Origin of the sequence: Loktanella sp. DJP18 (assembly GCF_049310965.1) — a bacterium.
Classification (GTDB): Bacteria; Pseudomonadota; Alphaproteobacteria; order Rhodobacterales; family Rhodobacteraceae; genus Loktanella.
The window spans coordinates 1-53,766 of sequence record NZ_JBMERN010000011.1; the positions used below are offsets into that span (position 1 = coordinate 1).

Sequence of the window (53,766 nt, forward strand, 5' to 3'; positions counted from 1 at the left end):
CCGACCAGCTGCGTTCGTATGGCGCTGCCATGAAAGAGATCGGCAACGCGGACCGACAAGAAACAGGCCGTTGGCTCAACAACAGGGGCGAGAATTCACACCAGCCCTTTCGAAGGCGAGAACGGGCGATGCTCCGCTTTCGGCGCATGAAGACCTTGCAGAAATTCGTCGCAGTCCACGCCTCGGTCCACAACCATTTTAACCAGGAGCGCCATCTCTATTCACGACATAACTTCAAGCTCAACCGTGCCGCTGCTCTTTCCGAGTGGCGCCAACTTTGTTCGGCATAGGTTCCGACGTTTCGCGGCAAACTGAGACTGGTTCGAATTAGTCTGACAGCACCGACCCGGCTTCTGCGCCGTCGTCTCGGCCACGGTCGGCGCGTCAGCCGTTTCGGGCGATGCCGTGTCCGAGATGCGTGGTGCCATGATCTGAGCCTCTGCCGTCGTTTGTTCATGCCGATCCGGAGACGGATGCGGATGGCAAAACCTAACAGCCCGGATGCAGGCTGTCGCGCCTATATCGAAGTCGATCCGAAAGCGGTGCAGCCCGGCCACGGGTCGCACCGCCTTTGGCGTCTAGCCGTCGATGCGTCCGGCCATCTGGGCGATGGCTTTCTGATAGACGGTGGCGGCATTCCACTCCTGGATCACGGCAAAGTTCGGTTGTCCTTCCTGGAAACCGGCCCCCCGCTGCCAGCCCTTCTGGGCCAGGAAATTCGCGGTCGAGGCCAGCGCGTCCACCTGATTGGTCAGGTCCACCACGCCGTTACCGTCGCCATCGACGCCGTAACGCGCGACGTTGCCCGGCAGGAACTGGGTATGCCCGACCTCGCCGTGCATGGCACCGACAGTGCCGGACGACAGACTGCCCCGATCCACCAGCTGCAACGCAGCCATGGCGTGGGGGCTAAAGAAATCGGAACGGCGGCAGTCATAAGCCAGCGTGGCGATGGCGCTGACCACATTGCTGTCGCCCATGAAGTTGCCAAACCCCGTCTCCATTCCCCAGATCGCCACGATCACGGACGGGGCCACGCCGTAACGCTCTTCCAGCGCACCGTAGAAGTTAGGATTGTTGGCAATCTTCTCGCGGCCCTGGGCCACGATCGTGTCGGCCCCGCGGATGCGCAGGAACTCATCCAGCTCGTAGCGAAAGGATTTCTGGTTGCGGTCGGCGCTGATCGTGCGGGTGGCGTATTGCGTTGCGTCCAATGCGGCAAGGCCGCGCTGGCCCACGCCCTGGGCCGATGCCTCCTGCGCGAATTGTTGTTTCCAGGCATTGAAGCCGCTGGCATCGTTGCCGCAGGTCGCGGCAGCAGCAGCGGTCGATGTCAGAAGCAAAGAGGCGAGAAGGGCGAGTGAGCGCATGTCGTCAGATCCAGTTGGGAAAAAGTTGAGCTGACATTAGCACGATTGCGCCGTTATCCAATATCACCCCTTTCCTGCGGGTCCCCGATCGTCAGACTGCAAAGGAACTGGACCGGGTCGCTCGGGTTCATCCTGCACAGACCACAAGGACCACCCATGACTCCCAGACCGCTGCTGCGCGACACGCTTCTGTTCATCATCGCCGTCGTGCTGATCGGGGCTGCGCTGCATGCCATGACCGCCGTGGCGGTCCCGGTCGTGCTGGCGTTCTTCGTTGCGCTGATCGCGGCACCGCTGGACAGCGGCATCCGCGCCCACGTGCCGAAGGGGTTCGGCTGGCTGGGGCAGGTGGGTGCGGTGCTGGCCGTGCTGGCGTTTCTGGGAGTCTTTGCCGGGGCCATCGGGCTGGCCGGGACGCAGGCTGCGCAGGTGCTCGACGATCTGCCGACGGGGGTCGTGTCCGCGATCGCCGACGCCGCGACGGGGGACGCCGAGGATTCGGCGTCTCGGGCCGGGGCCGCATTGCAAGAAACCACCGCCACGCAAGAGGCAGGGGACGAGACGGGCCAGACCATCTTCGGCATCCCGTTTTCTCGCATTGCAAACCTGATCGGCGGTCAGGCCGTCGGCGTGATGGCAAACATCGCCAAGCTGGTCGCCGCCAGCACCGGCACGCTGATCTCGGGCCTGATCCTCGTCGTCCTTCTCATGGCGATCATGCTGGCGGAACGGGAGCGTTGGCAGCGCCTGCTGGCCGACCGCCTGACGGACAGTGTCGAAGGCGAGGTCGAGGCGGCGCTGGCGCAGATTGCGCACAAGCTGCGCATTTTCCTCGTGACGCGCTTGGCGTTGGGCATGGTGACGGCGGCCTTCTACGGCGCGTGGCTCTGGCTGTTCGACGTCGATCTGCTGCTGGTCTGGATGCTGCTGGCGGTTCTGCTGAACTTCATTCCGACCATCGGATCGATCATCGCGGGCAGCCTGCCGGTGCTTTACGCGATGGTGACGAAGGACATGGGCACCGTCGCGATCATCGCACTCGGCCTGTTCGTGCTGGAACAGATCCTCGGCAATGTCGTCGACCCGCTGGTGCAGGGCAAGCAGGTGGCGGTGTCGCCGGTCATCGTGTTGATCGGCCTGCTGGTCTGGGGCTGGATCTGGGGCATCACGGGCACGCTGCTGGCGACGCCCATGACCATCGTCGTGCTGGTCGTCTGCGCCCACATCCCGGCCACCCGCACCTTCGCGTTGATGCTGTCGGACATGGACGACATGGACAAGCTGCTGGCCCACACCGGGGTTCGGGCCGCCTGATCAGGTGCGCACCCCGGCAAAGCGCTGCGCCCAGTCGTCGCGCTCCGCGTCCGTGATCTTGCGGAACAGGTTGTCCGGCACGGTGAAGGCATGACCGGCGGGAAGGGCGTGCAGGGCCTGTGCCACATCGTCGGGCCAGCCCGCATCGGTCGCGTTCATCGCGTCCAGCATTGCCTTGGCCGCATCGGGGATGAAGGGCGCTGACAGCACGGCGTAAAGCCGGATCAGGTTCAGACCCATGCGGACCTGACAGGCCGCCTGCGCGGGGTCCGTCTTGAAGGTGGTCCAGGGGGCGGTGGCTTGCAGATATTCGTTGCCCGCGACCCAGATCGCGCGCAACTCGGCAGCCGCCTTGCGCACCTCGATCGCGTCCATGTGCCCCTCGTAGGCCTTCAAGCGGCGGGTCAGCTCCTCGGTCAGGGCCGCTTCGGCCTCGCCCTCCTCGCCGCCCTCCGGCACCGCATCACCGAACTTCGACCGGCAGAATTTCGTGATGCGGCTGACGAAGTTGCCCAGCACGTCGGCCAGGTCCTTGTTCACGTCCTGCGCGAAGGCCTCCCAGGTGAATTCGGCATCCGAGGATTCCGGCGCGTGGGACAGCAGCCACCAGCGCCAGTAGTCGCTGGGCAGGATCTCCAGCGCCTGATCCATGAACACGCCGCGCCCGCGTGACGTGCTGAATTGCCCGCCGTCGTAATTGAGGTAATTGAACGACTTGATGTAATCGACAAGCTTCCAGTTGTCGTCGGCACCCATGATCGTGGCCGGGAACGACAGGGTATGGAATGGCACGTTGTCCTTGCCCATGAACTGGGTATAGCGGACGTCGTCGGCACCCTTGTCGGTGCGCCACCAACCTTCCCAGTCCTGACCCTTGCCGGCGTCGACCCATTCCTGCGCGCAGGCAATGTATTCGATGGGCGCGTCGAACCAGACGTAGAACACCTTGCCTTCCATTCCCGGCCACGGTTGATCGCCGTTCTGCACGGGCACGCCCCAGTCCAGATCGCGGGTGATGCCCCGGTCCTGCAAGCCGTCGCCGTCGGTCAGCCATTTCTTGGCGATGGATGTCGTCAGGATCGGCCAGTCGCCCTTCGATTCGATCCAGTCGGCCAGCTTCCCCTTCAGCTTTGATTGTTCGAGGTAGAGGTGCTTTGTCGTCCGCACCTCCAGGTCGGTCGCGCCGGAAATTGTGGAATGGGGATTGATCAGGTCGGTCGGGTCAAGCTGCTTGGTGCAGTTGTCGCACTGGTCGCCGCGTGCCGATTCAAAGCCGCAGTTGGGGCAGGTGCCTTCGATGTAGCGGTCGGGCAGGAACCGCCCGTCGGTCACGGAATAGACCTGCTCCTCGGTCACTTCGCGGATCAGGCCCTGATAGTTCAGCCGTCCGGCAAAATACTGCGTCAGCCTGGCGTTCTGCGGGCTGGATGACCGCCCGAAGTGGTCGAACGACAGCCCGAACCCCTGCGCGATCCCGGCCTGCACCGCATGCATCTCGGCGCAGTATTCCGCCACCGGCTGGCCAGCCTTGGCCGCCGCCAGTTCCGCCGGTGTGCCATGTTCGTCGGTGGCACAGAGGAACAGCACCTCGTGCCCGCGCCCGCGCAGGTAGCGGGCATAGAGGTCCGCCGGCAGCTGCGACCCCACGAGGTTGCCCAGATGCTTGATCCCGTTGATGTAGGGAATGGCGGACGTGATCAGGTGGCGGGCCATGGGACGGACTTTCTGTTGCTTGGCGCCCTTCTAGCGGCGCGCCGGGGCTTTGCCAATGTCGCGTGGGCGGGCTAGGTCTGCCGCAACAGCAAAGGACGCCTCATGAAAACCATTCCCCTTGGCCGCACCGACATCACGGTGACCGACTGGTGCCTTGGCACCATGACCTACGGCAACCAGACCCCGCAGGACGACGCGCACCGCCAGATCGACATGGCGCTGGATGCGGGCCTGAACTTCATGGATTGCGCCGAGATGTATCCGGTGAACCCGGTATCCAGAGAAACCGCGGGCCGGTCCGAGGACATTCTGGGCAACTGGTTCGAAAAGTCGGGTCGCCGGGCCGATTGGGTGCTGGCGACCAAGGTCTCCGGCCCGAACGAAGGTTTCGTGCGCGATGGCGCAGGCTACACCGGGGCCAACATCGAGGCCGCCATCGACGCGTCCTTGGCGCGGCTGAAGACCGACATGATCGACCTCTATCAGCTGCATTGGCCGACGCGCGGCACCTGGACGTTTCGCCGCAACTGGACCTATGACCCGTCGGGGCAGGACCGGGCGCAGACGCTCGACCACATGCACGACGTGCTGGCTGGGCTGGGCCGCGCCGTGCAGGCGGGCAAGATCCGCACCGTCGGCCTGTCGAACGAAACCGCCTGGGGCACAGTGAAATGGTGCGATCTGGCTGACGAACACGGGCTGCCACGCATGGCGACGATCCAGAACGAATACTCCTTGCTGTGCCGGCACGCCGACACCGACCTGTCGGAAACGATGGTGAACGAGGATGTGACGCTGCTGTCATTCTCGCCCCTCGCCGCCGGGTTGCTGACCGGCAAGTATCAGGACGGTGCCGTGCCGAAGGGTAGCCGCATGGACCTGAACGGCGAGCTGGGCGGTCGCAAGTCAGAGCGGGTGTTCGATGCGGTGCAGGCCTACCTCGACATCGCGGCACGGCATGACCTGTCGCCCATCCACATGGCGATGGCCTGGCAGGCAACGCGGCCCTTCGCGGTCAGCGCGATCTTTGGTGCCACCACGGCGGATCAGTTGGCCGCCATCCTGTCAGGCCGCGACGTGACCCTGACTGACGCCGTTCTGGCGGACATCGCTGCCGCCCACAAGGCGCATCCGATGCCCTACTGACACCAGCCTGCGCGGGCGGCACCTTGCGTGGCCGCGCGGAATGGCCCAACGTCCGCGCAATGCAGCGCCAAGGGAACGCAGATGCCACTTGAGATGAACCGGGAGGTCTTCGTCACCTGCGCCGTCACCGGATCGGGGGCCACGCAGGACAAGTCCTCGCATGTGCCGCGCAGCCCGCGGCAGATCGCCGACAGCGCCATCGACGCCGCCCGCGCCGGGGCCGCGATCGTGCATTGCCACGTCCGCGACCCCGACACCGGTGCGCCGTCGCGCCGCCTCGACCTTTACCGCGAAGTCACCGATCGCATCCGCGCGTCAGACGTCGACGTCGTGCTGAACCTGACCGCCGGCATGGGCGGCGACATCGTCTTCGGTGGCACCGAAACCCCGCTGCCCCCCGTCAAGGGGACCGACATGGTGGGCGCGACTGAACGCATGGCCCATATCGCCGTCTGTCTGCCGGAAATCTGCACGCTCGACTGCGGCACCATGAACTTCGCCGAAGCCGATTACGTCATGACCAACACCCCCAGCATGTTGCGTGCGATGGGGGCCATGATGACGGCGCTGGGCGTGCGGCCCGAGATCGAGGCCTTCGATACCGGCCACCTGTGGTTCGCCAAGCAGCTTGTGGCCGAAGGTGTGCTGACCGGCCCCGCCCTCGTCCAACTTTGCATGGGTGTGCCCTGGGGTGCGCCGGATGACCTGAATACGCTGATGGCGATGGTGAACAACGTGCCCGACGACTGGACCTTTTCCGCCTTCGCGCTGGGGCGGCACCAGATGCCCTATGTCGCGGCGTCGGTGCTGGCGGGCGGGCATGTGCGCGTGGGGCTGGAGGATAACCTGATGTTGGGGCGCGGGCAGTTGGCCACAAACGCGCAACTGGTGGAGCGTGCGGTGACAATCATCGAAAACCTCGGCGCGCGCGTCCTGTCCCCAGCCGAGGTGCGCCGCCGCCTGTCCCTGACCAAGCGCGTGCCGGTTTTGGCATGAAGCGTCTGATCCTGCTCGTTCTTCTGGCGGCCTGCGCGAAACCGCAACCGGAAGAACCCGTTGGCGGCCCGCTGGAGGTCTACCGTGACCGCAGCGTTCCCATCGGATCCGCCCTCAACTTCGATGCGGACCGCTATGCCGGGACATGGTACGAGGTCGCCCGCTATCCTGTGCCGTTCGAGGCGGGTTGCGTCGGTGTGACGGCGGAATACAGCCCGTTGCCGGACGGCGGATTGTCCGTGAAGAATACCTGCCGCAATCCGGGAGGCAGCGTGCGCAGCATCATCGAAGGCCGTGCTGACGTCACTGGCCCCGGTCGGCTGAAGGTCCGGTTTGACTCGATTCCCTTTCCCGCCGACTATTGGGTCCTGTGGATCGACGAAGGCTACCGCACTGCGGTCGTGGGGGCACCGAACGGGCGGTCGGGATGGATCCTGAACCGCGAACCGAACATCCCCGCGGACCGCCTCAAGGCGGCGCGCGAAGTTCTGGAATTCAATGGCTACGATCTGGGCCGGCTGGTGGAGGTGTCGCAATGAAATGTCTGGGATGGGTGGCGCTGGTTCTGCTGACGGGGTGTGCCGGCACCGGATTGCTGACGTCCGCCGGCGGTGGCGACATGCGTGGCTCTGACACGGCCTTTCGCGAATTCATGGTGATCGGCGCGTCGATGCCATTCGAGGAATGTCGCGCGGGTGGCGGTTTGATCATCCGCGACGCGAACAGCCCGATGACCGCCTGCGATCCCTCCGTGAAGCGCAACCCGGTGCCGCAGGCGGCGCTGGACGATCCGCTGACTGAAACCGACCTGAACGCCGCGCTGGAACAGCAGGACCTGGACGCCATCAACTGATGACGGGCACGGCGGCGATCATCGGCGGCGGCGTCATCGGTGCGGGCTGGGCGGCCCGCCTTTTGCTGATGGGCTGGGATGTGCGTGTCTGCGACCCCGACCCGGAGGGCGCGCGCAAGCTGGAGGCAGTGCTCGCCAACGCCCGCCGATCGCTGCCGGGCCTGTCCGACGTGGCGCTGCCACCCGAAGGTCGGCTTGTCTGGTGCGCCGATATGGCCGAGGCGGTCATCGGCGCCGATTGGATACAGGAGTCCGTCCCGGAGCGCTTGGACCTGAAACGCAAGGTTTATCAGACGCTTCAGGCCCATTGTTCACCTGATGCGATCATCGGTTCGTCCACGTCAGGCTTCAAACCCTCGGACTTGCAAGGCTGTGTCACGCGCCCGGATCAGATCGTGGTCGCCCATCCCTTCAACCCGGTCTACCTGTTGCCGGTCGTCGAACTGGTCGCCAGTCCCGCCAACCCGGCCGCCTTCGTGGACCGCGCCGCCGACATCCTGACCGGCATCGGCATGTATCCCCTGCGCGTGCAGGCCGAGTTCGACGCTCACATCGCCGACCGTCTGCTGGAGGCGGTCTGGCGCGAGGCGCTCTGGATGATCCGCGACGATCACGCCACGACGGCGGAGATCGACGACGCCATTCGCTACGGTTTCGGTTTGCGCTGGGCACAGATGGGTTTGTTCGAAACCTACAGACTTGCCGGCGGAGAAGCCGGTATGAGGCACTTTGTTGCACAATTCGGACCTGCGCTGGCTTGGCCCTGGTCAAGGCTGACCGATGTGCCCGACATGGACGACGCCTTGATCGACCGGATCGCGGCCCAGTCCGATGCGCAGTCGGGCCACCATGACATTCGCGCGCTGGAACGCATCCGCGACGACAACCTCGTCACCATCCTGCGGGGATTGAAGGCGCGCGATTCAGGTGCCGGCACCTTGCTGAATGCGCAGGATCGCAGGCTGGACAGACTGCCGCAGACGCTCGACGACGTGGCGGACCTGACCCGGCCCGTCCGCACGCTCGACCGGGCCGTGCCTCTCGACTGGACCGATTACAACGGGCACATGAACGAGGCGCGGTATCTGCAGGCCTTTGGCGATGCCTCAGACCGCATGATGGCGCTGGTCGGTTGCGACATGGCCTATGTCGCGGGTGGCAACAGCTTCTTCACCGCTGAAACGCATATCCGCCACGTGGGTGAGGTGCGGGCCGGAGCACGCATCCACGTCGCAACGCAAATCCTTGCCGGGATGGGCAAAAAGATGCACCTGTTCCACCAGATGTTTGCCGGTGAACGCCTGTTGGCGACGGGCGAGCACATGCTGATCCACGTCGATCTGACGACCCGCAAGGCCTGCGACCCCGACGACCGCGTGGCGGTGCCGCTGGCGCGGATCGCACTGGCCCATGCCAGTTTGCCGTGGCCCGCCGGGGCTGGACGGGCGGTCGGACGCAAGTGAACACGTGATCTGGGTCTGGGTGACCATCGGCGCGGTCGTGGCACAGACTGTCCGCTTCATGCTGCAAAAGCAGTTGCGCGGTGCCACGCTTTCGACGGCCGGGGCCACCTTTGCGCGGTTCATCTACTCCGCCCCGCTGGTGGCGCTGGTGGCCTGGACCTACGCCCACTGGACCGGGCAAGGCACCAGCGTCCCGCACCGTTTCTGGGCCTTTGCCATCGCGGGCGGTTTCACCCAGATCCTTGCCACCATGTGCGTCGTGGCGCTGTTCACCCAACGCAACTTCGCGGTCGGCCTGACCTTCATGAAGACAGAGGTCCTGATCGCAGCCCTTCTGAGTATCGTCGTGTTGAACGAACAGCTTCCGGTGTTGGCGTGGGCGGCGCTTTTGCTGGGTTTGCCGGGGATCGTTCTGCTGTCGGACGCGCCAGCCGCCACCGGGCGGTGGTATCGCCGCGTCCTGAACCGAGGCAGCGGCCTTGGGCTTGCGTCCGGTGTGCTGTTTGCGGTGTCCAGTGTTGGCTATCGAGGTGCATCCACGTCCTTGCCGGACGGCGATGCCTTTTTTCGCGCCATCGTGACGCTGGCCTTCGTGACGGCCTTCCAGGTGACAATCATGACAGTCTGGCTGATCCTGCGGGAACCCGGCCAGATCGGGCGAGTCCTGCGGGCGTGGCGCGTGGCGGGGCTGGTCGGGCTGACCAGCATGGCCGGATCGACCTGCTGGTTCGTGGCCTTCACGTTGCAGACCGTCGCGCTGGTCAAGGGTGTCGGCCAGATCGAGCTCGGCCTGTCGCTCCTGGTCGGCTGGGCGGTCTTCGGCGAACGCATCACGCGGCGCGAATGGCAGGGCCTGATCCTGCTGACCGCCAGCGTGGTCATGCTGGTGCTCGCCGACTATATCAGCCGGGCTCCGTTCAGGCGGCTGACCAGATGCGCCTCGTCGTCGTTGCGAAAGAATGGCACCGTCAGCGGGGCAGCGGGATTTGCGACATGGGCCACCAGTTCCGCCAGCACGACCTCGGCGATGAAGGGTAGATCAAAGGTGCGGGCCTGCGCCAACGGTACCCATTGCAGCAACGACAGCTCATCCTCGGCCCGGCCAAAATCGTCAGGGTCCGTCATCAGGTCGGCGGCATCGGCGAGGAAGAACCGCGCGTCGAACCGCCGGGGCCTGCCCTGTGGCGTGATCGCGCGAAAGAAATAGCGCAGACGCGCAGCGTCCGGCACATGGCCCGTCGCCGCATAACCGCGCCAGCCTTGCGGCGGGTCGGTCCATGGGCCGGGCGCGCCGATGATCTGGCCCGTCTCCTCCCACAGCTCGCGGATCGCGGCGGCCGCAAGGGCGGTCGGTGGCAACACGCTGTCGGCGGCCAGCGCCGTGGCTTCCGCGACCGGCACCTTTACCGGAACGCGATGATCGACCGGATCGACGGCCCCGCCGGGAAAGACGAACTTGCTGGGCATGAAGGCGGCACCCGCCCCGCGCTGGCCCATCAGGACGGACGGCACGTCGTCCCGCCGCAGCACGATGATTGTGGCGGCGTCGCGCAGTGCGGTCTTGTCAGGCGCGATGGCCAAAGCCGTGCATCCGGTTGGCCCATTGAATGCCCACGACCAGTCCCTTGAGCCGGGGCAGCAGGAAAAGCGACAGCGCCACGGTTCCGACGGTAAAGATCGTCGCCAGCAGCAGCGGGTCGGGGCGGAATTCGACGAAACTGTAGATCAGGATCGGCGCGAGGATATGCCCCACGATCAGGATCGTGAGGTAGGCCGGACCATCGTCGGCGCGGTGGCCGGACAGATTTTCCCGACACGCGGGGCAGCGATCCACGACCTTGAGAAAGCCTTCGAACATGTGGCCTTCACCGCACTGCGGACAGCGTCGGCAAAAGCCGCGCCACATGGCTGACTTCGTGTTGCGGTCTGTGCTGGATGATAGGGTTTCGGACATGAGTGCTCCTTCCACCCCTGTCAGGTGCACCCGATGGCGCGAAAATGGAAGGGGGCAGCCGCAGTTTGTGTCCAATGGTCGCGGGCGATCTGCAGAAAAACCGATCTGTTTTGCGACGGAACCCGGCTTGGCGCGCGTATCACCTGCATCGACGGCCGGGAAATGGCCGTCGGTTCATGATACCAGCCAAGGACGATGCACATGAAGACGACTTTGATGATGACGACGCTGCTGGCCAGCCTGTCGCTAGGGGCTGTGGCCCAGGCACAGACGGTGACGACACCGCCGGCCGCCGCCCCGACCGACGACCCGATGCGGCCGGACTTCGCGACCCTTGACGTCGACGGCGACGGTGCGGTCACGCAAGAGGAGATGCAGGCCCAGGCCCTTTCGCGCTTTGCCACGGCCGACACCGACGGCGACGGCGGCCTGTCCGCAGAGGAGATGATCGCGCAACAGGATCAGCGCCGCGCCGCCCGGATGGCGCGGATGATCGCCGCCCGCGACACGAACGGTGATGGCCTGCTGCAGGCAGAGGAGATGGTACCCGATGGCGACCGCATGGCGCGGATGTTCGACCACATGGACTCTGACGCGGATGGCAGCATCAGTGCCGCGGAATTCGACGCCATGACCGAACACATTGGGCGCGGTGGACCGGGCCGTGGCGATCACAAGGGCCGCGGCCATGACGATCGCGGTGGCCATGGCCGCTCGCGCGGTTGACCTGACGACGGCGGCCGGGGTGGTGCATCGCCCCCGGCCGTTGTCACCCCATCTGGATCGGCCTAAGCATGCGGGACATGACCGAACTGCCATCAGACCCGGATGCGATCCCGGACAGCGCCTTGCTGGTGGCCTTTGCCAATGGCGATCCGACAGCGGCGCGCGATCTGACGGGCCGGTTGCTGCCGCGTGTCATGGGGCAGGCGATGCGCATGTTGCAGGACCGAGCCGAAGCAGAGGATGTCGCTCAGGAGGCGATGCTGCGACTGTGGCGCATCGCCCCCGACTGGCGGCAAGGCGAGACGCAGGTCAGCACCTGGCTTTACCGTGTGGTCGCGAACCTGTGCACCGACCGCCTGCGCCGTCGCCGGCGTGGCGGCGTCGGGCTGGACCAGATCGCGGAACCCGCCGATCCGGCGCCGGCTGCGGCGGCGGCGATCCAGACCGAAACGCGCCTGCGGGCGCTGTCGGACGCGCTTGCCGACCTGCCGAACCGATAGGCGCAGGCCGTGGCGCTGCGGCATCTGGAGGGGCTTTCCAACCCCGAGATTGCCGCCATTATGGACATCTCGCCGCGGGCTGTGGAAAGCCTGACCGCGCGGGGCAAACGGGCGCTGATGGCCAGTCTGGCCGATCGGCGCGCGGCACTGGGGTATGAAGATGACTGATCGCGCACACAAAGACCTCGACGCGCTGTTTGCACAGGGGCGTTCCGCTGGCGTGGTGCCGTCCGATGATCTGATGGCCCGCGTTCTGGCAGACGCGGCGCGCGTTCAATCCGCGACGGTCAGGGGCAACGTCAGGTTGCCGGCAGGGCGTCGGCTGGCGTGGCTGCACGACCTGATCGGCGGTTGGCCCGCCTGGGGCGGTGTGGTCGCGGCGGGTCTGACCGGCCTCTGGGTCGGCGTGGCCCCCCCTGCCAGCATCGAAGGGTTTGCAGCCACCTTGATCGGCACCACCCAGACCGTGACGTTCCTGCCCGAAACCGACCTGACCCTGTTCGAGGAATCGTCCGATGGCTGACCCGTTTCCCCCTTCGCGCCGACTGCGGGTCATGCAGATCGCGTTGGCCCTGTCGCTGGCCTTGAACCTGGCGGTGGCAGGGCTGGCGGCCGGCATCGCAGTGCGGGGTCACGAGGGGCGGCCGCCGCGCGACTTCAGCATGAGCCTTGGTCCTGTGGCCCGCGCCCTAATGCCCGAGGATCGGGCCGCGATCCGGGACGCCCTGCAGGACAGGCGCGATCTGGGGCCGCGGACCAATCGCCGTGAAGATCTGCGGACCCTGATCGCTGCAATCGCGGCAGAGCCCTATGACCCGACGGCCCTGCGCAATGCCCTGACCGCCCCGGCAGAGCGCGCGGCGCAGGTGCAGGCGGTGGCGGCCGCTGTGTTGGCCGACCGGATCGACGGCATGACGCCTGATGCGCGGGCGGCGCTGGCCGACCGGTTGATTCGTGGCAAGGACGACCGTTAGCGACCGGCGTGGCGTCTTCCTGTCATTGATCGCGGCATTTGCGGCAGATTGCTTGCGCGACGCTGCCCGCCCCAACACGGCACAGCACATTGGCGCGGCGGCCGAGCTTCAGGATTTGACCGGCCCAAGCTGCGGCGCGGCGGGGTCGGGCGTTCGGTGCAACTCTCTTAGCCTCTTGAAGACAAGGGAAGCTTGGCTGTCTCTCGAGGCCGGTCGCGTCGTCGAAGCGTGCGACGTTCAGGCCGCGCTCTGGCTGAACGCGATGGCGTCACGCCCGTTTGCCTTGGCATCGTAAAGCGCGGCATCGGCGCGCTTGAACAGGTCGCCAAGGCTGGTGGCGTCTTGCGGGTTCAGCGAATCCAGCGCGACCCCGACTGAGATCGTGACCCGCAGGTCGGTTGCCCCGTCACCGATCGGGAAGGGGCGGATGTTGACGAGGCGTCGCAGACGCTGGGCCGCGGCAATCGCCTCGCCCTGAGTGGTGCGCGGCATCGCAATCAAAAACTCCTCTCCTCCGATTCGGGCGACCAGATCCTCTGGCCGGAAATTCTGTTTCAGCCGGGTCGCAAGGCCGCACAGGACGCGGTCGCCCGCCGCATGGCCATAGCTGTCATTGATCCGCTTGAAATGGTCGATGTCGATCATCATCAAGGCGTATTGAGAGCCTGCCGCATGGGCCTGTTCTGCGATGTGGCGCAGGTGCGATTCCGCATAGCGTCGGTTGTAAAGCCCGGTCAGCGGGTCGATCATCGCGGCATGCATGCCGTGGCGCAACGTGTCACGCAGCCGGTCCTGGTCGAATTTGTGCCGCAGCAGACTGCGGGCCCGCAGCAGCAATTCATCTGCGCCCACCGCACCCATGACAACATCGTCGGCACCAAGGTCCAGCAGCATGGCGCCCGTGTCCGCATGTTGTCGCGGCAACAGGACCATCTGCGCCGCAAGCCGCGTGGATTCGCGCGCCCGCAGGTCGGCCACCAGACGGAACATCTGGCCGGCGGTCAGGACGGGCGCGGTGCCATCCACGATGAACAGGTCGGTCGTGCACCCGTCGGTCGTGCCCCCGCTGGCCGTGTCCCCGTCGGTCGTGTCCGTCAGGGCGCAATCGAAGGTGTTGATCCTGATCCGTTGTTTCATCCTTTGTTCCAGCGTATCGACCAGCGCCCTTGCGGTGACCGGGTTTTCCGACAGCAACGTGATGCGGGCTGGTGTGATGCGCGGCTTCGGCGTTTCGTCGAAACCGAAGTTTCGCCTTGTGCCGTCCCTCATCTGCAACTCGCGCGACATGTTCCGCCGCCGCATCAGGCTGCGCACGCGGGCCAGCAGCAGGGCATCGCTGATCGGGCGGGGCAGCACGTCGTCGGCCCCGGCATCCAGCGCGCTGAACCGCGCCACGCTGGTATCCAGCGCCCCGATCGAGATGATTGCGATATGCGTGGTTTTCGGGTCTACGCGCAGCTTGCGACAAAAGCCGTGGCCAACGTCGGAGTCGTCGGTCAGGTTGATCAGCATCAGATCGGGGGGACAGACCGCGATCCGGGCGGCCGCCTCTGCGCAGCTGGCGACGGCATCGACATCGTACTTCGCGGCCAGCATCTTGACCCGCAGAACGATGCGGTTTGTCGATACGCTGTCGACGATCAATATTCTGCCGGACATCTTGCAATCCCTAACTGACGGTTTCACCATCGTCCGATCAATCTGCAACCGAATGATTAAAAAAGTGTTCACCCTTGCAAAGGATCTGCCATGACACCCGACACCGCCGAGGTGCTTGCCCTGCAGGCCCTGGCCCACGTCGCCGCCGATGAGGACCTGTCGGGCGCCTTCATGGGCGGCAGCGGCCTGTCGCCCGATGATTTGCGCACCGGCGCATTTGACCCGTCGTTCCTGGCTTCGGTCCTCGATTTTCTGACCCAGCGAGACGACTGGGTCGTGGCCTTCTGCGACGCCCACGGTCTGCCCTACGACGCACCACTGCGCGCGCGCTATGCCCTGCCGGGGGCAGAACAGGTCCATTGGACATGACGGCGCGCGCGACCTTCGCATGATCAGGGCGATCATCTTCGACAAGGACGGGACGCTGTTTGACTTCAACGCGACCTGGGGGGCGTTCGTGCGTACTCTTCTGGTGGCCGAGACGGGGGGCGATCCTGCCCTGTTGCGCCGGCTGGCCGCGGCGCTGGGCTATGACCTGGCAACGAACCTGTTCCTGCCGGGCAGCGTGGTGATCGCGGAACCGACCAACGTGGTGGCGCGCGTCGTCGCCGATGTCACCGGGCAGTGGGACGTGGCTGCGCTGACCGCGCGGATGAACGACATCTCGACCACAGTACCGCAGATGCCGGCCGCCGATCTTCCTGCGCTGATGACCGCCCTGCGCGCGCGGGGGCTGACGCTCGGGGTCGTGACCAACGATGCCGAACTCCCGGCGATTCGGCATCTGGAAGACGCGGGAATCGTGGATGAATTGGCCTTTGTCGCGGGCTACGACAGTGGCTTTGGCGCGAAACCCGGCCCCGGACAGCTTCTGGCATTTTGCGCGGCGACCGGGATCGCCCCCGCCGACTGCGCGATGGTCGGCGACAGCACCCATGACTTGGCCGCCGGACGCGTGGCCGGCATGGTCTGCATCGGCGTGCTGACCGGCCCCGCCGCGCGTGACGACCTTGTCCCGCACGCGGACGCGGTGCTGGTCAACATCGACGGCTTGCCGGACTGGCTGAACGCCAACGCCTGAGAACGACACCTCCTGTCGCCTTTACCGCATCGGACACCCCGCGCTTGCGTCAGTCTGATCCGGCGGCAGCAAGGGACCGACATGACCGATCATCATCGCAAGCGTGGCGGCGGCCGCGCTGGAAATGCGGCCAGGCGCGGTCATGAGGCGATCGACCAGATGCCGTGGCGTATTCCGGTCAACACCGACCGACCGACAGAACCCCTTGGACCCGACGGCGTGCAGGCGATCCACGACGGCGCCATGACGATCCTGGAAGACATCGGGATCGAGTTCCTGAACGAGGAGGCGCTGGACCTGTTCCGCGCGGCGGGCTGCACGGTGCGGGGCACCAACGTGCGCATGCACCGCGACTGGGTGATGGCGATGCTGGCGCGCGCGCCGGCGCGGTTCACCATCACGCCTCGCAATCCCGACCGGAAGATCCCCATCGGCGGAGACCATATCCTGTTCGCGAATGTCGGGTCGCCGCCGAATTACTACGATCTGGAGTTGGGCAAGAAGGTCAGCGGGACGCGCCGTCACAGTGCCGATCTGCTGCGCCTGACCCAGTATTTCAACTGCATCCACTTCGTCAGCGGCTACCCGGTCGAAGCGCAGGACATCCACGCCAGCATCCGCCACCTCGACATCCTGTTCGACATGCTGACCCTGACTGACAAGGTCGTCCACGCCTATTCGCTTGGTCCCGAACGGGTCGAGGACGTGATGGAAATGGTCCGCATCGCCGGTGGCCTGACCGATGCGGAGTTTCGCGCCACGCCGCGCATGTTCACCAACATCAACTCCACCTCTCCGCTCAAGCACGACGTCCCGATGATCGACGGCTGCCTGCGGCTGATCCGGCGTGGGCAGGCGGTGGTCGTGACGCCCTTCACGCTGGCCGGGGCGATGGCGCCGGTGACGATGGCAGGGGCGGTGACACTCAGCATCGCAGAGGCGTTGTCGGCCATCGCCTTGTTTCAGTATGTCGTGCCGGGGGCGAACTGCGTCATCGGCACCTTCACCAGCAACGTGGACATGAAGTCCGGAGCGCCCGCCTTCGGGACCCCGGAATACATGCGCGCGACGCAGATGACCGGGCAGATGGCGCGGTTCTACAAGCTGCCGCTGCGCGCATCCGGTGTCTGTGCCGCCAACGTGCCTGACGGGCAGGCAATGTGGGAGACCTGCAATTCGCTGTGGTCCGCCGTGCAGTCCGGCACCAACATGGTCTATCACGCCGCCGGCTGGCTGGAGGGAGGGCTGATCGCCTCGCCCGAGAAGTTCGTCATGGACTGCGAGGTGATCCAGATGATCCAGCGCTACATGGACCCGTCGATCACCGCGACAGGCATCGACGACGTGGCGCTGACCGCGATCGGCGAGGTCGGATCGTCGGGCCATTACTTCGGCATCCAGCACACGCAGGACCGTTACGAGGCCGCGTTCTACGCGCCCATCGCATCCGACTGGCGCAACTACGAGGCATGGGAGGTTGCGGGCGGCATCTGGACGGCGGAACGCGCGCACCGCATCTTCAAGGACATTATCGCGCGTTACGAACCCCCGCCGATGTCACCGGACACTCTTGAGGAACTGCAGGCATTTGTCGCACACCGCAAGGCCGAGGGCGGTGCGCCTACGGATTTCTGACACAGTTCCGTGATCGCGGGCAACTTAGTTGCGCGCCCGCTCGTTTCTAAGACATCGCAGGCCATGATGGCCCGCATGTTGAAGAAAGAGTATCATATGACCATGAAGACCAATCTGATGACCGCCGCTGCCGTATTCGCCCTGTCCACTGGTGCCGCCTTTGCTGAGTCGCATATGAGCGAAGCTGGCAACGCGATGGTTGGCGGGGCCGAGATGATGCCCGACATGACGATCGTCGAGAATGCGTCGAACGCCGAAAACCTGACGACGCTGGTCGCAGCCGTCCAGGCCGCCGGTCTGGTCGAGACGCTGTCGGGCGAAGGCCCGTTCACCGTGTTCGCTCCGACCAACGATGCATTTGCCAAGCTGGACCCGGCGCAGGTCGAAACGCTGATGATGCCCGAGAACCAGGCAGCGCTGGCTGAAATCCTGACCTGCCACGTCGTGGCGGCCGATGCGGACGCCGAAGCGATCATGGGCATGATCGCCGCCGACGGTGGCACCCACCCGGTCGAGACCGTCGGTGGCTGCATCCTGCAGGCCGAAGTCGGCTCTGACGGCACCGTCACCCTGACCGACGAGCGTGGCCAGGTCGCAACCGTGACCCAAGCCGACGTCTATCAGTCGAACGGTGTGGTCCACGTGATCGACACCGTGATGCTGCCGGCCGAATAACGGTCTCTTCATACGGTCCTTCGGACCCGATATGCGATCAGCCCCCCGTGCGACATGCACGGGGGGCTTTTCGTTGCGCGGCGTCTCGCATCGGCAAGGTTGCGCCGGGCTGGACGGTGCTTGCGATGCACTCTTGTCTTGTGACTGGCCAGCAGGGTGAAAACGCGATATCTTGTGCATAACGACGTCAAAAGACGCAGATCAGGCACTTATCCCCAAGAAACGACTTTACAGGTGCGCCTTGCGGCCGCACCATATCTCGTGGGGGCCAAGCAAGAACCATACCGTCACTAGAGCAGTGGCATAGTGCTGGGGATAGGGTCCAAACCCGGCACATGAGAGCGAGGCAAACGACATGGCACTGACCGAGCAGTATTTTCACAGCGACGAGATCCATCCCATCGACTTGGTGGAATCCCTGGCAGAGCATCACGCTTGGGAGTTCGACCGTCTTGCCGACAACCAGATCGCGATGGCGGTCGAGGGTCAGTGGCGCACCTATGCGATCACCCTGTCGTGGTCCGAAATGGACGAGACGCTGCGCCTGATCTGCACCTTCGAGATGGAACCACCCGCGCATCGCACGCAGGCCCTGTTCGAGGCGCTGAACACGATCAACGACGACAGCTGGGCCGGCACCTTCACCTGGTGGCCGGAGCAGAAGATGATGGTCTATCGCTACGGTCTTGTGCTGGCGGGCGAACAGATCGCCAGCCCCGAGCAGATCGACACGATGATCCACACCGCCGTCAGCAGCTGCGAACGCTATTACCCGGCGCTGCAACTGGTGACCTGGGCCGAGCGGACGCCAGCGGAAGCGATCCGCATCGCCATCGGCGAGGTCTACGGCCGCGCCTGAAGGATTTGCGCCGCGTCTGCGCGCGTCGCCACGCCGGGGGCCCAGCCCCCCGGACCCCCCGAGATATTTTCGACCAGAAGAAGGTGGGCCTGCGGCACCGCGTGTTGTGCATCGGTCGCGTCCTGCATAGGCTTTCCGAAAAGGATGGGGGACCTGCCGATGAACATGGATGATGTGGCCCGCCGCGGTCTGGTCCTGCTGGGCTGCGGCAAGATGGGCTCTGCCCTGCTGGATGGCTGGCTGAAGGGCGGGCTGCCACCGGTGTCGGTCTGGGTCGTCGATCCGGGCCCCAGCGACTGGCTGAAGACCACGGGCGTGCATGTCAATGCCGATCTGCCCGACGATCCCGCCGTTGCCTTGGTGGCCGTGAAGCCGCAGATGATGGGCGAGGCCTTGCCGGCCATGCAGGCGCTGGGTGGGGGTGGCACGCTGTTCGTCTCGGTCGCCGCCGGCACGCCGCTGGCGCGGTTCGAGTCGACGTTCGGTGCCGCGACGCCGATCGTGCGCACCATGCCCAACACGCCGGCGGCCATCGGGCGGGGGATTTCCGCATTGATCGGGAATGCCGCCGCGACCGACGACCATCTCGCGCTGGCCGAGGCGCTGATGGGGGCGGTGGGCCAGACCGTGCGGCTGGCGGATGAAGGCCAGATGGATGCCGTCACCGCCGTCAGCGGGTCCGGTCCGGCCTATGTCTTTCACCTGATCGAGACGCTGGCGGCCGCCGGTGTCGCACAGGGTCTGGACCCCGATCTGGCAATGGCGCTGGCCAAGGCGACTGTGGGCGGTGCGGGTCAGCTGGCCGAGGACAGCCCTGAAGACCCGGCACAATTGCGGCGCAACGTCACCAGCCCGAACGGCACCACGCAGGCGGCGCTGGAGGTTCTGATGGATGCGCAGACGGGATTTCCGATGCTTCTGGCCCGTGCCGTGAGCGCTGCTGCCGACCGTAGCCGGGAGCTGGCCCATGGCTGAGATCGGCTTTGACGACTTCATGGCCGTCGACATCCGCGTCGGCCGCGTCACGCGCGCAGAGGCCTACCCGGAGGCGCGCAAGCCCGCGATCAAGCTTTGGATCGACTTTGGAGCCGAAATCGGAGAACGCAAGACCAGCGCGCAGCTGACGGTGCATTACACGCCGGACGCGCTGGTCGGGCGCATGGTCTGCGCCGTGGTCAACTTTCCCCCGCGCCAGATCGGCAGGTTCATGTCGGAAGTGCTGGTGCTGGGCCTGCCGGACGCTGAAGGTGCGGTCGTGCTGATTGCACCCGACCAGGACGTGCCGCCCGGAGGACGCCTGCATTGAAGACCCTTCTGCTGACCCGCCGCTTTCCCGACGCCACCATCGCCGCAGCGCAGGCGTTGTTCGACGTGACGATCCGCGACCGCACCGACGGGCTGAGTGTCGAGGACGCCGCGACCGCCCTGCAATCCTTCGACGCGATCCTTTGCACGCTGGGGGATCGCTTCAGCGACATGGCCTTTGCCGTGCCGGACAAGCGGTGCGGCATGATCGGCAGCTTCGGCGTGGGGTTCAATCATATCGACGTGGCGGCGGCTCAGGCGGCGGGAATCCATGTCTCGAACACGCCGGACGTGCTGACCGATGCCACGGCCGATCTGGCCATGACGCTGATCCTGATGACCGCCCGTCGCGCGGGCGAGGGCGAGCGGCTGGTGCGGTCCGGCGGCTGGGACGGCTGGCATCCGACGCAGATGCTGGGCACCCATGTGACGGGCAAGCGGATCGGCATAATCGGGATGGGCCGTATCGGGCAGGCCGTCGCGCGGCGCGCGCACTTCGGCTTCGGGATGAAGGTGATCTATTTCAACCGCTCGCCAAAGGATGTCGATTTCCCGGCGCGGCAGGTCGACGATCTGCACGGCCTGATGAGCCAGGCGGATATCGTCGTCGTCACAGTGCCCGGCGGCGGCGCGAACACGCATCTGGTTGACGCAGCGGCCCTGGGGCAGATGACGGACGGCGCGGTCTTCGTTAACATCGCGCGAGGCGATGTGGTGGACGAGGCGGCCATGATCGCGGAACTCGCGCGCGGGCGGATCAGCGCGGGGCTTGATGTCTACGACAAGGAACCGATGGTGCCGGACGCCTTGAAGGTGCTGGAGAACGTCGTGCTGCTGCCGCACCTCGGCTCTGCCGCGCTGGAAACCAGAGAGGCGATGGGCCAGATGGCGTTGGACAACATCGTCGCCTGGGCCGAAGGCCGTCCGCTGCCACAGGCGCTTTGGACCGTCTGAGCGGTCAGCGCGGCAGCATCCGGCGCAGGATCGCTTTGTCACCCATGACGAAGTGGTGATACATCGCGCCAGTGATGTGCAGGGCGATGAGTGCCAGCAACAGGCTCGCGGTGACCTCATGTGCTTCGGCCATCGGTTCGGACGGAATGAACCACGCCAGCGCGCCGGCCATCGGCATCCCGATCAGAATTCCGTAGAACATCCAATGCGTCACGCGGCTGACGATCTGGATCGAGGTCGATGCCTCTGGCGGGGGCGGCGGGATATCGGTCGTCAGGCGCAGGCCTAGACGCCAGATCATCAGCAGGCCGATGGAGGCACCGATCATCGCGTGGACGATCGCGCCGCCGGTCCAGTCGGATCCGACGCTGATCCCTTCAAGCCGGGCATCGAAGGCCTCGGCCATCGCATCCGCAAATCCGATCTGCAGGATGACCAGCACGGCAATGGTCCAGTGTAGCATCATGTGGGGGGCGGTGTATTTCGTTGCGGACATGGCCAAGGCTCCACGGTCGCGCAGGCGCGCGTCCTTTTGGTCAAACGTCAGAGCAGGCGGTCAGGTTCCTCGTCGTCCATCGCCGCCCGCCAGTGGCGGCGGCACAGCGATACGTAGCGGTCGTTGCCACCGACCTGCACCTGATCGCCGGATCGCACCACGCGACCGTTCGCATCCTTGCGCACGACCATCGTCGCCTTGCGGCCACAGTGGCAGATCGTGCGAACCTCGCGCATGTCGTCGGCCAGGGCCAGCAGGGTTGCCGATCCGGGAAACAGGTTGCCCATGAAGTCGACCCGCAGGCCATAGCACATGACCGGCACATCCAGATCGTCCACCGCGCGGGCAAGCTGCCAGACCTGTGCGGGTTCCAGGAACTGTGCCTCGTCGATGAAGACGCAGGCGCAGGGGCCGCGCACCAGACGCTGTTCCAGCATCTGGAACAGGTTGTCGCCGGGGGCGAATGTTGCTGCCGCCTGTCCGATCCCGATGCGACTGGCGATGCGGCCTTGGCCCGCGCGGGTGTCAAGCTGGGCCGTCAGCAGGAACGTCTGCATCCCGCGTTCGACGTAGTTGTGGCTGGCCTGCAGCAGCACCGTCGACTTGCCCGCGTTCATGGTGGAATAGTTGAAATAGAGCTTTGCCATGCGCCGCCTGATAGCCGCGAGGCCGTAGCCCTTGCAAGCCGGAACGCCGCATCGGGCCGGACTCCGGGAACACACCGCTGTTTGATCTGTTGGGTCCGACCCGAAACATCCTCAACCGACACACCCACACTGGAAAGACCGACCATGACCGATATCCCCGGCAAGTCATTTCACGACGGCATATCCATGCCGGCTTTCGGCCTTGGCATCTGGCAAGTGCCGCAAAACCAGACGGCCCGTGTGGTGCGCGACGCGGTCAACATGGGCTATCGCTTGATCGACGGGGCCGCTGCCTACCGCAACGAGTCGGAACTGGGCGAAGGCATAAGGTCGTCGGACGTCGCCCGCGACGATCTGTTCGTCACGTCCAAGGTCTGGAACGACGGTATGGACTACGATGCCGCGCGCCGGTCCGTTCAGGTCAGTCTGAACCGGATCGGTCTGGACCGGCTAGACCTGATGTTGATCCATTAGCCGTTTCCGCATCAGGACGGCTATGTCGAAGCCTGGAATGCCCTGATCGCGGCCCGCGACGACGGGCAGGTCACCTCCATTGGCGTGTGCAACTTTCACGCCGAACATCTGGACCGCCTCATCGCCGAGACGGGCGAGGTCCCGGTGCTGAACCAGATCGAGATCAATCCGTTGCTGCAACAGCACGAGATGCAGCGCGTCAACGACGCCCGCAACATCGTCACGCAAAGCTGGTCGCCGCTTGGCAATGCGCGATCCTTTGACGCCGCACCGATCAGGGCGGTTGCGGACAGGACCGGAAAATCGCCCGCACAGGTGATCCTGCGCTGGCATCTGCAACTGGGCTGTGCAGTCATTTCGCGGTCCACAAAGACCGACCATCTGAAGGCCAACCTGAACATCTTCGACTTCGATCTGACGCGCGACGATGTCGACGCGATCGCGCGCCTGAACAGGGACGAGCGGACCGGGCCGGACCCGGAGACGTTCAACGGCCGGTAGGGCAACGGCCGATCGGGCGACGGCAGCATGGGTGGTCATCAGGCCCGTTCGACGATGACCGATCCCACTGAATAGCCTGCGCCGAACGAACAGATGATGCCAAGGTCGCCCGGTGCCAGATCGCCCGAATTCTGCGAAAACGCGATGATGGATCCGGCAGAGGATGTGTTAGCATAGTCCTGCAGGATGTTCGGCTGCTCGCCCGGTTCCGGGTCGCGACCCAGCACCTTCTTGCCGATGTAGTCGTTCATCGCCTTGTTGGCCTGATGCAGCCAGAGGCGCTTCAGATCGTCAGCCGTGATGCCCTCATCCGCCATGTGACCGGCGATGTGCTGGCTGACCAGCGGCAGCACCTCCTTGAAGACCTTGCGACCGTTCTGCATGAACTGCATGTCGCGGCGGTCGTCCATCTGGTCGCGCGTGCGCCGCAGGAAACCTGCGTTGTTTCGGATGTTGTTACTGAACTCTGTCGCGCAGCGCGTTGATCTGACGATGAAATGATCGCCCTGCGCATCTTCGGCCCGTTGCAGGATCGTCGCGGTCGCCACGTCTCCAAAGATGAAATGGCAGTCCCGGTCGCGCCATTCCAGATGCGCGCTCGTGATCTCGGGGTTCACGACGACAGCCGTGCGGACAGAGCCGGTGCGGATCATGTCGGCAGCGGTCTGGATGCCGAAGGTGGCGCTGGAGCAGGCGACGTTCATGTCGAAGGCGAAGCCACCGGCACCGATCAATTGTTGAATCTCGACCGCGACGGCGGGGTAGGCACGTTCGATGTTGGATGCAGCACAGATCACCAGATCGACCTGGTCCCCGGTGATCCCGGACTGCGCCAGCGCGGTATTGATCGCATCGACCCCGGTTTCCGCCATGAGACTGGGTTCATCATCGCCGCGGGCGCGCAGATGCGGATACATCCGGTCAGGGTCCAGGACGCCGCTCTTGTCGATGACGTGCCGCTGTTCGATGCCAGACGCGGCGACGATGAAATCGACCGAGGAATGGGCCTTGGCTGCGACCTCGCCTGTCGCGATGGCGTCCGCGTGCGCGGCGTTGTAGCGGTCGGCATAGGCATTGAATGCCGCGACCAGTTCGGCGTTGGTGATGACCTGATCCGGCGTGAAGACGCCGGTTCCAGTGATAGCTGCGCGATACATGTAGGGCCTCCCCGTGTCGGCGCATTATGGCCGGGCCACGGGGGGGAAGTCCATCTTTGCCGTCACGAGGTCCGCCAGGTCACCCTGTGCGACGGACTCGGCCGCGCTACCGGACCGGTACCGAGTAGAGCACATAGCCCGCGATGCGCGCCACCTCGACACCACCGGTGTCGAGCGCGAAGACGCCCAGGTTTTCCATGTCCGCCGGACAGGCCACGAGGTCGGCGGCATCGTCGAGGTATTCGACCGTCGACTCCGTCTCGAACGCAAGCCGGCACTGGTCGCCGTCTGCGCGGTAGCCGTTGGGGGACAGGGTCAGACTGGCGGGAGGGGCCGGGTCCGGGTCAGCGCAGGCGGCCAGTAAGGCCAGGGGCAGCAGATGTTTCATGACGCACCTCCATCCTTCATGGCGGAATTCTAGCACATCGCGCGGCTCTTGTCGCGGGTCCATGACCGGGCCCGCGCGTCGTTAGCCCTGCAAGGACCGCACGTCGATTGCACCGTTGGCGCGTTCCTGCATCGCCATGACGGCCGCCTGTGCGGCGGCGGCGGTGGTGAAGTAGGGGATCTTGTCGTTCAGCGCGACGGCGCGGATGTCGCGGCTGTCTTCGACCGCCTGCGCGCCTTCGGTCGTGTTCAGCACCAGTGCGATGTGACCGTCCTTCAGGCGGTCCACGATGGTCAGCCCGCCCTCGTAGACCTTGTTCACGATCTCGCAGGGGATGTCGTGACCCTTCAGCCAGGCCGCCGTGCCGCGCGTCGCGGTGATGGTCAGGCCAAGGTCGATCAACCCGCGCGATGCGGTGGCCATCGCGTCGGTCTTGTCGTCGTCGCGGATCGAGACGAAGACGCAGCCTTCCTCTGGCAGGATCGTGCCTGCGCCCATCTGCGCCTTGAGGAATGCGCGGGCAAAGTTGCGGTCCCATCCCATTACTTCGCCGGTGGAGCGCATTTCCGGCCCAAGGATCGTGTCCACGCCGGGGAAGCGGGCGAAGGGCAGCACGGCTTCCTTCACGCTGAACCACGGTGTTTTCGGATCGGCCAGGGTGAATGCATCGCCCAGCGGCAGCACGTCCATCGGGTTTTCCGTTTCGGGGTAGGGGGCCCGGTGCGGGAAATTGGACAGCGGTTCCCCCGCCATCAGGCGGGCCGCGATGGAGGCGATGGCGGAATCCGTGGCCTTGGCAACGAAAGGCACGGTTCGGGACGCGCGGGGGTTCACCTCGATCAGGTAGACCTCCTCGTCCTTGACCGCGAACTGCACGTTCATCAGGCCGACAACGTGCAGGGCCAGCGCCAGTTTTTCGGTCTGGCTGCGGATTTCCGCGATCATGGCCTCCGACAGCGAATAGGGCGGCAGGGAACAGGCAGAGTCGCCGGAATGGACTCCCGCCTCCTCGATATGCTGCATGATGCCCGCGACGTGGGTGTGCGTCCCGTCGCACAGGCAATCGACGTCAACCTCGACCGCGCCCGATAGGTAACTGTCCAGCAGAACGGGGCTTTTGCCCGACACGACCACGGCGTCAGAGATATAGCGTTCAAGCTGGGCGCGGTCGCGCACGATTTCCATCGCGCGGCCGCCCAGCACATAGGATGGGCGGATCACCAGCGGGAAGCCGATCTTTTCCGCAATCGCGAAGGCCTGCTGATCGGTCGAGGCGATGCCGTTGACCGGCTGTTTCAGGCCCAGACGGTTGACGAGGTCCTGAAACCGCTCGCGGTCTTCGGCGAGGTCGATGGCATCGGGTGTCGTGCCGAGGATCGGGATGCCGGCCTCTTGCAATGCGTTCGCCAGCTTCAGCGGGGTCTGGCCGCCGAACTGGACGATGACGCCGTGCAGCGTACCGTTGTCCTGTTCGACCCGCATGATCTCCATGACATGTTCGAAGGTCAGCGGCTCGAAATACAATCGGTCCGATGTGTCGTAGTCGGTGGACACGGTTTCCGGGTTGCAGTTGATCATGATGGTTTCATAGCCCTGGTCGGACAGGGCATAGCAGGCATGGCAGCAGCAGTAATCGAACTCGATGCCTTGCCCGATCCGGTTCGGCCCGCCGCCCAGGATCACGACCTTGTTGCGATTGCTGGGCCGCGCCTCGCATTCGACCTCGCCCATGACGGGGGATTCGTAGGTCGAATACATGTAGGGCGTCTGCGCCTCGAACTCGGCACCGCAGGTATCGATCCGCTTGAAGACGGCGACGACGCCGGCGTTGATGCGGGCACGGCGGACTTGCGTCTCGGTCATGCCGGTCAGCGTGGCAAGACGGGCATCGGTGAAGCCCATCATCTTGAGCCGGCGCAGACCGGCCTCGTCGCTTGGAAGTCCGTTGGCCTTCACGCGCTCCTCGGTCTCCACGATCTCGCGGATGCGGGCGAGGAACCAGGGGTCATACATCGTGACGACGTGGATGTCGTCGTCGGACAGGCCGTGGCGCATCGCCTGTGCGATCACGCGGATGCGGTCAGGCGTCTGTTTTGCCAGCGCCTTGGTGATCGCGGCGGCGTCCGGCGCGCCGGGGATCGCAATGTCGTCGAAGCCTGTCAGACCGGTTTCGAGCGAGGCCAGCGCCTTCTGCATGGATTCGTGAATCGTGCGACCAATCGCCATCGCCTCGCCCACGGATTTCATTGCCGTGGTCAGATGCGGTTCCGATCCCGCGAACTTCTCGAAGGCAAAGCGCGGGATCTTGATCACGACATAGTCGATGGTCGGCTCGAAGCTGGCGGGGGTCACGCCGGTGATGTCGTTGTCGAGTTCGTCGAGGGTGTAGCCGACCGCCAGCTTGGCCGCGATCTTGGCGATGGGGAAACCGGTGGCCTTGGAGGCCAGCGCCGACGAGCGCGACACGCGGGGGTTCATCTCGATCACGACCATGCGGCCGTCGGCGGGGTTGATCGCCCATTGCACGTTGGACCCGCCGGTCTCGACCCCGATCTCGCGCAGGACGGCGATGGAGCCGTTGCGCATGATCTGGTATTCCTTGTCGGTCAGCGTCAGGGCCGGAGCCACGGTGATGCTGTCGCCGGTATGCACGCCCATCGGATCGACGTTCTCGATCGCGCAGACGATGATCGCATTGTCGGCGCGGTCGCGCACGACCTCCATCTCGAACTCTTTCCAGCCCAGCAGGGATTCGTCGACAAGGATCTGCGCCATCGGCGACGCTTCCATGCCGGTGCGGCAGTAGTGTTCGTATTGCTCGCGATTGTAGGCCACCCCGCCGCCCGTGCCGCCAAGGGTAAAGGCCGGGCGGATAATCGCGGGCAGGCCGACGTATTCGATGGCATCGACGGCCAGCGCCAGACCCGCCTTGATGTCGAACTTGCCGTTCGGCAGCTTGGGCGCGGTGATGATCGTGGCCTTGGGATTCTCGATCCCCAGCCGGTCCATCGCCTCGCGGAAGAGCTTGCGGTCCTCGGCCATCTCGATGGCCTCGCGCTTGGCACCGATCATCTCGACCCCGAACTTTTCCAGCACGCCCATGTCGGCCAGCGCCAAGGAGGTGTTCAGCCCGGTCTGTCCGCCCATCGTGGGCAGCAGCGCGTCGGGGCGTTCCTTTTCGATGATCTTTGCCACGATCTCGGGCGTGATCGGTTCGATGTAGGTGGCATCCGCAAGCCCCGGGTCGGTCATGATCGTCGCGGGGTTGGAGTTCACGAGGATGACGCGGTAGCCTTCCTCGCGCAGGGCCTTGCAGGCCTGGGCACCGGAGTAGTCGAACTCGCAGGCCTGACCGATCACGATAGGCCCGGCACCGATGATCATGATCGACTTGATATCATCGCGTTTCGGCATGGCGGACCCCGGATTTTTGCAAATTCTCCGCCTTATAGAAGCGATGGGGCGGGGTGCAAGGGGCTAATCCCGCGCTACTGTGCCGCCATCGTCGCGCGGGCCGGGTCCTGACGGTAAAGATAGTCGCGTGTCAGGGGCACGGCCGTCTTGTCGCGGGCCAGCTGGAACTGGAACACGACCAGCCTCTCGTCGATGAACGACCGTTCCGCTGCCGCCAGATAGTATCTCCACATCCGCACGAAACGGTCGTCGTACAGCGCTGCGGCCCGGTCCGCCCGCGCTTCGAACCGGTCGCGCCAGTGACGCAGGGTCCGCGCGTAATGCAGGCGCAGCACCTCGATGTCGGTGGGCATCAGGTCGCTGTGTTCGACGGCGTGCTGGATGTCGGACAGGGCAGGCAGGTAGCCGCCGGGAAAGATATGCGTCCTGATCCATTCGTTCGTGGCGCGCGGCCGCGTCGCGGTGCCGATGGTGTGGATCAGCGCCACGCCGTCGGGGGTCAACAGTTCGCGGACCCTGGCGAAATAGGTGCCGTAATGCGGCTTGCCGACGTGTTCGAACATGCCCACGGACACGATACGGTCGAAGGGACCCTCGACCTGCCGGTAATCCTGCAACCTGATCTCGATCCGGTGCGACAGGCCGGCGTCGCGGACCCGGGCGGTGGCGATCCGGCACTGCTCGTCGGACAGGGTCACGCCCACGACCCGCGCGCCGTAGTCGCGCGCCAGTGTCAGGGCCATGCCGCCCCAGCCGCACCCGATATCAAGGACGCGCATGTCCGGTCGCAGGCAAAGCTTGGCCGCGATGTGGTGCTTCTTGGCGTCCTGCGCGGCGTCCAGCGACATCGCGGGATTGGTGAAATAGGCGCAGGAATACTGCCGGTCCGCGTCAAGGAACAGGTCGTAAAGCTCTGACGACAGGTCATAATGATGCGCCACGTTCTGCCGCGACCGGGTAAGGGGATTGCGCCGTGCCAGCCGCTGCACCGGGGACGCGAACCGCCGCGCCGCGTCCATCAAGGCCGTGGTGCGGCCGCGCTGGCGGTTGCGCATCAGCAGCGACAGGAAGCCGTCCAGATCATCGCCGGCGATGGTCAGGTCGCCGTCCATGTAGGCGTTTCCCAGCGTAAGGTCGGGCCGCAGCACAAGCCCGCGCACAACGGCCTTCCGGTGCAGGGTGGCGCGGATCGGATCGTTGTCGTCGCCGTAGCGCGTGCGGTGACCGTCGGGCCATGTCAGTTCCAGCGCGTCCGTGACGATCAACTGGCGCAGCGCGGTATCGAGGATGCGGTTCCACATGGCGGCGGTCCTTTCAGGCCCGGTAAAGGTGGGAACGTGTTGCGCAGAATTCACCTAGTGCCGTTTGCGCGGCCGCCAAGCGGGGCGGCTTTGCCTTGACTTCTACAGGTGGCCGGGGTGAAACGGCGCGACCCGATTTTACCCGAGGACCGAGCCCATGCACGCCTATCGCACCCATACCTGCGCCGATCTGACGGCTTCGGACGTCGGCACGACCGTCCGTCTGTCCGGCTGGGTCCACCGCGTGCGCGACCACGGCGGCATCCTGTTCATCGACCTGCGCGATACCTACGGCGTGACGCAGGTGCTGTGCGACCCGGATTCGACCGCGTTCAAGGACGTCGAAAAGGTTCGCGCGGAATGGTGCATCCGCATCGACGGAGAGGTCAATGCCCGCGACGCATCGCTGGTGAACCCCAAGCTGCCGACGGGAGAGGTCGAGGTCTTCGTCCGCGATATCGAGGTGCTGGGGGCCGCGAAGGAACTGCCGTTGCAGGTCTTCGGCGATCAGGAATACCCCGAGGAGACGCGGCTGAAGTATCGCTACCTCGACCTGCGCCGCGAGGCGATGCAGAAGAACATGACGCTGCGGTCGAACGTGGTCCGGTCGATGCGCCAGCGCATGTGGGACAAGGGCTTTCGCGAGTTCCAGACGCCGATCATCACTGCCTCCAGCCCCGAAGGCGCGCGCGATTTCCTCGTGCCGAGCCGCCTGCATCCGGGCAAGTTCTATGCGCTGCCGCAGGCCCCGCAGCAATTCAAGCAGCTGATCATGGTGTCAGGCTATGACAAGTATTTCCAGATTGCGCCCTGCTTCCGCGACGAGGACCCGCGCGCCGACCGCTCGCCCACCGACTTTTACCAGCTTGATCTGGAAATGAGCTTTGTCGAACAGCAGGACGTCTTCGACACCATCCAGCCCGTCATCGGTGGCATTTTCGAGGAATTCGGCGGCGGTCGCAAGGTCGACCAGACGTGGGAGCAGATCAGCTACCGCGACGCGGCCCTGTGGTATGGCACCGACAAGCCCGACCTGCGCAATCCGATCAAGATGCAGGTCGTCAGCGATCACTTCGCAGGCTCGGGCTTTGCCATCTTTGCCAAACTGCTGGAACAGGACGGGACGCAAATCCGGGCGATTCCCGCCCCCGGCGGCGGGTCCCGCAAGTTCTGCGACCGCATGAACGCCTTTGCCCAACAGCAAGGGCTGCCGGGGATGGGGTATATCTTTTGGCGCGATCAGGGCGAGGGGATGGAAGCCGCCGGTCCGCTGGCCAAGAACATCGGACCTGAGCGGACCGAGGCGATCCGCCAGCAACTTGGGTTGAACGTCGGCGACGCGGCCTTCTTCCTGGGCGGCAAGCCGGAGGATTTCGAAGGTGTCGCGGGCCGGGCGCGGACGGTGATCGGCGAAGAGCTGAAGCTGACCGACACCGACCGCTTTGCCTGTGCCTGGATCGTGGACTTTCCGATCTATGCCAAGGACGAGGACACCGGCCGGATCGACTTTGAACATAACCCCTTCTCAATGCCGCAGGGCGGGATGGAGGCGTTACAGGGCGACCCGCTGGACGTGCTGGGGTTTCAGTATGACCTGGCCTGCAACGGCTATGAACTGGTCAGCGGTGCAATCCGGAACCACAGGCCCGAGATCATGTTCAAGGCGTTCGAGATCGCAGGCTATGGCCGCGACGAGGTCGAGAAGCGGTTCGGCGGCATGGTCAACGCGTTCCAGTACGGCGCGCCGCCCCACGGCGGCTGTGCGGCGGGGATCGACCGTATCGTGATGCTGCTGGCCGACGAGGCGAACATCCGCGAGGTCATCATGTTCCCGATGAACCAGCGTGCCGAAGACCTGATGATGGGCGCGCCGTCCGAGCCGATGAACGAGCAACTGCGTGAATTGCGCCTGCGCGTGCTGCCGCCCGAAAGCTGAACCGCACTGACGGACCCGCACAGGGTTAGGCATGAAAAAGGGCGCTGCAGACGTCTGCCGCGCCCTTTATTTCTTGTGGCAAGACCGGGTCAGGTGGCTCTTGGCAACAGACCTTTTTCGTAAAGGTAGACCGTCGTGCCGATCGGCACCCTTTCGTAAAGGTCGATCATCTGGTCGTTCAGCAGGCGCGCGCACCCATTCGACACGTCTGTCTTGATCGTATCGGGCTTGTTGGTGCCGTGGATGCGCAGAAACGTGTCGCCGATCTGCGGCTGGAACAAATACAGCGCGCGCGCGCCCAGCGGATTTTCCGGTCCGCCCGGCATGCCGTCCGCATATTTCGCATAGCTGTCCGGGTCGCGTTCGATCATGTCCTTGGTCGGCGTCCAGCTTGGCCATTCCTTCTTGGCCCCGATGTTGAACGTGCCCGCGATATAAAGGGCGTCCTTGCCGACGCCGACGTAATACCGCAGCGCCTGTCCATCCGGAAGCGTCCAATAAAGCGAATAGACGTCGGGTACCACGTGGATTTCCCCCGGCGGCATCGGATTGTCCAGACGCACGAGCTTGGGTGCCATGTCGGGTGGCGGCGGCAACGCGTCCTCCAGTGGGGCGGCAGCGGTGTCGTCCTGCGCTGACACCCATGTGGGAAGCGCAAGACCGCCAACCCCCAGAATCGAGGTGTTCAGGAAACGTCGGCGGTCGATCATGGTAGCTCCAGTCGTCTGTGAATGCGCGCCTAAAATGCCGACCTCTGTCCGGTCTTGCAAGCGTTGCCGCGTCACGTCTGCGCGTGAAACTGTTGCAGTCCCTTTCCTGCATCGCAGGCGCAGTTCATTTTGCGACATAACCCCCCGCAGCTGCGGCGGTTCCCCCCGTCGCGGGACCGCGGGGGGATGGGACACGCCGACCGCCCCGTGCTAGACACGCGCAAACCCAGCAGGACGTCGCCATGACTTTCGATCCGACCATTGCCGCGACCCGTTTCGGCACCGGCCTGTCGCCGGTGATCGAACCAATCCTGGACACCGCCGAGATGATGGCGCGGCTGGGCGGGCCAGACATCGCGGCAGAGCGGCTGCCCATCGCAGGCATGGCGGCGACCAGCCCCGCGCTGCTTCATATCGTGCAGACGAACAGGGCGCGCCGCGAATCGCGCGGGACCGCACTGGAAGACGCGACACAGCAGGCAGTGCGCCAGAACAATCAGGATCAGGCGGCGGTGATCCGGTTCAACGCCCTGTCAACGCTGGCCCGCGCGGTGACCGCACAGGACGGCCTGCGCGAACGCCTGACCGCCTTCTGGGCCGACCATTTCACCGTCATCGGCCGCGCTGGGCCGCACCGTCACCTTGTGACGCCCTTCGTGTCCGACGCCATCCGACCGCATGTGGCAGGGCGGTTCGCGGACATGCTGCGGGCGGTCGTCACGCATCCGATGATGCTGCTCTACCTCGAACAGTCGCGGTCCCTGGGGCCTGCGTCGCCGCAGGGATTGCGCACCGGGCGCGGCCTGAACGAAAATCTGGCGCGCGAGTTGCTGGAGCTTCATCTGGTGGGCGTCGACGGCGGCTACACCCAGGCGGATGTCACCGAGATGGCGGAGCTTCTGACCGGCCTGACCTATGCGCCGACCCTCGGCGTGACCTACAATGCGCGACAGGCCGAGCCGGGTGCAGAAGTGGTCATGGGCCGTCGCTACGGTGCCGAGGCGTCGCTGGACACGGTCGAGGCCGCACTTGACGATCTGGCGCGGCGTCCGGAAACCGCGGCCCATGTCGCGCAAGCTGGCGGTGCATTTCGTGTCGGATACGCCGGACCCGGACCTGATCGCGTCCCTGACGCGCAGCTTTCTGGACAGCGGCTGCGACCTGCTGGCGTTGACCGGCACCCTGCTGGACCATCCCGCCGCCTGGGGACCTGTCCGGGCGAAGGTGCGACAGCCGCACCAGTTCATCGCGTCGTCGCTGCGGGCGCTCGGCGTGCGTGCGGACCGGATCATGGCTTTGACGCAAAAGGATTTCGACCGTCATGTGGGCAGACCGCTGACCTTGATGGGGCAACCTTGGGAGCGCCCCGGCGGCCCCGATGGCTGGCCGGAAGACCCCGCCGCCTGGATCACGCCGCAGGGTCTTGCCGCGCGGATCACCTGGGCGATGTCCAGCCCTGCGGCCTTTGTGGACATGCTGCCCGACCCGCGCCGCTTTGTGGCCACGGCCATCGGGCCCGTAGTGCCGCCGGAATTGAGCTTTGCCGCCGATGCGGCAGAGAATGTGGCCGAGGGGATCGGGCTGATCCTGTCGTCGCCTGCGTTCCAGAGGATATGATCATGGATCGACGCCGCTTCCTGCTGGGTGGAGCCGCGCTGGGGTGTTCCCTTGCCGCCAGTCCGCTCATCACGCCCATCGCGCTGGCCGCTGGCCCTTGGGACAATCGGCTGGTCGTCATCGTCCTGCGCGGCGCGATGGACGGGCTTGACGCCGTGCGCCCCCTCGGCGATCCGGACTATGCCGCACTGCGCCCGACGCTGGATGCGGGCGACGCCTTGCCATTGGGTGACTTCTGGGGTCTGCATCCTGGATTAGCGGCCTTGATGCCACTGTGGCAGGCGGGACAGCTGGGGGCGATGCATGCCGTCTCGACCCCCTACCGCGACGGGCGCAGCCACTTCGACGGGCAGGACGTGCTGGAGGCGGGGACGCTGGACATCGACGGCGCCACCGGCGGCTGGCTGAACCGGATGATGACCGTCGTGCCCGGCATGACCGCGCAGACCGCCTATGCCATCGGTCAGGACCGCATGGCCATCCTGCAGGGGCCGGCACCGCATCTGCAATGGTCGCCGGAGTCCCGGTTCGATCTGTCGCCGCAGGCGCGCCGCCTGCCGGAACTGACACTGCACGACGATCCGATGTTCCGCGATGCTGCCTTGCAGGCTGTCGGGATTGCCGATCAGTTGTCGTTGGACACCGCATCAGGCATGGCGAAGGCCACCGGCCCGGGGTCCTACGTCGAGCTTGCCCGTTTTGCTGCCTCGCGCCTGCGCGAGGACACGCGCATCGCCAGCTTTTCGGTCAATGGCTGGGACACGCACCTCAACCAGACCGGCAGCCTGACCCGCGCGCTGGGTCGCCTGTCCGAGACGATTCTGGCGCTGCGCGACGGGCTGGGGCCGGTCTGGGACAGGACTGCCGTGCTGTGCCTGACGGAATTCGGCCGCACCGCGCGCGAAAACGGCACCAAGGGGACAGACCACGGCACCGGCGGCGCGATGATCTACGCGGGCGGCGCGCTGCGCGGCGGTCGGATCGTCGGGCGCTGGCCGGGGCTGTCAGAGGCCGATCTTTACGACCGACGCGACCTGATGCCTACGGGCGACGTGCGCGCCGCGGCAGGGTGGGTGATGCGCGGGCTGTTCGGGCTTGATGCGGCGCAGGTGCGCGACATCGTGTTTCCGGGGCTCGATCTGGGTGCGCAACCGGAGTTCTTGCTGTGACCGCTGCCGACAGACCCCTTGGCGCGCCGCTGCCCGATTTCATGCCGCCACCGCATCCGCGTGGCGTGACGCTGTCCGGCCACTACGGCTGGTTACGCCCGCTGCGCACCGCCGACGATGCCGGACCACTGTTCGCCCACTTCAAGGACAGCCCCTGGGTCTTCGACTATCTGGGTGAGGCACCGCCAGCGGATGTCGAGACCCTTCAATCGCTGTTGGCCGCTTGGGCCGCCCGCGCGGACTGCGAGATATTCGCCATCGGAGCCGCGGGCAGCATAGACCCGCTGGGCTATGCCTGCCTGATGAGCGTGGTTCCTGCTGCCGGCGACATCGAGATTGGCAACGTCAACCTGTCCCCCACGTTGCAACGTACACCGCTTGCGACGCAGGCCTTTGGCCTGATGCTGGCATGGGCCTTCGAGGTCGGTTATCGCCGGGTCGTGTGGAAGTGCAATGCGCTGAACGCGCCCTCGCGTCGGGCGGCACAGCGGCTTGGATTCAGCTATGAGGGGGTGTTTCGCAATCACCTGATCGTCAAGGGCCGCAACCGGGACACCGCCTGGTTCGCCATGACCGACTCAGATTGGCTGGTCACCGGCCCTGCCTATGCAGCTTGGCTTGACCCTCGGAACTTTGACGACCAAGGGCTGCAACGTACCGCGCTTGGCACCTTGACCGCGCCACATCTGGTGAACCGCGATCCAACCCTGTGACCGTGTGGCGGCATCCGTGCCGCGAGCATTGGCATGTCGATTGGGAACTTGACCGTTGGTCTGTGTGGCGGCTGTGTCGATCTGAACGCAGGCCCGTCATGCCTTGCATTGGGCGACCGGTCGCAGGTCCTTTGGCTTTCACCGTCGAGACGGGCGTGAGCCGAGCCTGTGCGCCCCATCGGGCCGACGTCCGCAAGCCCGCGCAGTGTCGGAAGACCAGGCCAGGCTGCGGCGATCGGTTCAATTCCTTGGTGCGATCTGCATCAGACCCTAGAAGCCAGAGGCAGAGGCGAGTCGGGTCTGCACCATTTCGGTCAGGTCGTGCAGCCCGTCGGGTGCGGCGAGACCGGCCTTGCGCTGCGCAATCAGACGCCGGACGACGTCCTGCATGTCGCGGTCGCGCGCGCTGGTGGCGACACCTGACAGAAACTGTGTGACGTAGTCCAATGTTTGCGGGCTTTCGTCGTGCCGCAGGACATCGACCACATGCGAAAGATCGTCGCGATAGGCCAGCATGTCCGGCTGCACCTGTTCCTGCGGCAGCAGGCGCGGACCCTGCGGTTGGCGATCGGGGGGCAGATGCATCAGGATCGCAGCCTGGAACTGCGCCAGGCTGGCGATCGGCTTGGCGATGAAGCCGTCCGCACCGGCAGCGATCACCTCGTCCTCGGTCACGGAATCGCCCGAGGTTCCAAGGATGACGTCGATCCGGGGCAGACCCTGCGACAGCGACCGGATCAGCGCCAGGCCGGACCCGTCCGGCAGGCCCACGTCCACGATCACGACCGTCGGACGATAGACGGACAGATGTTTGCGGGCGCTGGCCAGACTGTCTGCCCGCCTGATCCGCGCGCCCGACCGAAGGCACAGCATGCGCACCGCCTCGCACGCGAAACGGCTGTCTTCCACCACCAGCACGGTCAGTCCCAACAGCGGGCGCTGTGCTGTGGGCGGGCGCGTCGTCATGAAATCGTCGATCTTATCCATCGTCTCGGTTCCCCAGCGCGTTTCGGTCGCTGCCAGATCACCACTTCGACGTAAAGACCCGGTTAACGAACCTGCGACCAGATGCCGTCATTGGCATTTCCGTCGCGACGCGCCATAAGACCGCTGGGCCTAACGGGCGAGGGACTGCCATGATCGGACGCTTGAACCATGTCGCCATCGCGGTGCCGGACCTTGACGCCGCCGCCGCGCAGTATCGCGGTGCGCTGGGGGCCGATGTCGGCCCGGCGCTTGACCAGCCCGACCACGGCGTCACCGTGATCTTCATCACCTTGCCGAATACCAAGATCGAACTGCTATACCCGCTGGGCGACGCGTCACCCATCGCGAAGTTTCTGGAAAAGAACCCGGCCGGCGGCATTCATCACATCTGCTACGAGGTGGCGGACCTGATCGCCGCACGGGATCGCTTGACGGCCTCTGGCGCGCGTGTGCTGGGCGACGGCACGCCCAAGATCGGGGCGCACGGCAAGCCCGTGCTGTTCCTGCACCCCAAGGATTTCAACGGCACGCTGGTCGAGCTGGAAGAGGTCTGAGGTCGACCCCGTTCCGGGGCCGATGCCTCTGGCGGGGATATTTTGAACCAGAAGAAGACCGGACGCCCGGTCGGTGCAGGCGCGGTCCTGCGGAAAGAGGTGCCTTGATGGGAATTACATCGGCCATCGTGATGTTCGCCGTGATCTGGTGGATGATCTTTTTCATCGTGCTGCCCCTGCAGATGGTCAGCCAGGGCGATGACGGCGCGGTCGTGCCCGGCACCCACAAGTCGGCCCCCGCCAATGCACAGATCGGGCGTAAGGCAAAGATCACGACGGTCTGGGCGGTGGGCGTCTGGATCGTCTTCGCCACGATCATCCTGTCCGGGGTGATCAGCGTGCGCGATCTGGACTGGTTCGGCCGGATGGATAACGCGCAACCCGCGCGCCCGGGCCAGTAAGCCGGTGATAGAGATGCGTGAATGTCGCTGCCCCCAGGATCGGCACGAAGAGGTTGAGTAGGGGGATCGACAGCGGCAGGGCCATCAGGATGCCTGCGACCCAGATCGCCGCACGGTGGCGGCGACCGAGGCTGCGCGCCCCGGCACGCCCTTCGCGGCGCATGGCGGCGACCTGAAAATACTCCCGTCCCAGCAGGAAGCCGTTCATCGTGTAGAAGATCAGCGGCGCTGCGGGCGGGAACAGCAGGTAAAGCGCGATTGCGACAAGGTTCGCCACCAGCATCAGCCCGAGAAACGCGAAGGTATCGCGCAACCCGTCCCAGAAGGACGTGCGCGGCACCGGGGGCAGGGCGGGGTAATGGCGCGCCTCGACCGCGTCGGCCACGTCGTCCAGGAAGAACGACGTGATGGCCGAGGCGACCGGGATCATCAGGAACACCGACAAGAGCAGCATCAGCCCCAGCGACCCCCAACCCAGCAGATCGCCGATCCACGTGACCTGACCGATCCATGGCAGGGTTACCGGCTCTGAAGCCGCAGCATCGATCAGCCAGAGCAGCGCGGCATAGGCCGCGACCAGCAGGGCGAGCGTTCCGCCGATGCCCAGCCACAACACCCGGCGAAAGCGCGGATCGGGCAGTTGCGCCAGCGCCTTGAGGAAATCGCCGAGGATCACAGCCCGCTCCAGTCGGTGATCGCGTCGATGTCCGGGCGGGGCCGGTCGGGCGGCGTTGCGCCGCCGGTGCCGATGTGAACGATGCCTGCGACGGTTTCATGGGCGGCCAGCCCGAACTGGTCGCGGATGAAGTCGCGGTCGTGGCTGAACCAGCCCGATACCCAGGCCGCGCCGAACCCGCTGGCCTGCGCCGCGTTCACAAGACCGAGACACACGCCGCCTGCCGCATAGGTCTGCTCGATCTTCGGAACCTTGTCCGACTCCTTGGGACTGCTGACGACGACCACGGCCAGGGCCGCGTCGGCATAGGTCATCACCGGCTTGTCGATCTTGTCCTGCGGGATGCCGATGCGGGTGCCGGCAGCGGGCAGGTTGTCCGCGATGGATTGCAGCGCATCGCGGGTCAGGACGATGAAGCGCCAGGGTTCCAGCTTGCCATGATCGGGGCTGCGCGACGCGGCGGTCAGGATCGTATGCAGCTGTGCGCGGTCGGGCACGGGGGCCTTCAACGCCTGCGCCGGGTAGGATCGGCGGGTCAGCAGGAAATCGAAGGCGGCCTGATCGGGGTGCGGCATGGGACGTATCCTAATTCCAGTTGCATCCCAGATAGGCGCGGGCCACGCAGGGGGCAACGCATCACCGCGCGTTCTGCGGCAATCCACCGGCGATGTCGTAGTAATCGCCCTTCTGGGCCACGAAGATGTGCAGCGCAAGTCGTGTGTCGGTGGGGCCATCGAAGGCGCCCATCGCCACGGCGGTCGTGTCGCCCTGCAAGTGGTCCCAGAACAGGAACGACCTGCAGGTGCCGCAGAACCCGCGTCGTGCCTTGTCCGAGGACGCGAACCACGCGGGCGTCCCCGTGACCGTCAGTGCCGTGCGGTCCACATCGACAGAGGCCCAATAATGTCCCGACTGCTTGCGGCACTGGACGCAGTGGCAGGCATTGGGGGCGGGCAGCGGACCTTCGACGGAAAAGCTGATCGCGCCGCAGAGGCAGGCACCGGCGTGGGTCACAGGGCGTCCTCCATGTCCTTGATCCAACCCTCCAGAAAGACGGCAAAGCGGCCGTCGGGCTGGCGGGCGGCAAAGACCTCTGCAAAGGGGTCGGGGGCGGTGACGGCGCTGCCCGACAGTTCCTCCAGCACCGCATGGCCGCAGAAGGGGACATAGGTTTCCGAATAGCCCCCCTCGTGGACCAGCAGCAGCCTGCCTCCGCAGACCTCCTCGGCCAGCGCCATGACGCGCCGCGTCATCTGGCGGAACGTGTCCGCCGTCGCCAGCATCCGCCCCAGCGGGTCGTTCGCGGCGGCGTCATAGCCGCAGGCGACGACGATCACATCGGGGGCAAAGGCACGGATCGCGGGCAGGGCGAGGCGGTCCATCGCCGCCAGATACCCGTCATGCCCGGTGCCGGGCGGCAGGGGGATGTTCAGGTTGAAGCCCGCGCCGGCACCATGCCCGCGATCGGCAAAAGCGCCGGTGTCCATCGGGTAATTCCGGTCCTGATGCAGCGACACGGTCAGCACATCGGGGTCGTCGTAAAAGATCGCCTCGGTTCCGTTGCCGTGATGCACGTCCCAGTCCAGGACGGCGATGCGGCGCGCCAGCCCCTCGGCCTGCACCGCCCGGATCGCGATGGCGATGTTGGCCAGCAGGCAGAAACCGTTGGGGAAATCCGGCAGGGCGTGATGTCCCGGCGGGCGCGACAGGGCGTAGGCATTGTGCATCGGGCCCGACAGCACAGCCCGCAAGCCGCCCAAGGCAAGGCCCGCCGACAAGGTTGCGACCTCGTATCCACCGGGACCGAAAGGCGTGCGTCGGCCCAGTTCGCCGCCGGTGCCGTCCGACAGCGCCTTGAAATCGTCGAGGTAGGACGCCGGATGCACCCGCAGCAGGTCCTCACGGCTGGCAGGTGCGGCCGTCATCAGGGCCAGGTCGGCCTCCAGCCCGGTCACGGCGATCAGGTTCTTCAGGCGACGCTTCGTCTCGGGGTTTTCCGGCAGGCCGCCGGTCGCCATCGGCTGCACGAGGCCGCCGACCGGCAGCATCCCCGCGTAATTTCCGCCGCCGTGCCAGAAGCACCGCTCGTCCCAGAAAAATCCCGTGGTCATCGTATCCTCTCCGTTTGGGCGGTATGGTTCCGCGCGCCGATCCCGGATGCAACCCCTGGCTTGCCGATGCGAGACGTTGCGTGCCACATCGCCGCCATGGCCAATCTGTCCCACCTTGCCGCACCCGGCACGATCCTGACCCTGCGCGTCACCCCCAACGCCCGGGTTTCGGTGTTGGAGGTGCGGGACGACGTGATCCACATCCGCGTGACCGTCGTGCCGGAGAAGGGCCGCGCGAACGCTGCGGTCATGGCGGCGCTTTCCAAGGCGCTGGGGGTGCCGAAATCGCGCCTGACCCTGCTGGCCGGCAGCACCGGCCGGGACAAGCGCGTGCGGATCGACTAGTCGCCCGGTTTCGTCAACTGATAGGCCCCTTCCGGCAGGTCCAGCGCCGCGCCCAGGTCGCGCACCTGCGCAAGCGACAGCGTCACGGTCCGCGTCTCGTTCAGGCGCGGATCAAACTGGCTGACGGTCACGCAATCCTCGAAGGCGTTGACGACCACATCCTCTTGCAGATGCGGCCCGCCTTCATCGACAAGCGTGACGACCGTCGCGTCGAAATCGTGTTCGATGGTAAACATGCCCGCAGCCTAGCCCGTCGCGACCCTGTCGAAAAGGGCCGGCGCACTCTCGCGCAATCGTGCGCGATGGGGGCGGGCAGGGGGTGGCGGTTCGGGCGGGGACTGTTAGAATCGCGTGAACAGACCTATCGCCCGAAGGCCCCCCATGATCCGCCCGCTCGTCAGCGCCATCCTTGCCTTTGGCCTTGCGGGGTGTGCCGTTGCCCCGGCGCCCACACCTGTGTCCGTGCCGATTCCCGCACCGGTCATCGTGCCGCCGACCGCCGCCGCCATCGACGATGCCAGTCCCGACGCCCGCATGGCCGTGCGCAGCCTGATCGCCGCCGTCGACGCAATCGAACCGGTGGCAGAGGCGATGTGTCGCGACCGCGCGCCCGACCTCAACTGCGATTTCGCCTTTGCGATGGACACCAACCCGAACGCGCCGCCCAACGCGTTTCAGACCCTCGACGAAACGGGGCGGCCGCTGATCGCCTTTACCGTGTCGCTGCTGGCCGAAACCCGCAATGCGGACGAGGTCGCCTTCGTCCTGTCGCATGAAGCCGCCCACCATATCGAAGGGCATCTGGCCCGCCAGCGTCGCAACGCGACCATCGGGGCAGCGATCATGGGGCAACTTGTCGGCCTGTCCAACGACCCGGACGCCGGTCGCCGTGCAGCCGAATTCGGTGCCGCCATCGGCGCGCGCACCTACTCCAAGGAGTTCGAGCTGGAGGCCGATGCCCTTGGCACCGTGATCGCGGCGCGCGCAGGTTACAACCCGCTGCGCGGTGCGGCATTCTTTGCGCGCATCCCCGATCCCGGAAACAGCTTTCTGGGCACGCATCCGGCCAATGCGGAACGCCTGCGCCGGGTGCAGCAGGTGGCGGCCGGCATCGGCTTTCGCTAGGCCAGCGTCGCGGCGCCCATGACGATGCCCGAAAAGAAGCAGATCGAGGCGGCCAGCACGAAACCGTGCCAGATCGCGTTCGAGAACTTGAGCGTCTCCCAGCTGAAGAACACCACGCCGAGCGTGTAAAGGCCGCCGCCCAAAGCGAGCAACACCAGTGCCGGCGTCGGCACGATCGCGGCGATGGGCGGCATCAACAGCACCGCCAGCCAGCCCATCACCAGATACAGTGCCGGGCCGAAGCGCCCCGGTTCGCGCCAGAAGAACAGCTTGCGCGTCATGCCCCAGGCCGCCATCGCCCAGACCAGCGCCAGCACGCCATAGGCAAACCCGGTGCCGATCATCACCGCCAGCGGCGTGAACGTCCCCGCGATCTTGAGGTAGATCGCCGCATGATCGACCCGCCGCAGGGTGGGGCGCAGCCGGGTCCAGGGTGTCATGTGATAGAACGCCGACGCCGTGAAGGTCGCGATCAGCGCCGCACCGTAGACCGTCAGCGCCACGGCGTGTTCGCCCGGCATCCGGCCGACCGACCAGACCACCAGCCCCACGGCACCGATCAGCGCAAAGGCCACACCAGCGGCGTGCAGCGTGCCGTCCGCGATCCGCTCGGACCGGGCATAGTCGGGGTAGGCATCGAGGGGCAAATGTCTCATATTATGGTAGGTAGGGCCGATAGGCCCGTGTCCACCCGTGACCTTCCGTCACAGCGGCATGAAACCGGCGTGCCGCGACCGACGTGCATCCTGCGTGACCTTGATAGGAGATGTCCCATGCGCCGCGCCGTCCTTGTCCTGACCCTTGCCACTGGCCTTGCCCCCGGATTTGCCTTCGCCGCCGGGTCGGCCGATCCCGCCCCGCCGAAACCCACCGCCACGACGCAGGTCTGCGCCGAAGGGCTGGTCTTCGACCTCGCCACGAAGAAATGCATGACGCCAGAGAGTCGACCAACGACGACTCAGCCCGCCTGAACGACGTGCGCGAACTGGCATACGACGGCCGCCATGCCGACGCCCTGCGCGTGCTGAAGACGATCGAGGACCAGTCCGACGACATGGTCCTTACCTACTACGGCTTTGTCACTCGCAAGGCGGGCGACATGGCCGACGGCATGGCGTTCTATGCGGCGGCCCTTGCCGTGAACCCCGACAACCTGCTGACGCGGTCCTACCGGGGGCAGGCCTTGGTGGAACAGGGGCAGGTGGACCTCGCCCTTGCCGAACTGACGCAGATCCGCATGCGCGGCGGTTGCGGTACCTGGGCCGAGACGTCGCTGGCCTCTGCCATCGCGACGGGCGAGACCTACAGCCACTAGACCCTTGCAGCAGGCCCCGTCCTGCCGCATCACGCGGCCATGAAGATCATCGCCCACGCCCTGACCGACCGCGGGTCGCGCTATGCCGTGAGTGGCGGTCCGGTCGCGTCGGTGGAAGAGGCGAAAGCCTTCGTCAAGACCCTGTGCCGCAACAAGAAATTCGCCAAGGCGACGCATAACACCTGGGCCGTCCTGCTGGAATCTGGCCCCGTCAAGAATGACGACGGCGAGGCCGGTGCCGGTGCCGTCATCCTGCGCATGCTGGAACGCGAAGGCCTGACCGGCCACATCATCGTCGTCACCCGCTGGTTCGGCGGCGTGCATCTGGGCGGTGACCGGTTCAGGCGGGTGCAGGACGCGGTGCGGGTTTATTTGGGGGAGGATTGAAGCGACAGGTGGTACAGACGGGCCGTTTGGCCCGCCTGTGATGTCAACGTCCTCTGTTTACATTGTCACGTTTGGATCTGTCAGGATTGTCACGTGCATATTCCCTATCGCCAATCTTGACCACATGAGTGCCCGCATGTTCACCCCGCTTCACTTCCGCCACAACCTTGCGGCGTGGAACGTCTTTCCGATTGCCGATGTCGTAGTGTTCATTTCGGCCGTTCGGGCCGTCGTTCTTGCCAATGATCCTGCTCATTTTTGCCCCTCCCATTTCTGCGGCTCAACGTCGGGAAACCGGCGGCCCTGAAGGACCTCCGATACCCGGCCTTGATTAATCGCACCAAGTGCAGCGGAAATTTGCGCTTGGTTCATCGGAGTATGCTCCCAGAGCCACTTGATCTGGGCCGCAATTTGTGCAGTCAAACGGGGAGACTTAGTCATGTTTGGCATTGGAACCTCCAAGTTGCCGAAACGGCAGCCATTGAAATCCGAACGCAAATGCCGTATAGATTCCTTGTCACGGGAGGACACTGCATTCGAAGCGGCCACAGGGCTGCCACAAGGCTGTGACCTCGGAAATGCGGGGTTGCGAAAGCGGCCCCGCTTTTTCGTGTTTCCTGATCATAGAGCTAGCACAAGACTGGCTAACTACGCAAGCGTCGTGGTGATTGATATGAAGTATGCCTACTGCCGTAATGTTCCTAATTATTAGGCGTGTCAACCGCTCTGGCTAAAAATCCGCCAAAATATTTCGTGATCAATTTGCTTCGTGCACAAGATTATGTGCGCCAGCCGACTCATAGGGCTAGCGATTGATTCGGGTTTTTCTGGCCGCTTTTACTAACCTCAACTTTTCAAATTACGACTGGAGCCTGCCCCACAAATCATACTCCCCCGCTTCCTCAACCTCGACCTGCACCACATCCCCGACCGACAGCCCCTCGGCCCCCTCGTCGATGAACAAATTCCCGTCGATCTCGGGGGCGTCGGCCCAGGTCCGGCAGGTCGCGACGCCGTCGGCGTCGATGTCGTCGACGATGACCTCCAGCACGCGGCCGACTTTCGCTTCCAGCTTGGCGGCAGAGATCGCCTGCGCCTTGGCCATGAAGCGGTCCCAGCGGTCCTGCTTGACCTCCGCCGCCACATGGTCGGGCAGGGCGTTGGACCGCGCGCCGGCGACGTTCTCGTATTGAAAGCAGCCGACGCGGTCGAGTTGCGCCGCGTCCAGCCAGTCGAGGAGGTGCTGGAATTCCGCCTCCGTCTCTCCCGGATAGCCCACGATGAAGGTCGACCGCAGGGTGATGTCGGGGCAGATGTCGCGCCAGGCGGCAATCTCCTCCAGCGTCTTCGACCCCGCCGCAGGCCGTGCCATGCGCCGCAGCACGTCCGGGTGTGAATGCTGGAACGGAATGTCGAGGTAAGGCAGCACGCCCGACGCAGGGTCCGCCATCAGCGGGATCAGGTCGCGCACATGCGGGTAGGGATAGACGTAGTGCAGCCGCACCCAAGCCCCGAGTTGCCCCAGTTCGCGCGCGAGGTCCGTGATATGGCTGCGCACCTCGCCACCCTTCCAGGGGTTCAGGTCATACCTGCGATCCAGCCCATAGGCCGAGGTGTCCTGAGAGATCACCAGCAGTTCGCGCACGCCCGCATCGACCAGCTTTTCCGCCTCGCGCAGGACGGCGTGGGCGGGACGGGACGCCAGCTTGCCGCGCATGTCGGGGATGATGCAGAACTTGCACTTGTGGTTGCAACCCTCTGAAATCTTGACATAACTGTAGTGTCGCGGCGTCAGGCTGACGCCACGCGCGGGCAGCAGGTCGATGAACGGATCGGGGCTGGGCGGCACCGCCAGATGCACCGCGTCCAGCACCTGTTCGTATTGCTGCGGGCCGGTGACGGCGAGGATGCGGGGGTGATGCTCGCGGATGTAGTCCGGCTCTGCCCCCAGGCAGCCGGTCACGATCACGCGGCCGTTTTCCTGCAACGCCTCGCCGATGGCATCGAGGCTTTCGGCCTTGGCACTGTCGAGGAACCCGCAGGTGTTCACGATCACCGCCACTGCCCCGGCGTAGTCGGCGCTGATCGCATAGCCTTCGGCCCGCAGGCGGGTCAGGATGCGTTCGCTGTCCACCAGCGCCTTGGGACAGCCAAGACTGACCATGCCGATGGTCGGCTGGCCTGGCCTGGCAGAGTCGGGACGGGCGGTTTGCGTGACGCGGGCACGGGCGAGGTCGGGGCGCACTTCGGGCGGGTTCTGGGTCATGGGCCCTTCTATCCCGACCCCGCCTGCGCCGAAAGGGGCCAAGGATCACATAAAGGGCTTGCCGTCCGGACCGAAACGCCCTTCCGTGCGTTCAACTGTCACAGGACTGGATCAAGGACGACGCACCGCATGACGACAATTCTACAGATCCTCATGTGGCTGCTTGTCGTTGTCGTGGTGCTTTTCACTCTCATTCCCTTTTCGCGCATGGCGCACGGCATGGTGCGCGGGGCGGATTTTCCACGCCAGCAGGTGCTGTTTCTTGCGGTTCTGCTGGGCGGGATCGTGGCATGGTCCCGGCCCGAGGCCTGGGTCTGGATCGTCGCGGCGATGGCGGCCTGCGCCGTGGTGCAGGCCATCTTCATCGGGCGCTACCTGCCGTTCTGGCACAAGCAATCGCTGAACCCGCGCCCGCATGAGGATGTGTCGGAGGATCGCACGATCTCGCTCCTGGCGGCGAACGTGAAGAAGTCGAACCGTGACTACCTGCTGTTGATCGACCTCGCCCGTCGGGTCAAGCCTGACATCCTGATGGCGCTCGAAGTCGATGACGCGTGGGTCGAGGCGATTGATGAGCTGTCCGACATCTTTCCGCATCAGCAGTTGCGACCGCTGGAAACCGGCTATGGCATGGCTGTCTACAGCCGCAAGCCGCTGCAGGATGCCGAGTTCCGCGAGAAGATCGTCGAAGGCGTGCCGTCCCTGCGGGCGCGTGTGCCACTGGCCGACGGGCTGGCGTTCCGGCTTTACGTCGTCCACCCCGAACCGCCGGTGCCGGATCAGGATACCGAAGGGCGCGACGCGGAATTGTCCGCCATTGCGATCGAGGCGCGGGACGATCCCTTGCCGACCGTTGTGTCCGGCGACCTGAACGATGTCGCATGGTCGATCACGACCCGCCGCTTTCAAGAGGTGTCGGGCCTGCTCGACCCACGCGTCGGTCGCGGCTTTTACAACACATTCAGCGCCACGATGCCCTGGATGCGCTGGCCGCTGGACCACCTGTTCCACGATGCGCAGTTCCGCCTGCTGGACATGCGTCGCGAGGCGCATATCGGGTCGGATCACTTTCCAATGTATTTCAAGCTGTTGCTGACCCCGGTTGAAGCGGCGGAGACGCGCCCGGATGAGGCGACGCCGGACGAGATGGAAGAGGTCGAAGACATGATCGACCGCGAGAAGAAGTCAGACCGCGAGGCGATCGGGTCGGACTGGGAAGACGAGGACTAGGCCTTCGTCTGCAATTTCCGTACGACGCGCATCATCACGCGGTGTGGCAGCAGCGGGGCAAGCCAGTTCAGCACGAAGCCCAGCACCCCTTCATTGATGACGTGAAGCCGCCCGGCCGTCATCTGTTCATAGCCGAATTTCGCGACGCTGGCAGGCGTGCGGCCGCCGCCTTTCACCAGTCCGGTGCCGCGCAGGTCGGCGGTGTCGGCGAATTCAGTCTCGACATAGCCGGGGGCGAGGACGGTGACGGTCACGCCACTGTCCCGCAACTCCTCGGCCAGGGCGAGGGAATAGCTGCGCACGAAGGCCTTGGTGGCAAAGTAGATCGCCTGCAAAGGGCCGGGCATCATGCCGGCCGTCGATCCGACGTTCAGGATGCGCCCGGATCCGCGCCGCGCCATGGCACCGCCGATGTCATGGCAAAGCGTCACCAGCGCCTTCACGTTCAAGTCGATCATCGCCAGTTCCCGGTCCAGCGGGCGGTCAACATGCAGCCCCTGGCCGCCGAACCCGGCGTTGTTGATCAGCACGTCGATCGGCTCTGCGCGCACAGCATCGCAGAGGCGTGTCACGGCCGCGCTGTCGGTCAGGTCGGCGGCGATGACCCGGACGCTGACGCCATGCCCGGTCTCCAGCTCTGACTTGAGCGCATCCAGTTCGTCCTGCCGTCGAGCGACGATGATCAGGTCACCGCCGCGCAGGGCGTGGATGCGGGCGAACTCGCGACCGATGCCGGACGATGCACCGGTGATCAGGGCCAGTCTGGGCATAGTTTACTCCTTTTCATCATCGTATCGGAACTGCGGCATGACCTGCAGCACGTCGAATTGAGGCGACAGAAGCCCCGCGATCTGCAGCTCTGCGAACCCGTGGACGATTGACCACAGCAGCGCCTCTGTCCGGCCCTGCCGGTCCGGACCATCGGCACCGGGCCAGTGCAGGCCGGTGCTGATCCGTTGCAGGATCGCGAAGCTGGCCTGTCCGGCGGCCTGCAGGTCGGGGTCCGACTTGTCGCACAAAGTAGGCGAGAACATAAGCGCGTAAAGGTGCGGATGCGCGCGGGCGAAACCGACATATCCGCGGGCGGCGGCGTTCAGCGCATCCCGGCGGTTGCCGTCGGGGGGCAACCCCGCCGCCATGTGGGCAGCATGCCGGTGAAAGCCTTCGGTGGCGATGGCAGTCAGCAGGCCCTGCCTGGCACCGAAGTGATTGCGCGGGGCCGTATGGCTGACGCCGACACGTGCGGCCAGCGTCCTCAGGCTCAGGGCCTCCGGTCCCTGTTCCTCCAGCAATGCAATACCCTCGGCGATCAATGCAGCGCGCAGGTTGCCATGGTGATAGGTGGCGTCCTTCCTCGTCATATTGCCATCGTAAACATTCTGCTGGACGCGGCAAGGCGAATCGGGGCATGATGTTACCAGTGGTAATTTCGACGGAAGTCCGTGATGTCGCCCGAAACCCTGTTTTCTATTGCCAGCACGCTTGTCCTGCCCGGCTGGGCGATCCTCGTGCTGGCTCCGCGCCGCTCGCCTGCACTGAACGCGGTCCCTGCGATGATCCTGCCAATGGTCCTGTCGGCGGGATACGCCGCGCTGGTCATGCAGCATTTCGCCGGGGCAGGGGGCGGTTTCGGCAGCCTTGCCGCGGTCCGCGCGCTGATGGCCAATGACGGAATGTTGCTGGCGGGTTGGGTGCATTACTTCGCCTTCGATCTGATCGCCGGGTCGCTGGCGGCCGCGGCGATGGACCGCGCCGGGGTCTCTCGCCTGATCCAGGCCCCGATCCTGATCGCGACCTTCCTGCTGGGTCCGCTGGGCTGGCTGACCGCCATGCTCGTCAGTGGCGGTTTGCAGGCCACCAGCCAAACAAGGAGAGCCGTATGACGAGTCTCGCCCTCCCGCCCCGGCGCGGGGATTTTTCCACGCTCACGGTGCTATCGGTTGCCGTGACCCTGCTGTTTTCCCTTGGCGCCCTGACCGATCCGCGGATGCTGGACGGCGTCGCGGTATGGGAAAAGCCGCTGCATTTCGCACTGTCCTTCCTGCTGTTCTTTGGCACGTTAGCGCTGGTCGTGCCGCGGCTGTCGCCGGTGTGGCGCAACGGATGGCTTTTGCGCATCACGACCGTCGCCATCACCGCATCGTTCCTGTTCGAAATGGTCTACATCAGCTTGCAAGCCGGTCTGGTCGAGCGGTCGCACTTCAACGTGGGCGATCCGTTTCATGCGCTGCCGCTGACGCTGATCGTCGCGGGTTATCTCAGCAGCCACGGCAGCCACCACGTCGGACAACCTCTTCCGGGCGGTGCCGTCGTCCCGGTCATGGGCTGGTCGTTGACGACGGGCGATCTGCGCCCGGCGCATTTCGTCTCGATCCACGCGATGCAGGCGCTGCCGCTGCTGGGTTTCTGGCTCGACCGGCGCAATATGCAGGACCGCCGCATCCTGTGGGGTGCTGCGGTCCTGTGGTCGGTGCTGTGCCTGGCGCTCTTCGCTCAGGCCCTGTGGGGCGTGCCGCTCATCGCGTTTTAGCGACGACGATCCCGGCGCGAGGACATCGGCTGGAAAGCAACGCCGACATGCGCCTCGCAATAGGGTTTGCCTTGCTGGCTTGGCAGTCCGCAGAACCAGAAGTCCGGCGTCGCCGGATCGCCGACAGGCCATTTGCAGGTCTTTTCGGTCAGTTCCATCAAGCCGATCTTCTTGGCGGTCTTCTCGACTTCGTTCACTTTGGCCAGGGCCTCGGGCGAAATCTCGTTCGCAGAGGGCTGGGGCGGCAGGGGTTGCCCGGCGGGAATGATCGCGCGGCGCGCGGCGCTGATCGGAATGCCGTTCTCGTCCAGTTCTTCGATCACCTCGGCGTCGGGGTCTGGCCTCGGCGCGCGCTGCGGAGTCGCGGACTCCGTGCGCATCTGCGGCCGCTCCTCGACCACAGGTTCTAGGGTTGCGGCCACAGGCTCTGCCGTTTCGGTCGCCGGCGCACCGGCACGGTTCGACAGGCCCAGCCGGTGGACCTTGCCGATCACGGCGTTGCGGGTGACGCCACCCAGTTCCTTGGCGATCTGGCTCGCCGACTGGCCTTCGCCCCACATCCGCTTGAGCGTCTCGACACGTTCATCTGTCCAGGACATTTGGCTTCCTTCGCTTGCGCCCCGGTCACGAAGGGGCCTTGTCTAATCCGTTGATCCTCTATTCTAAGCACTGGGGCGGTGGAAGTGAAGGACCGCCCGGCCAAAGAAAAGGAAAGACGCCATGACCGACCGTACGGCCACAGCCGCCGCAACCGCCCCGAGTTCGGCGATGGGCGTCCGCCGTTTCGGCCGCGTGAACTGGGAAGGGACCAAGACCCTGTCCCTGCGCGAGGTCCGCCGCTTCATGAATGTCTGGTCCCAGACCGTCATGGCTCCGCTGATCAACGCGGGGCTGTTGCTGATGATCTTCACGATCGCCATCGGCCCGCAGCGCGGCGACGTGATGGGTGTGCCGTTCATGACGTTCCTGGCTCCCGGCATCCTGATCATGACGGTGATCCAGAACGCCTTTGCCAACACCTCGTCCTCGCTCGCCTCGGCCAAGGTCGGCGGCAACATCGTCGATACGCTGATGCCGCCGCTGTCGGCGGCCGAGCTCTTGTTCGGCTACCTCTTCGGGGCCGTGGCACGGGGCCTGATCGTCGCCGCCGTGATCGCTGCCGGGTCCTGGGTCTTTCTTGGGGTGCCGATCCAGAATGTCCTCTGGGTGCTGACCTTCGTCACGCTGGGGTCGATGTTCATGGGCGGGCTGGGCATGATAGCGGGGATATTCGCCAACAAGTTCGACCAGTTGTCCGCGATCTCGAACTTTCTCGTCACACCGTTGTCGTTCCTGTCCGGCACCTTCTACAGCATCGACGCCCTGCCAGAGGCGCTGCGCATCGCGTCCCATGCCAATCCGTTCTTCTACATCATCGACGGCGTGCGTTTCGGCATGATCGGCGTCTCCGACAGCTCTCCGTGGCTGGGACTCGCTGTGGTCATGGCCGCCAATGCGGTGGTTCTGACGATCGTCTGGCGCTGGCTGGACCGGGGGTATCGGCTCAAGGCTTGACCCCTTTCCCCGGGTCACGAAACCGGCTATGTGAGGGGCATGAACGTTTGTGCCCCCTTTGCGATCCGACGCCGACGCTGACCCGCGTCCGTCGCTGCACGCCGTTTCCTTTCCCAAAATCGTTGACCCGACCGCCCCCAGCGGGCATCAATCGGGCTTCACGTTTGCCACAAGGGCCTTTGCCATGATCCCGACCATCCTGCCGACCTACAACCGTGCGCCGATGGCGTTCGCAAAGGGCGAGGGGGCCTGGCTGACAACGACGGACGGTCGCCGTTTTCTGGATTTCGGCGCGGGTATCGCCGTCAACAGTCTGGGTCATGCGAATCCCGCGCTGATCAAGGCGCTGACGGATCAGGCGCATGACGTCTGGCATGTGTCCAACCTTTACCAGATTCCGGTCCAGCAGGCGCTGGCCGACAAGCTGGTGGAACACACCTTCGCCGACACGGTGTTCTTCACCAACTCCGGCACCGAGGCCTGCGAACTGGCGGTCAAGATGGCGCGCAAGCACTTCTACGACGCAGGCCAGCCGGATCGCACCGACATCATCACCTTTTCGGGAAGCTTTCACGGCCGGTCTTCGGCCGGGATCGCCGCCGCCGGGTCCGAGAAGATGACCAAGGGCTTCGGCCCGCTGCTGCCCGGTTTCGTGCATCTGCCGTTTGGCGACCACGAGGCCCTGACCGCCGCCGCCGCATCCCCGACCGTCTGCGCCATCCTGATCGAACCTGTGCAAGGCGAGGGTGGCATCCGGCCCGTGCCCGATCAGTGCCTGAAGGGTCTGCGCGATCTGGCGGACGAACACGGCCTGCTGCTGATCTTCGACGAGGTGCAGTGCGGCGTCGGGCGGACCGGCAAGCTGTTCGCCCACGAATGGGCGGGCATCACGCCAGATATCATGATGGTCGCCAAGGGGATTGGCGGCGGCTTCCCCCTGGGTGCCGTGCTGGCCACGGAAGCGGCAGCCGACGGCATGACCGCCGGCACCCACGGATCGACATACGGCGGCAACCCGTTGGGCTGCGCGGTGGGCAACGCCGTCATGGACATCATCGCCGACCCCGCCTTTCTGGCCGAGGTCAATCGCAAGGCGGGCCTGCTGCGGCAGAAACTCGAAGGTTTGGTTGCGGCCCACCCGGAGGTCTTTACCGGCGTGCGCGGGTCCGGCCTGATGCTGGGCCTGATGTGCAAGGCCACGAACACCGACATCGTCAAGGCGGGTTATGACGCGGGCATCCTGACCGTGCCAGCCGCGGACAATGTCATTCGCTTGCTGCCGCCTCTCAATCTGACCGATGCCGACATCGCCACCGCCACCGATCTACTAGACAAGGCGGCCGGGCAGGTTTCCTCCGATGGGTAGCTACATGTTCAGACCCATCACGCGGGCAGACCTGCCGATGTTCCGGCACTGGCTGGACCAGCCGCATCTGGGCGGCTGGTGGGGTGACAGCGGCACGGAAACCCGTCTGGTGGAAGACGATCTTGGCGGCGACGTCGTCGACATGCGCATCGTGGAATACAACGGCACCCCTTTCGCCTATATTCAGGACTACAACGCCCATGCCTTCGGCGCGCCGCAGTTTGCGCACCACGATGCGGACGCCCGCGCGATCGACACCTTTCTGGGCGATCCCGCCTATCTGGGGCAGGGCCACGGTGCCGGCTTCATCGCCGCCCGCGTCGCGGACCTGCGACGATCCTGCCCGGTGGTCCTGACCGACCCCGACCCCACCAACACGCGGGCCATCGCCGCCTACACCCGCGCCGGCTTTCGCCGCGACCGCATCACACCGTGTGAAGACGGCGATCCGGTGCAGGTGATGTTCCATCGCTGACCGGCCTTCAAACCGACAGATTTACCGGGGCAGGGACGGCACGCGTCCCAGACCCCGCCAAAGAAGAAGACGAACCCATGACCCATTTCCTCGATATCCACACCACGCCGCCCCAGGACCTGCGGTACATCATCGACGATGCCCGCCGCATGAAAGATGCGCGCGCCGGATTGCCCAAGGGGACACCCGACGCGGATCAGCCGCTGGCCAATCACATGGTTGCGCTGATCTTCGAAAAGCCGTCCACCCGCACCCGCGTCAGCTTTGATGTCGGCGTGCGTCAATTAGGCGGGCAGACGATGGTGCTGTCGGGGGCCGACATGCAGCTCGGTCACGGCGAGACTATCGCAGATACCGCCCGCGTGCTGTCGCGTTATGTCGACATGATCATGATCCGGACCTTCGAGGAGGCGACGCTGCACGAGATGGCCGAATACGCCACCGTCCCGGTCATCAACGGGCTGACCAACCGCACGCATCCCTGCCAGATCATGGCCGACATCATGACGTTCGAGGAACACAGCGGCCCGATCAAGGGACGAAAGGTCGTCTGGTCCGGCGACGGCAACAACGTCTTTGCCAGCTTTGCCCATGCGGCGAAGCAATTCGATTTCGACCTCGTGTTCTCCGGTCCGCCGCCGCTTGACCCCGAAGGCGCGCTCGAGGGGCTATACACCATCGAACGCGATCCGCAAAAGGCGGTGCACGACGCCGACCTTGTTGTCACCGATACCTGGGTTTCCA

59 protein-coding genes and 3 pseudogenes (1 of these 62 only partly in view) are annotated in these 53,766 nt (G+C 65.3%); 38 read left to right on the forward strand and 24 right to left on the reverse strand.

Translation table 11 applies throughout. The annotated features are described in order from the left end of the window. Positions 1-290 (forward strand): DDE-type integrase/transposase/recombinase (locus ACOI1H_RS04905; RefSeq protein ID WP_422435611.1); only part of this gene is annotated, 290 nt, incomplete at its 5' end. 288 nt (positions 291-578) lie between these two features. Here the strand turns inward: ACOI1H_RS04905 and ACOI1H_RS04910 are convergent. Beyond that, complete coding sequence (locus tag ACOI1H_RS04910; protein ID WP_422435612.1) at positions 579-1,370, reverse strand: lytic murein transglycosylase; 792 nt, start codon at positions 1,368-1,370, stop codon at positions 579-581. A 156-nt stretch (positions 1,371-1,526) separates the two neighbouring features. Between ACOI1H_RS04910 and ACOI1H_RS04915 the strand changes: the two genes are divergently transcribed. Next, positions 1,527-2,684 (forward strand): AI-2E family transporter, encoded by a 1,158-nt coding sequence (locus ACOI1H_RS04915; protein WP_422435613.1) that lies wholly within the window; start codon positions 1,527-1,529, stop codon positions 2,682-2,684. Here ACOI1H_RS04915 and metG read toward each other — a convergent pair whose 3' ends face one another. Next, positions 2,685-4,397, reverse strand: coding sequence for a methionine--tRNA ligase (gene metG / locus ACOI1H_RS04920; protein ID WP_422435614.1), 1,713 nt, complete (start codon positions 4,395-4,397; stop codon positions 2,685-2,687). 102 nt (positions 4,398-4,499) lie between these two features. On the opposite strand from metG, the gene ACOI1H_RS04925 reads away from it, so the two are divergent. From ACOI1H_RS04925 to ACOI1H_RS04945, 5 genes are all read left to right on the forward strand, one after another. Then, positions 4,500-5,543 carry an aldo/keto reductase gene (locus tag ACOI1H_RS04925; protein WP_422435615.1) on the forward strand — a complete coding sequence of 348 codons (1,044 nt, stop codon included), beginning with the start codon at positions 4,500-4,502 and terminating at the stop codon, positions 5,541-5,543. 81 nt (positions 5,544-5,624) lie between these two features. Continuing rightward, on the forward strand, positions 5,625-6,539 hold the full coding sequence (locus ACOI1H_RS04930; protein ID WP_422435616.1) for a 3-keto-5-aminohexanoate cleavage protein: 915 nt from the start codon (positions 5,625-5,627) through the stop codon (positions 6,537-6,539). Continuing rightward, positions 6,536-7,078, forward strand: coding sequence for a lipocalin family protein (locus ACOI1H_RS04935; protein ID WP_422435617.1), 543 nt, complete (start codon positions 6,536-6,538; stop codon positions 7,076-7,078). Before ACOI1H_RS04930 ends, ACOI1H_RS04935 begins: the two co-directional genes overlap by 4 nt. Continuing rightward, on the forward strand, positions 7,075-7,392 hold the full coding sequence (locus ACOI1H_RS04940) for a hypothetical protein (RefSeq protein WP_422435618.1): 318 nt from the start codon (positions 7,075-7,077) through the stop codon (positions 7,390-7,392). The genes ACOI1H_RS04935 and ACOI1H_RS04940 overlap by 4 nt, the downstream gene beginning before the upstream one ends. Then, the gene (locus ACOI1H_RS04945; protein ID WP_422435619.1) at positions 7,392-8,855 is read left to right on the forward strand and encodes a carnitine 3-dehydrogenase; all 1,464 of its coding nucleotides are present in this window, start codon (positions 7,392-7,394) and stop codon (positions 8,853-8,855) included. Before ACOI1H_RS04940 ends, ACOI1H_RS04945 begins: the two co-directional genes overlap by 1 nt. Before the next feature lie 897 nt (positions 8,856-9,752). Here the strand turns inward: ACOI1H_RS04945 and ACOI1H_RS04950 are convergent. Then, positions 9,753-10,430 (reverse strand): NUDIX domain-containing protein, encoded by a 678-nt coding sequence (locus ACOI1H_RS04950; RefSeq protein WP_422435720.1) that lies wholly within the window; start codon positions 10,428-10,430, stop codon positions 9,753-9,755. Further along, positions 10,420-10,809 carry a DUF983 domain-containing protein gene (locus tag ACOI1H_RS04955; protein ID WP_422435620.1) on the reverse strand — a complete coding sequence of 130 codons (390 nt, stop codon included), beginning with the start codon at positions 10,807-10,809 and terminating at the stop codon, positions 10,420-10,422. The genes ACOI1H_RS04950 and ACOI1H_RS04955 overlap by 11 nt, the downstream gene beginning before the upstream one ends. 201 nt (positions 10,810-11,010) lie before the next feature. Between ACOI1H_RS04955 and ACOI1H_RS04960 the strand changes: the two genes are divergently transcribed. From ACOI1H_RS04960 to ACOI1H_RS04975, 4 genes and pseudogenes are all read left to right on the forward strand, one after another. Then, the gene (locus ACOI1H_RS04960; protein ID WP_422435621.1) at positions 11,011-11,535 is read left to right on the forward strand and encodes an EF-hand domain-containing protein; all 525 of its coding nucleotides are present in this window, start codon (positions 11,011-11,013) and stop codon (positions 11,533-11,535) included. Positions 11,536-11,612: 77 nt separating this feature from the next. Next, positions 11,613-12,203, forward strand: a pseudogene (locus ACOI1H_RS04965) (RNA polymerase sigma factor). Then, positions 12,196-12,558 carry a hypothetical protein gene (locus ACOI1H_RS04970; protein WP_422435622.1) on the forward strand — a complete coding sequence of 121 codons (363 nt, stop codon included), beginning with the start codon at positions 12,196-12,198 and terminating at the stop codon, positions 12,556-12,558. Before ACOI1H_RS04965 ends, ACOI1H_RS04970 begins: the two are co-directional and overlap by 8 nt. Beyond that, the gene (locus ACOI1H_RS04975; protein ID WP_422435623.1) at positions 12,551-13,009 is read left to right on the forward strand and encodes a periplasmic heavy metal sensor; all 459 of its coding nucleotides are present in this window, start codon (positions 12,551-12,553) and stop codon (positions 13,007-13,009) included. The genes ACOI1H_RS04970 and ACOI1H_RS04975 overlap by 8 nt, the downstream gene beginning before the upstream one ends. A 237-nt stretch (positions 13,010-13,246) precedes the next feature. On the opposite strand, the gene ACOI1H_RS04980 is transcribed toward ACOI1H_RS04975, so the two are convergent. Beyond that, a complete protein-coding gene (locus tag ACOI1H_RS04980) occupies positions 13,247-14,668 on the reverse strand; it encodes a diguanylate cyclase (RefSeq protein WP_422435624.1) in 1,422 nt (473 codons plus the stop codon). Positions 14,669-14,758: 90 nt separating this feature from the next. Here ACOI1H_RS04980 and ACOI1H_RS04985 point away from each other — a divergent pair, with 90 nt between their 5' ends. The 8 genes from ACOI1H_RS04985 to ACOI1H_RS05020 all read left to right on the forward strand — a co-directional run bounded on the left by ACOI1H_RS04985 (position 14,759) and on the right by ACOI1H_RS05020 (position 21,177). Continuing rightward, positions 14,759-15,037 (forward strand): DUF3572 domain-containing protein, encoded by a 279-nt coding sequence (locus ACOI1H_RS04985; protein ID WP_422435625.1) that lies wholly within the window; start codon positions 14,759-14,761, stop codon positions 15,035-15,037. Positions 15,038-15,056: 19 nt separating this feature from the next. Next, a complete protein-coding gene (locus ACOI1H_RS04990) occupies positions 15,057-15,749 on the forward strand; it encodes an HAD family hydrolase (RefSeq protein WP_422435626.1) in 693 nt (230 codons plus the stop codon). An 81-nt stretch (positions 15,750-15,830) separates the two neighbouring features. Further along, complete coding sequence (locus tag ACOI1H_RS04995) at positions 15,831-17,384, forward strand: trimethylamine methyltransferase family protein (protein ID WP_422435627.1); 1,554 nt, start codon at positions 15,831-15,833, stop codon at positions 17,382-17,384. A gap of 96 nt (positions 17,385-17,480) precedes the next feature. Further along, complete coding sequence (locus tag ACOI1H_RS05000) at positions 17,481-18,059, forward strand: fasciclin domain-containing protein (protein ID WP_422435628.1); 579 nt, start codon at positions 17,481-17,483, stop codon at positions 18,057-18,059. 355 nt (positions 18,060-18,414) lie between these two features. Then, positions 18,415-18,918 carry a YbjN domain-containing protein gene (locus ACOI1H_RS05005; RefSeq protein ID WP_422435629.1) on the forward strand — a complete coding sequence of 168 codons (504 nt, stop codon included), beginning with the start codon at positions 18,415-18,417 and terminating at the stop codon, positions 18,916-18,918. Positions 18,919-19,077: 159 nt separating this feature from the next. Then, a complete protein-coding gene (gene proC, locus ACOI1H_RS05010) occupies positions 19,078-19,893 on the forward strand; it encodes a pyrroline-5-carboxylate reductase (protein ID WP_422435630.1) in 816 nt (271 codons plus the stop codon). After that, positions 19,886-20,224, forward strand: coding sequence for a tRNA-binding protein (locus ACOI1H_RS05015; protein ID WP_422435631.1), 339 nt, complete (start codon positions 19,886-19,888; stop codon positions 20,222-20,224). Before proC ends, ACOI1H_RS05015 begins: the two co-directional genes overlap by 8 nt. After that, entirely contained in the window at positions 20,221-21,177 is a 957-nt protein-coding gene (locus ACOI1H_RS05020) for a 2-hydroxyacid dehydrogenase (protein WP_422435632.1), read from the forward strand. The genes ACOI1H_RS05015 and ACOI1H_RS05020 overlap by 4 nt, the downstream gene beginning before the upstream one ends. Positions 21,178-21,181: 4 nt before the next feature. Here ACOI1H_RS05020 and ACOI1H_RS05025 read toward each other — a convergent pair whose 3' ends face one another. Then, positions 21,182-21,673 carry a cytochrome b gene (locus ACOI1H_RS05025; RefSeq protein WP_422435633.1) on the reverse strand — a complete coding sequence of 164 codons (492 nt, stop codon included), beginning with the start codon at positions 21,671-21,673 and terminating at the stop codon, positions 21,182-21,184. A 47-nt stretch (positions 21,674-21,720) separates the two neighbouring features. After that, entirely contained in the window at positions 21,721-22,320 is a 600-nt protein-coding gene (locus tag ACOI1H_RS05030) for a thymidine kinase (protein ID WP_422435634.1), read from the reverse strand. A gap of 186 nt (positions 22,321-22,506) precedes the next feature. On the opposite strand from ACOI1H_RS05030, the pseudogene ACOI1H_RS05035 reads away from it, so the two are divergent. Next, a pseudogene (locus ACOI1H_RS05035) lies at positions 22,507-23,295 on the forward strand (aldo/keto reductase). 38 nt (positions 23,296-23,333) lie between these two features. On the opposite strand, the gene ACOI1H_RS05040 reads toward ACOI1H_RS05035, so the two are convergent. The 4 genes from ACOI1H_RS05040 to ACOI1H_RS05055 all read right to left on the reverse strand — a co-directional run bounded on the left by ACOI1H_RS05040 (position 23,334) and on the right by ACOI1H_RS05055 (position 29,555). Continuing rightward, complete coding sequence (locus tag ACOI1H_RS05040) at positions 23,334-24,452, reverse strand: beta-ketoacyl-ACP synthase III (RefSeq protein ID WP_422435635.1); 1,119 nt, start codon at positions 24,450-24,452, stop codon at positions 23,334-23,336. 106 nt (positions 24,453-24,558) lie between these two features. Continuing rightward, positions 24,559-24,840, reverse strand: coding sequence for a hypothetical protein (locus tag ACOI1H_RS05045; RefSeq protein WP_422435636.1), 282 nt, complete (start codon positions 24,838-24,840; stop codon positions 24,559-24,561). A gap of 81 nt (positions 24,841-24,921) precedes the next feature. Then, the gene (gene carB, locus ACOI1H_RS05050) at positions 24,922-28,254 is read right to left on the reverse strand and encodes a carbamoyl-phosphate synthase large subunit (protein ID WP_422435637.1); all 3,333 of its coding nucleotides are present in this window, start codon (positions 28,252-28,254) and stop codon (positions 24,922-24,924) included. A gap of 74 nt (positions 28,255-28,328) precedes the next feature. Continuing rightward, positions 28,329-29,555: a class I SAM-dependent methyltransferase gene (locus ACOI1H_RS05055; protein WP_422435638.1), complete on the reverse strand. Its 1,227-nt coding sequence runs from the start codon at positions 29,553-29,555 to the stop codon at positions 28,329-28,331. A 157-nt stretch (positions 29,556-29,712) separates the two neighbouring features. Between ACOI1H_RS05055 and aspS the strand changes: the two genes are divergently transcribed. After that, complete coding sequence (aspS, locus tag ACOI1H_RS05060; protein ID WP_422435639.1) at positions 29,713-31,491, forward strand: aspartate--tRNA ligase; 1,779 nt, start codon at positions 29,713-29,715, stop codon at positions 31,489-31,491. 89 nt (positions 31,492-31,580) lie between these two features. Here the strand turns inward: aspS and ACOI1H_RS05065 are convergent, their stop codons facing one another. Further along, positions 31,581-32,201 carry a L,D-transpeptidase gene (locus ACOI1H_RS05065; RefSeq protein ID WP_422435640.1) on the reverse strand — a complete coding sequence of 207 codons (621 nt, stop codon included), beginning with the start codon at positions 32,199-32,201 and terminating at the stop codon, positions 31,581-31,583. Between the two features lie 383 nt (positions 32,202-32,584). Here ACOI1H_RS05065 and ACOI1H_RS05070 point away from each other — a divergent pair. From ACOI1H_RS05070 to ACOI1H_RS05080, 3 genes and pseudogenes are all read left to right on the forward strand, one after another. Beyond that, positions 32,585-33,818 (forward strand): annotated as a pseudogene (locus ACOI1H_RS05070) (DUF1800 domain-containing protein). Between the two features lie 2 nt (positions 33,819-33,820). After that, the gene (locus ACOI1H_RS05075; protein ID WP_422435641.1) at positions 33,821-34,987 is read left to right on the forward strand and encodes a DUF1501 domain-containing protein; all 1,167 of its coding nucleotides are present in this window, start codon (positions 33,821-33,823) and stop codon (positions 34,985-34,987) included. Further along, entirely contained in the window at positions 34,984-35,700 is a 717-nt protein-coding gene (locus ACOI1H_RS05080; protein ID WP_422435642.1) for a GNAT family N-acetyltransferase, read from the forward strand. Before ACOI1H_RS05075 ends, ACOI1H_RS05080 begins: the two co-directional genes overlap by 4 nt. Before the next feature lie 270 nt (positions 35,701-35,970). On the opposite strand, the gene ACOI1H_RS05085 is transcribed toward ACOI1H_RS05080, so the two are convergent. Then, a complete protein-coding gene (locus tag ACOI1H_RS05085; protein ID WP_422435643.1) occupies positions 35,971-36,687 on the reverse strand; it encodes a response regulator in 717 nt (238 codons plus the stop codon). A gap of 149 nt (positions 36,688-36,836) precedes the next feature. On the opposite strand from ACOI1H_RS05085, the gene mce reads away from it, so the two are divergent. Together mce and ACOI1H_RS05095 are read left to right on the forward strand one after the other, a co-directional pair. After that, positions 36,837-37,241, forward strand: coding sequence for a methylmalonyl-CoA epimerase (gene mce / locus ACOI1H_RS05090; protein WP_422435644.1), 405 nt, complete (start codon positions 36,837-36,839; stop codon positions 37,239-37,241). 107 nt (positions 37,242-37,348) lie between these two features. Further along, positions 37,349-37,642 (forward strand): DUF1467 family protein, encoded by a 294-nt coding sequence (locus ACOI1H_RS05095; protein WP_422435645.1) that lies wholly within the window; start codon positions 37,349-37,351, stop codon positions 37,640-37,642. Here ACOI1H_RS05095 and ACOI1H_RS05100 read toward each other — a convergent pair. From ACOI1H_RS05100 to ACOI1H_RS05115, 4 genes are all read right to left on the reverse strand, one after another. Beyond that, entirely contained in the window at positions 37,575-38,318 is a 744-nt protein-coding gene (locus tag ACOI1H_RS05100) for an EI24 domain-containing protein (protein ID WP_422435646.1), read from the reverse strand. The two genes, ACOI1H_RS05095 and ACOI1H_RS05100, sit on opposite strands and share 68 nt — an antisense overlap. Next, the gene (locus tag ACOI1H_RS05105; protein WP_422435647.1) at positions 38,315-38,893 is read right to left on the reverse strand and encodes a nitroreductase family protein; all 579 of its coding nucleotides are present in this window, start codon (positions 38,891-38,893) and stop codon (positions 38,315-38,317) included. The genes ACOI1H_RS05100 and ACOI1H_RS05105 overlap by 4 nt, the downstream gene beginning before the upstream one ends. A gap of 61 nt (positions 38,894-38,954) precedes the next feature. Then, positions 38,955-39,332, reverse strand: a complete 378-nt coding sequence (locus tag ACOI1H_RS05110; protein WP_422435648.1) for a GFA family protein — start codon at positions 39,330-39,332, stop codon at positions 38,955-38,957. Further along, on the reverse strand, positions 39,329-40,429 hold the full coding sequence (locus ACOI1H_RS05115) for a class II histone deacetylase (RefSeq protein WP_422435649.1): 1,101 nt from the start codon (positions 40,427-40,429) through the stop codon (positions 39,329-39,331). The genes ACOI1H_RS05110 and ACOI1H_RS05115 overlap by 4 nt, the downstream gene beginning before the upstream one ends. A gap of 66 nt (positions 40,430-40,495) precedes the next feature. Between ACOI1H_RS05115 and ACOI1H_RS05120 the strand changes: the two genes are divergently transcribed. Beyond that, a complete protein-coding gene (locus ACOI1H_RS05120) occupies positions 40,496-40,774 on the forward strand; it encodes a DUF167 domain-containing protein (RefSeq protein WP_422435650.1) in 279 nt (92 codons plus the stop codon). Here the strand turns inward: ACOI1H_RS05120 and ACOI1H_RS05125 are convergent. Beyond that, the gene (locus tag ACOI1H_RS05125) at positions 40,771-41,010 is read right to left on the reverse strand and encodes a hypothetical protein (protein ID WP_422435651.1); all 240 of its coding nucleotides are present in this window, start codon (positions 41,008-41,010) and stop codon (positions 40,771-40,773) included. The two genes, ACOI1H_RS05120 and ACOI1H_RS05125, sit on opposite strands and share 4 nt — an antisense overlap. A gap of 145 nt (positions 41,011-41,155) precedes the next feature. Between ACOI1H_RS05125 and ACOI1H_RS05130 the strand changes: the two genes are divergently transcribed. After that, positions 41,156-41,899: a M48 family metalloprotease gene (locus tag ACOI1H_RS05130; protein ID WP_422435652.1), complete on the forward strand. Its 744-nt coding sequence runs from the start codon at positions 41,156-41,158 to the stop codon at positions 41,897-41,899. On the opposite strand, the gene trhA is transcribed toward ACOI1H_RS05130, so the two are convergent. Beyond that, complete coding sequence (gene trhA, locus ACOI1H_RS05135) at positions 41,896-42,546, reverse strand: PAQR family membrane homeostasis protein TrhA (RefSeq protein WP_422435653.1); 651 nt, start codon at positions 42,544-42,546, stop codon at positions 41,896-41,898. The two genes, ACOI1H_RS05130 and trhA, sit on opposite strands and share 4 nt — an antisense overlap. Before the next feature lie 126 nt (positions 42,547-42,672). Here trhA and ACOI1H_RS05140 point away from each other — a divergent pair, with 126 nt between their 5' ends. From ACOI1H_RS05140 to ACOI1H_RS05150, 3 genes are read left to right on the forward strand one after another with little or no spacing between them, the layout of a single operon-like run. After that, positions 42,673-42,870 carry a hypothetical protein gene (locus ACOI1H_RS05140; protein WP_422435654.1) on the forward strand — a complete coding sequence of 66 codons (198 nt, stop codon included), beginning with the start codon at positions 42,673-42,675 and terminating at the stop codon, positions 42,868-42,870. Continuing rightward, positions 42,825-43,214 carry a tetratricopeptide repeat protein gene (locus ACOI1H_RS05145; protein ID WP_422435655.1) on the forward strand — a complete coding sequence of 130 codons (390 nt, stop codon included), beginning with the start codon at positions 42,825-42,827 and terminating at the stop codon, positions 43,212-43,214. Before ACOI1H_RS05140 ends, ACOI1H_RS05145 begins: the two co-directional genes overlap by 46 nt. Before the next feature lie 39 nt (positions 43,215-43,253). After that, positions 43,254-43,601, forward strand: coding sequence for a YigZ family protein (locus tag ACOI1H_RS05150; RefSeq protein WP_422435656.1), 348 nt, complete (start codon positions 43,254-43,256; stop codon positions 43,599-43,601). A gap of 43 nt (positions 43,602-43,644) precedes the next feature. On the opposite strand, the gene ACOI1H_RS05155 is transcribed toward ACOI1H_RS05150, so the two are convergent. Beyond that, on the reverse strand, positions 43,645-43,857 hold the full coding sequence (locus ACOI1H_RS05155; RefSeq protein ID WP_422435658.1) for a DUF3892 domain-containing protein: 213 nt from the start codon (positions 43,855-43,857) through the stop codon (positions 43,645-43,647). 603 nt (positions 43,858-44,460) lie between these two features. Beyond that, positions 44,461-45,867, reverse strand: coding sequence for a 30S ribosomal protein S12 methylthiotransferase RimO (rimO, locus tag ACOI1H_RS05160; RefSeq protein ID WP_422435659.1), 1,407 nt, complete (start codon positions 45,865-45,867; stop codon positions 44,461-44,463). Positions 45,868-45,996: 129 nt separating this feature from the next. On the opposite strand from rimO, the gene ACOI1H_RS05165 reads away from it, so the two are divergent. Further along, the gene (locus tag ACOI1H_RS05165; protein WP_422435660.1) at positions 45,997-47,097 is read left to right on the forward strand and encodes an endonuclease/exonuclease/phosphatase family protein; all 1,101 of its coding nucleotides are present in this window, start codon (positions 45,997-45,999) and stop codon (positions 47,095-47,097) included. On the opposite strand, the gene ACOI1H_RS05170 is transcribed toward ACOI1H_RS05165, so the two are convergent. Beyond that, positions 47,094-47,867 (reverse strand): SDR family NAD(P)-dependent oxidoreductase, encoded by a 774-nt coding sequence (locus ACOI1H_RS05170; protein ID WP_422435662.1) that lies wholly within the window; start codon positions 47,865-47,867, stop codon positions 47,094-47,096. The genes ACOI1H_RS05165 and ACOI1H_RS05170 overlap by 4 nt on opposite strands. Positions 47,868-47,870: 3 nt before the next feature. Continuing rightward, positions 47,871-48,458, reverse strand: coding sequence for a TetR/AcrR family transcriptional regulator (locus ACOI1H_RS05175; protein WP_422435663.1), 588 nt, complete (start codon positions 48,456-48,458; stop codon positions 47,871-47,873). Between the two features lie 84 nt (positions 48,459-48,542). On the opposite strand from ACOI1H_RS05175, the gene ACOI1H_RS05180 reads away from it, so the two are divergent. Both ACOI1H_RS05180 and ACOI1H_RS05185 read left to right on the forward strand, forming a co-directional pair. Continuing rightward, the gene (locus ACOI1H_RS05180; protein ID WP_422435664.1) at positions 48,543-48,980 is read left to right on the forward strand and encodes an abscisic acid-deficient protein Aba4 family protein; all 438 of its coding nucleotides are present in this window, start codon (positions 48,543-48,545) and stop codon (positions 48,978-48,980) included. Further along, on the forward strand, positions 48,977-49,627 hold the full coding sequence (locus ACOI1H_RS05185; protein ID WP_422435665.1) for a hypothetical protein: 651 nt from the start codon (positions 48,977-48,979) through the stop codon (positions 49,625-49,627). Before ACOI1H_RS05180 ends, ACOI1H_RS05185 begins: the two co-directional genes overlap by 4 nt. Here the strand turns inward: ACOI1H_RS05185 and ACOI1H_RS05190 are convergent. Continuing rightward, positions 49,624-50,226, reverse strand: a complete 603-nt coding sequence (locus ACOI1H_RS05190; RefSeq protein WP_422435667.1) for a GcrA family cell cycle regulator — start codon at positions 50,224-50,226, stop codon at positions 49,624-49,626. The two genes, ACOI1H_RS05185 and ACOI1H_RS05190, sit on opposite strands and share 4 nt — an antisense overlap. Before the next feature lie 121 nt (positions 50,227-50,347). Here ACOI1H_RS05190 and ACOI1H_RS05195 point away from each other — a divergent pair, with 121 nt between their 5' ends. The 4 genes from ACOI1H_RS05195 to argF form a co-directional block, all read left to right on the forward strand. After that, entirely contained in the window at positions 50,348-51,181 is an 834-nt protein-coding gene (locus ACOI1H_RS05195; protein WP_422435669.1) for an ABC transporter permease, read from the forward strand. A gap of 184 nt (positions 51,182-51,365) precedes the next feature. Further along, positions 51,366-52,547 (forward strand): aspartate aminotransferase family protein, encoded by a 1,182-nt coding sequence (locus ACOI1H_RS05200; RefSeq protein ID WP_422435670.1) that lies wholly within the window; start codon positions 51,366-51,368, stop codon positions 52,545-52,547. Between the two features lie 4 nt (positions 52,548-52,551). Beyond that, on the forward strand, positions 52,552-53,022 hold the full coding sequence (locus ACOI1H_RS05205) for a GNAT family N-acetyltransferase (protein WP_422435672.1): 471 nt from the start codon (positions 52,552-52,554) through the stop codon (positions 53,020-53,022). Positions 53,023-53,099: 77 nt separating this feature from the next. Then, positions 53,100-53,766: the 5' portion of an ornithine carbamoyltransferase gene (gene argF, locus ACOI1H_RS05210; protein ID WP_422435674.1), read on the forward strand. The gene runs 236 nt beyond the window's last position; the window shows 667 of its 903 coding nt (coding positions 1-667); the start codon lies at positions 53,100-53,102; its stop codon lies off the right edge, out of view.

Excerpts from the sequence above, each read along its gene's own strand:
- aspS (WP_422435639.1), top strand. The coding sequence starts at position 29,713 with ATGCACGCCTATCGCACCCATACCTGCGCCGATCTGACGGCTTCGGAC.
- ACOI1H_RS05155 (WP_422435658.1), bottom strand. The coding sequence starts at position 43,857 with ATGAGCAGGATCATTGGCAAGAACGACGGCCCGAACGGCCGAAATGAA.
- ACOI1H_RS04995 (WP_422435627.1), top strand. The coding sequence starts at position 15,831 with ATGACCGATCATCATCGCAAGCGTGGCGGCGGCCGCGCTGGAAATGCG.
- proC (WP_422435630.1), top strand. The coding sequence starts at position 19,078 with ATGAACATGGATGATGTGGCCCGCCGCGGTCTGGTCCTGCTGGGCTGC.
- ACOI1H_RS05205 (WP_422435672.1), top strand. The coding sequence starts at position 52,552 with ATGTTCAGACCCATCACGCGGGCAGACCTGCCGATGTTCCGGCACTGG.
- ACOI1H_RS05130 (WP_422435652.1), top strand. The coding sequence starts at position 41,156 with ATGATCCGCCCGCTCGTCAGCGCCATCCTTGCCTTTGGCCTTGCGGGG.
- ACOI1H_RS05055 (WP_422435638.1), bottom strand. The coding sequence starts at position 29,555 with ATGTGGAACCGCATCCTCGATACCGCGCTGCGCCAGTTGATCGTCACG.
- ACOI1H_RS04940 (WP_422435618.1), top strand. The coding sequence starts at position 7,075 with ATGAAATGTCTGGGATGGGTGGCGCTGGTTCTGCTGACGGGGTGTGCC.
- ACOI1H_RS05065 (WP_422435640.1), bottom strand. The coding sequence starts at position 32,201 with ATGATCGACCGCCGACGTTTCCTGAACACCTCGATTCTGGGGGTTGGC.
- ACOI1H_RS05145 (WP_422435655.1), top strand. The coding sequence starts at position 42,825 with ATGCATGACGCCAGAGAGTCGACCAACGACGACTCAGCCCGCCTGAAC.
- ACOI1H_RS04915 (WP_422435613.1), top strand. The coding sequence starts at position 1,527 with ATGACTCCCAGACCGCTGCTGCGCGACACGCTTCTGTTCATCATCGCC.
- ACOI1H_RS05115 (WP_422435649.1), bottom strand. The coding sequence starts at position 40,429 with ATGACCACGGGATTTTTCTGGGACGAGCGGTGCTTCTGGCACGGCGGC.
- ACOI1H_RS05185 (WP_422435665.1), top strand. The coding sequence starts at position 48,977 with ATGACGAGTCTCGCCCTCCCGCCCCGGCGCGGGGATTTTTCCACGCTC.
- ACOI1H_RS05005 (WP_422435629.1), top strand. The coding sequence starts at position 18,415 with ATGGCACTGACCGAGCAGTATTTTCACAGCGACGAGATCCATCCCATC.
- ACOI1H_RS05195 (WP_422435669.1), top strand. The coding sequence starts at position 50,348 with ATGACCGACCGTACGGCCACAGCCGCCGCAACCGCCCCGAGTTCGGCG.
- ACOI1H_RS05165 (WP_422435660.1), top strand. The coding sequence starts at position 45,997 with ATGACGACAATTCTACAGATCCTCATGTGGCTGCTTGTCGTTGTCGTG.
- ACOI1H_RS04935 (WP_422435617.1), top strand. The coding sequence starts at position 6,536 with ATGAAGCGTCTGATCCTGCTCGTTCTTCTGGCGGCCTGCGCGAAACCG.
- rimO (WP_422435659.1), bottom strand. The coding sequence starts at position 45,867 with ATGACCCAGAACCCGCCCGAAGTGCGCCCCGACCTCGCCCGTGCCCGC.
- ACOI1H_RS05190 (WP_422435667.1), bottom strand. The coding sequence starts at position 50,226 with ATGTCCTGGACAGATGAACGTGTCGAGACGCTCAAGCGGATGTGGGGC.
- ACOI1H_RS04970 (WP_422435622.1), top strand. The coding sequence starts at position 12,196 with ATGACTGATCGCGCACACAAAGACCTCGACGCGCTGTTTGCACAGGGG.
- ACOI1H_RS04945 (WP_422435619.1), top strand. The coding sequence starts at position 7,392 with ATGACGGGCACGGCGGCGATCATCGGCGGCGGCGTCATCGGTGCGGGC.
- ACOI1H_RS04975 (WP_422435623.1), top strand. The coding sequence starts at position 12,551 with ATGGCTGACCCGTTTCCCCCTTCGCGCCGACTGCGGGTCATGCAGATC.
- ACOI1H_RS04925 (WP_422435615.1), top strand. The coding sequence starts at position 4,500 with ATGAAAACCATTCCCCTTGGCCGCACCGACATCACGGTGACCGACTGG.
- ACOI1H_RS05125 (WP_422435651.1), bottom strand. The coding sequence starts at position 41,010 with ATGTTTACCATCGAACACGATTTCGACGCGACGGTCGTCACGCTTGTC.
- ACOI1H_RS05140 (WP_422435654.1), top strand. The coding sequence starts at position 42,673 with ATGCGCCGCGCCGTCCTTGTCCTGACCCTTGCCACTGGCCTTGCCCCC.
- mce (WP_422435644.1), top strand. The coding sequence starts at position 36,837 with ATGATCGGACGCTTGAACCATGTCGCCATCGCGGTGCCGGACCTTGAC.
- ACOI1H_RS05180 (WP_422435664.1), top strand. The coding sequence starts at position 48,543 with ATGTCGCCCGAAACCCTGTTTTCTATTGCCAGCACGCTTGTCCTGCCC.
- ACOI1H_RS05200 (WP_422435670.1), top strand. The coding sequence starts at position 51,366 with ATGATCCCGACCATCCTGCCGACCTACAACCGTGCGCCGATGGCGTTC.
- ACOI1H_RS05120 (WP_422435650.1), top strand. The coding sequence starts at position 40,496 with ATGCGAGACGTTGCGTGCCACATCGCCGCCATGGCCAATCTGTCCCAC.
- ACOI1H_RS04960 (WP_422435621.1), top strand. The coding sequence starts at position 11,011 with ATGAAGACGACTTTGATGATGACGACGCTGCTGGCCAGCCTGTCGCTA.
- ACOI1H_RS05045 (WP_422435636.1), bottom strand. The coding sequence starts at position 24,840 with ATGAAACATCTGCTGCCCCTGGCCTTACTGGCCGCCTGCGCTGACCCG.
- ACOI1H_RS05085 (WP_422435643.1), bottom strand. The coding sequence starts at position 36,687 with ATGGATAAGATCGACGATTTCATGACGACGCGCCCGCCCACAGCACAG.
- ACOI1H_RS04955 (WP_422435620.1), bottom strand. The coding sequence starts at position 10,809 with ATGTCCGAAACCCTATCATCCAGCACAGACCGCAACACGAAGTCAGCC.
- ACOI1H_RS04930 (WP_422435616.1), top strand. The coding sequence starts at position 5,625 with ATGCCACTTGAGATGAACCGGGAGGTCTTCGTCACCTGCGCCGTCACC.
- ACOI1H_RS05040 (WP_422435635.1), bottom strand. The coding sequence starts at position 24,452 with ATGTATCGCGCAGCTATCACTGGAACCGGCGTCTTCACGCCGGATCAG.
- ACOI1H_RS05170 (WP_422435662.1), bottom strand. The coding sequence starts at position 47,867 with ATGCCCAGACTGGCCCTGATCACCGGTGCATCGTCCGGCATCGGTCGC.
- ACOI1H_RS04910 (WP_422435612.1), bottom strand. The coding sequence starts at position 1,370 with ATGCGCTCACTCGCCCTTCTCGCCTCTTTGCTTCTGACATCGACCGCT.
- carB (WP_422435637.1), bottom strand. The coding sequence starts at position 28,254 with ATGCCGAAACGCGATGATATCAAGTCGATCATGATCATCGGTGCCGGG.
- ACOI1H_RS05015 (WP_422435631.1), top strand. The coding sequence starts at position 19,886 with ATGGCTGAGATCGGCTTTGACGACTTCATGGCCGTCGACATCCGCGTC.
- ACOI1H_RS04990 (WP_422435626.1), top strand. The coding sequence starts at position 15,057 with ATGATCAGGGCGATCATCTTCGACAAGGACGGGACGCTGTTTGACTTC.
- ACOI1H_RS04985 (WP_422435625.1), top strand. The coding sequence starts at position 14,759 with ATGACACCCGACACCGCCGAGGTGCTTGCCCTGCAGGCCCTGGCCCAC.
- ACOI1H_RS05075 (WP_422435641.1), top strand. The coding sequence starts at position 33,821 with ATGGATCGACGCCGCTTCCTGCTGGGTGGAGCCGCGCTGGGGTGTTCC.
- ACOI1H_RS05150 (WP_422435656.1), top strand. The coding sequence starts at position 43,254 with ATGAAGATCATCGCCCACGCCCTGACCGACCGCGGGTCGCGCTATGCC.
- ACOI1H_RS04980 (WP_422435624.1), bottom strand. The coding sequence starts at position 14,668 with ATGTCCGGCAGAATATTGATCGTCGACAGCGTATCGACAAACCGCATC.
- ACOI1H_RS05095 (WP_422435645.1), top strand. The coding sequence starts at position 37,349 with ATGGGAATTACATCGGCCATCGTGATGTTCGCCGTGATCTGGTGGATG.
- ACOI1H_RS05175 (WP_422435663.1), bottom strand. The coding sequence starts at position 48,458 with ATGACGAGGAAGGACGCCACCTATCACCATGGCAACCTGCGCGCTGCA.
- metG (WP_422435614.1), bottom strand. The coding sequence starts at position 4,397 with ATGGCCCGCCACCTGATCACGTCCGCCATTCCCTACATCAACGGGATC.
- ACOI1H_RS05025 (WP_422435633.1), bottom strand. The coding sequence starts at position 21,673 with ATGTCCGCAACGAAATACACCGCCCCCCACATGATGCTACACTGGACC.
- ACOI1H_RS05030 (WP_422435634.1), bottom strand. The coding sequence starts at position 22,320 with ATGGCAAAGCTCTATTTCAACTATTCCACCATGAACGCGGGCAAGTCG.
- ACOI1H_RS05105 (WP_422435647.1), bottom strand. The coding sequence starts at position 38,893 with ATGCCGCACCCCGATCAGGCCGCCTTCGATTTCCTGCTGACCCGCCGA.
- ACOI1H_RS05000 (WP_422435628.1), top strand. The coding sequence starts at position 17,481 with ATGACCATGAAGACCAATCTGATGACCGCCGCTGCCGTATTCGCCCTG.